At 56.1% G+C, this 56,958-nt stretch carries 51 protein-coding genes, 2 tRNA genes and 1 riboswitch (2 of these 54 only partly in view); of the genes, 33 read left to right on the top strand and 20 right to left on the bottom strand.

Translation table 11 applies throughout. From position 1 onward, the window contains the following. Together PGW97_RS16095 and PGW97_RS16090 are read left to right on the top strand one after the other, a co-directional pair. Nucleotides 1-29: transfer RNA gene (locus PGW97_RS16095), tRNA-Trp, on the top strand; it begins 48 nt to the left of the window's first position. Between the two features lie 314 nt (nucleotides 30-343). Then, nucleotides 344-420, top strand: a tRNA-Trp gene (locus PGW97_RS16090). Nucleotides 421-654: 234 nt separating this feature from the next. Here the strand turns inward: PGW97_RS16090 and crcB are convergent. Beyond that, a complete protein-coding gene (gene crcB, locus PGW97_RS16085) occupies nucleotides 655-1,038 on the bottom strand; it encodes a fluoride efflux transporter CrcB (protein ID WP_047887326.1) in 384 nt (127 codons plus the stop codon). A gap of 165 nt (nucleotides 1,039-1,203) precedes the next feature. Here crcB and PGW97_RS16080 point away from each other — a divergent pair, with 165 nt between their 5' ends. From PGW97_RS16080 to thiH, 7 genes are all read left to right on the top strand, one after another. Beyond that, nucleotides 1,204-1,635 (top strand): universal stress protein, encoded by a 432-nt coding sequence (locus PGW97_RS16080; RefSeq protein ID WP_047887325.1) that lies wholly within the window; start codon nucleotides 1,204-1,206, stop codon nucleotides 1,633-1,635. A gap of 69 nt (nucleotides 1,636-1,704) precedes the next feature. Beyond that, nucleotides 1,705-1,802: riboswitch (TPP riboswitch) on the top strand. Nucleotides 1,803-1,920: 118 nt separating this feature from the next. Beyond that, nucleotides 1,921-3,843: a phosphomethylpyrimidine synthase ThiC gene (gene thiC, locus PGW97_RS16075; RefSeq protein WP_047887324.1), complete on the top strand. Its 1,923-nt coding sequence runs from the start codon at nucleotides 1,921-1,923 to the stop codon at nucleotides 3,841-3,843. Then, nucleotides 3,843-5,078, top strand: a complete 1,236-nt coding sequence (thiE, locus tag PGW97_RS16070) for a thiamine phosphate synthase (protein WP_217391254.1) — start codon at nucleotides 3,843-3,845, stop codon at nucleotides 5,076-5,078. Before thiC ends, thiE begins: the two co-directional genes overlap by 1 nt. A gap of 2 nt (nucleotides 5,079-5,080) precedes the next feature. Beyond that, complete coding sequence (locus PGW97_RS16065; protein ID WP_273857996.1) at nucleotides 5,081-5,851, top strand: HesA/MoeB/ThiF family protein; 771 nt, start codon at nucleotides 5,081-5,083, stop codon at nucleotides 5,849-5,851. After that, nucleotides 5,848-6,069, top strand: coding sequence for a sulfur carrier protein ThiS (thiS, locus tag PGW97_RS16060; protein ID WP_273857995.1), 222 nt, complete (start codon nucleotides 5,848-5,850; stop codon nucleotides 6,067-6,069). Before PGW97_RS16065 ends, thiS begins: the two co-directional genes overlap by 4 nt. Then, nucleotides 6,070-6,867, top strand: a complete 798-nt coding sequence (locus tag PGW97_RS16055) for a thiazole synthase (RefSeq protein ID WP_273857994.1) — start codon at nucleotides 6,070-6,072, stop codon at nucleotides 6,865-6,867. Nucleotides 6,868-6,876: 9 nt separating this feature from the next. Next, nucleotides 6,877-7,989: a 2-iminoacetate synthase ThiH gene (thiH, locus tag PGW97_RS16050; protein WP_047887319.1), complete on the top strand. Its 1,113-nt coding sequence runs from the start codon at nucleotides 6,877-6,879 to the stop codon at nucleotides 7,987-7,989. A gap of 101 nt (nucleotides 7,990-8,090) precedes the next feature. Here the strand turns inward: thiH and PGW97_RS16045 are convergent, their stop codons facing one another. Continuing rightward, nucleotides 8,091-9,878, bottom strand: coding sequence for an aminopeptidase P family protein (locus tag PGW97_RS16045; RefSeq protein WP_273857990.1), 1,788 nt, complete (start codon nucleotides 9,876-9,878; stop codon nucleotides 8,091-8,093). Between the two features lie 144 nt (nucleotides 9,879-10,022). After that, a complete protein-coding gene (locus tag PGW97_RS16040; protein WP_273857988.1) occupies nucleotides 10,023-10,970 on the bottom strand; it encodes a LysR substrate-binding domain-containing protein in 948 nt (315 codons plus the stop codon). A gap of 118 nt (nucleotides 10,971-11,088) precedes the next feature. On the opposite strand from PGW97_RS16040, the gene PGW97_RS16035 reads away from it, so the two are divergent. Next, complete coding sequence (locus tag PGW97_RS16035) at nucleotides 11,089-12,285, top strand: multidrug effflux MFS transporter (RefSeq protein WP_273857986.1); 1,197 nt, start codon at nucleotides 11,089-11,091, stop codon at nucleotides 12,283-12,285. Between the two features lie 250 nt (nucleotides 12,286-12,535). On the opposite strand, the gene PGW97_RS16030 is transcribed toward PGW97_RS16035, so the two are convergent. After that, a complete protein-coding gene (locus PGW97_RS16030) occupies nucleotides 12,536-13,438 on the bottom strand; it encodes a DMT family transporter (RefSeq protein ID WP_047887315.1) in 903 nt (300 codons plus the stop codon). A gap of 235 nt (nucleotides 13,439-13,673) precedes the next feature. Between PGW97_RS16030 and rmuC the strand changes: the two genes are divergently transcribed. From rmuC to tatC, 7 genes are all read left to right on the top strand, one after another. Beyond that, nucleotides 13,674-15,224: a DNA recombination protein RmuC gene (gene rmuC / locus PGW97_RS16025; protein WP_273857983.1), complete on the top strand. Its 1,551-nt coding sequence runs from the start codon at nucleotides 13,674-13,676 to the stop codon at nucleotides 15,222-15,224. Between the two features lie 131 nt (nucleotides 15,225-15,355). Beyond that, nucleotides 15,356-16,111: a bifunctional demethylmenaquinone methyltransferase/2-methoxy-6-polyprenyl-1,4-benzoquinol methylase UbiE gene (gene ubiE, locus PGW97_RS16020; RefSeq protein ID WP_047887314.1), complete on the top strand. Its 756-nt coding sequence runs from the start codon at nucleotides 15,356-15,358 to the stop codon at nucleotides 16,109-16,111. A 7-nt stretch (nucleotides 16,112-16,118) separates the two neighbouring features. Next, the gene (locus PGW97_RS16015) at nucleotides 16,119-16,730 is read left to right on the top strand and encodes a ubiquinone biosynthesis accessory factor UbiJ (RefSeq protein ID WP_217391247.1); all 612 of its coding nucleotides are present in this window, start codon (nucleotides 16,119-16,121) and stop codon (nucleotides 16,728-16,730) included. Continuing rightward, entirely contained in the window at nucleotides 16,730-18,364 is a 1,635-nt protein-coding gene (ubiB, locus tag PGW97_RS16010; protein ID WP_273859678.1) for a ubiquinone biosynthesis regulatory protein kinase UbiB, read from the top strand. The genes PGW97_RS16015 and ubiB overlap by 1 nt, the downstream gene beginning before the upstream one ends. 69 nt (nucleotides 18,365-18,433) lie before the next feature. After that, the gene (gene tatA, locus PGW97_RS16005) at nucleotides 18,434-18,679 is read left to right on the top strand and encodes a Sec-independent protein translocase subunit TatA (RefSeq protein WP_047887312.1); all 246 of its coding nucleotides are present in this window, start codon (nucleotides 18,434-18,436) and stop codon (nucleotides 18,677-18,679) included. Nucleotides 18,680-18,682: 3 nt separating this feature from the next. Then, on the top strand, nucleotides 18,683-19,024 hold the full coding sequence (gene tatB / locus PGW97_RS16000) for a Sec-independent protein translocase protein TatB (protein ID WP_047887311.1): 342 nt from the start codon (nucleotides 18,683-18,685) through the stop codon (nucleotides 19,022-19,024). Between the two features lie 11 nt (nucleotides 19,025-19,035). Then, nucleotides 19,036-19,782 carry a Sec-independent protein translocase subunit TatC gene (gene tatC / locus PGW97_RS15995; protein ID WP_047887310.1) on the top strand — a complete coding sequence of 249 codons (747 nt, stop codon included), beginning with the start codon at nucleotides 19,036-19,038 and terminating at the stop codon, nucleotides 19,780-19,782. Nucleotides 19,783-19,937: 155 nt separating this feature from the next. On the opposite strand, the gene PGW97_RS15990 is transcribed toward tatC, so the two are convergent. The 5 genes from PGW97_RS15990 to PGW97_RS15970 all read right to left on the bottom strand — a co-directional run bounded on the left by PGW97_RS15990 (nucleotide 19,938) and on the right by PGW97_RS15970 (nucleotide 27,861). Then, nucleotides 19,938-21,671 carry a hypothetical protein gene (locus PGW97_RS15990; RefSeq protein WP_273857982.1) on the bottom strand — a complete coding sequence of 578 codons (1,734 nt, stop codon included), beginning with the start codon at nucleotides 21,669-21,671 and terminating at the stop codon, nucleotides 19,938-19,940. A 258-nt stretch (nucleotides 21,672-21,929) separates the two neighbouring features. Then, the gene (locus PGW97_RS15985; protein ID WP_047887308.1) at nucleotides 21,930-23,294 is read right to left on the bottom strand and encodes a YjiH family protein; all 1,365 of its coding nucleotides are present in this window, start codon (nucleotides 23,292-23,294) and stop codon (nucleotides 21,930-21,932) included. Nucleotides 23,295-23,575: 281 nt separating this feature from the next. Next, nucleotides 23,576-25,252 carry an alkaline phosphatase D family protein gene (locus PGW97_RS15980; protein ID WP_273857981.1) on the bottom strand — a complete coding sequence of 559 codons (1,677 nt, stop codon included), beginning with the start codon at nucleotides 25,250-25,252 and terminating at the stop codon, nucleotides 23,576-23,578. Between the two features lie 266 nt (nucleotides 25,253-25,518). Next, entirely contained in the window at nucleotides 25,519-26,874 is a 1,356-nt protein-coding gene (gene gorA, locus PGW97_RS15975) for a glutathione-disulfide reductase (RefSeq protein ID WP_273857980.1), read from the bottom strand. Nucleotides 26,875-27,021: 147 nt separating this feature from the next. Continuing rightward, the gene (locus tag PGW97_RS15970; RefSeq protein WP_217391243.1) at nucleotides 27,022-27,861 is read right to left on the bottom strand and encodes a 23S rRNA (adenine(2030)-N(6))-methyltransferase RlmJ; all 840 of its coding nucleotides are present in this window, start codon (nucleotides 27,859-27,861) and stop codon (nucleotides 27,022-27,024) included. Nucleotides 27,862-28,074: 213 nt separating this feature from the next. Here PGW97_RS15970 and prlC point away from each other — a divergent pair, with 213 nt between their 5' ends. After that, entirely contained in the window at nucleotides 28,075-30,117 is a 2,043-nt protein-coding gene (gene prlC / locus PGW97_RS15965) for an oligopeptidase A (protein WP_273857977.1), read from the top strand. A 154-nt stretch (nucleotides 30,118-30,271) separates the two neighbouring features. Here prlC and gppA read toward each other — a convergent pair whose 3' ends face one another. Next, nucleotides 30,272-31,765, bottom strand: a complete 1,494-nt coding sequence (gene gppA / locus PGW97_RS15960; RefSeq protein ID WP_273857975.1) for a guanosine-5'-triphosphate,3'-diphosphate diphosphatase — start codon at nucleotides 31,763-31,765, stop codon at nucleotides 30,272-30,274. A gap of 15 nt (nucleotides 31,766-31,780) precedes the next feature. After that, nucleotides 31,781-33,082 carry an ATP-dependent RNA helicase RhlB gene (gene rhlB / locus PGW97_RS15955; RefSeq protein ID WP_047887302.1) on the bottom strand — a complete coding sequence of 434 codons (1,302 nt, stop codon included), beginning with the start codon at nucleotides 33,080-33,082 and terminating at the stop codon, nucleotides 31,781-31,783. Nucleotides 33,083-33,195: 113 nt separating this feature from the next. On the opposite strand from rhlB, the gene trxA reads away from it, so the two are divergent. From trxA to fre, 6 genes are all read left to right on the top strand, one after another. Next, nucleotides 33,196-33,522 (top strand): thioredoxin TrxA, encoded by a 327-nt coding sequence (gene trxA, locus PGW97_RS15950; protein ID WP_047887301.1) that lies wholly within the window; start codon nucleotides 33,196-33,198, stop codon nucleotides 33,520-33,522. Between the two features lie 200 nt (nucleotides 33,523-33,722). Continuing rightward, nucleotides 33,723-34,982, top strand: coding sequence for a transcription termination factor Rho (gene rho, locus PGW97_RS15945; RefSeq protein ID WP_047887300.1), 1,260 nt, complete (start codon nucleotides 33,723-33,725; stop codon nucleotides 34,980-34,982). A 218-nt stretch (nucleotides 34,983-35,200) separates the two neighbouring features. Next, a complete protein-coding gene (locus tag PGW97_RS15940; protein WP_273857973.1) occupies nucleotides 35,201-36,199 on the top strand; it encodes a hypothetical protein in 999 nt (332 codons plus the stop codon). Between the two features lie 136 nt (nucleotides 36,200-36,335). Next, entirely contained in the window at nucleotides 36,336-38,207 is a 1,872-nt protein-coding gene (ubiD, locus tag PGW97_RS15935; protein ID WP_273857971.1) for a 4-hydroxy-3-polyprenylbenzoate decarboxylase, read from the top strand. A gap of 42 nt (nucleotides 38,208-38,249) precedes the next feature. Beyond that, entirely contained in the window at nucleotides 38,250-38,516 is a 267-nt protein-coding gene (locus PGW97_RS15930; protein WP_207103666.1) for a 2Fe-2S iron-sulfur cluster-binding protein, read from the top strand. 9 nt (nucleotides 38,517-38,525) lie between these two features. Continuing rightward, nucleotides 38,526-39,236 (top strand): NAD(P)H-flavin reductase, encoded by a 711-nt coding sequence (gene fre, locus PGW97_RS15925; protein ID WP_047887296.1) that lies wholly within the window; start codon nucleotides 38,526-38,528, stop codon nucleotides 39,234-39,236. 62 nt (nucleotides 39,237-39,298) lie between these two features. Here the strand turns inward: fre and PGW97_RS15920 are convergent, their stop codons facing one another. Continuing rightward, complete coding sequence (locus tag PGW97_RS15920) at nucleotides 39,299-40,171, bottom strand: carboxylate/amino acid/amine transporter (protein WP_217391273.1); 873 nt, start codon at nucleotides 40,169-40,171, stop codon at nucleotides 39,299-39,301. Nucleotides 40,172-40,330: 159 nt separating this feature from the next. Continuing rightward, on the bottom strand, nucleotides 40,331-40,753 hold the full coding sequence (locus tag PGW97_RS15915; RefSeq protein WP_047887295.1) for a universal stress protein: 423 nt from the start codon (nucleotides 40,751-40,753) through the stop codon (nucleotides 40,331-40,333). A gap of 295 nt (nucleotides 40,754-41,048) precedes the next feature. Between PGW97_RS15915 and ftnA the strand changes: the two genes are divergently transcribed. From ftnA to PGW97_RS15890, 5 genes are all read left to right on the top strand, one after another. Further along, complete coding sequence (ftnA, locus tag PGW97_RS15910; RefSeq protein ID WP_047887294.1) at nucleotides 41,049-41,576, top strand: non-heme ferritin; 528 nt, start codon at nucleotides 41,049-41,051, stop codon at nucleotides 41,574-41,576. 74 nt (nucleotides 41,577-41,650) lie between these two features. Beyond that, nucleotides 41,651-41,989 (top strand): universal stress protein UspB, encoded by a 339-nt coding sequence (uspB, locus tag PGW97_RS15905; protein ID WP_047887293.1) that lies wholly within the window; start codon nucleotides 41,651-41,653, stop codon nucleotides 41,987-41,989. 111 nt (nucleotides 41,990-42,100) lie between these two features. Then, complete coding sequence (locus PGW97_RS15900; RefSeq protein WP_273857967.1) at nucleotides 42,101-43,210, top strand: mechanosensitive ion channel family protein; 1,110 nt, start codon at nucleotides 42,101-42,103, stop codon at nucleotides 43,208-43,210. A 178-nt stretch (nucleotides 43,211-43,388) separates the two neighbouring features. Continuing rightward, nucleotides 43,389-44,576: an NAD(P)/FAD-dependent oxidoreductase gene (locus PGW97_RS15895; protein WP_273857965.1), complete on the top strand. Its 1,188-nt coding sequence runs from the start codon at nucleotides 43,389-43,391 to the stop codon at nucleotides 44,574-44,576. Nucleotides 44,577-45,030: 454 nt separating this feature from the next. Beyond that, entirely contained in the window at nucleotides 45,031-45,570 is a 540-nt protein-coding gene (locus tag PGW97_RS15890; protein ID WP_273857963.1) for a DUF3332 domain-containing protein, read from the top strand. A 163-nt stretch (nucleotides 45,571-45,733) separates the two neighbouring features. On the opposite strand, the gene PGW97_RS15885 is transcribed toward PGW97_RS15890, so the two are convergent. From PGW97_RS15885 to PGW97_RS15870, 4 genes are all read right to left on the bottom strand, one after another. Further along, entirely contained in the window at nucleotides 45,734-46,330 is a 597-nt protein-coding gene (locus PGW97_RS15885) for a TetR/AcrR family transcriptional regulator (RefSeq protein ID WP_273857962.1), read from the bottom strand. 13 nt (nucleotides 46,331-46,343) lie between these two features. Next, nucleotides 46,344-47,780 (bottom strand): coniferyl aldehyde dehydrogenase, encoded by a 1,437-nt coding sequence (locus tag PGW97_RS15880; RefSeq protein ID WP_273857961.1) that lies wholly within the window; start codon nucleotides 47,778-47,780, stop codon nucleotides 46,344-46,346. Nucleotides 47,781-47,847: 67 nt separating this feature from the next. Next, complete coding sequence (locus tag PGW97_RS15875; protein WP_047887287.1) at nucleotides 47,848-48,459, bottom strand: tRNA-uridine aminocarboxypropyltransferase; 612 nt, start codon at nucleotides 48,457-48,459, stop codon at nucleotides 47,848-47,850. An 80-nt stretch (nucleotides 48,460-48,539) separates the two neighbouring features. Beyond that, nucleotides 48,540-49,583, bottom strand: a complete 1,044-nt coding sequence (locus PGW97_RS15870; RefSeq protein WP_047887286.1) for a membrane protein — start codon at nucleotides 49,581-49,583, stop codon at nucleotides 48,540-48,542. Between the two features lie 59 nt (nucleotides 49,584-49,642). Between PGW97_RS15870 and PGW97_RS15865 the strand changes: the two genes are divergently transcribed. Beyond that, the gene (locus PGW97_RS15865; RefSeq protein ID WP_047887285.1) at nucleotides 49,643-50,101 is read left to right on the top strand and encodes an EVE domain-containing protein; all 459 of its coding nucleotides are present in this window, start codon (nucleotides 49,643-49,645) and stop codon (nucleotides 50,099-50,101) included. A gap of 210 nt (nucleotides 50,102-50,311) precedes the next feature. Here the strand turns inward: PGW97_RS15865 and PGW97_RS15860 are convergent, their stop codons facing one another. Continuing rightward, nucleotides 50,312-51,112 (bottom strand): Cof-type HAD-IIB family hydrolase, encoded by an 801-nt coding sequence (locus tag PGW97_RS15860; RefSeq protein WP_047887284.1) that lies wholly within the window; start codon nucleotides 51,110-51,112, stop codon nucleotides 50,312-50,314. A gap of 96 nt (nucleotides 51,113-51,208) precedes the next feature. Beyond that, nucleotides 51,209-52,210: an alpha/beta fold hydrolase gene (locus tag PGW97_RS15855; protein WP_047887283.1), complete on the bottom strand. Its 1,002-nt coding sequence runs from the start codon at nucleotides 52,208-52,210 to the stop codon at nucleotides 51,209-51,211. 172 nt (nucleotides 52,211-52,382) lie between these two features. Between PGW97_RS15855 and rhtB the strand changes: the two genes are divergently transcribed. After that, nucleotides 52,383-53,000 carry a homoserine/homoserine lactone efflux protein gene (gene rhtB, locus PGW97_RS15850; protein WP_047887282.1) on the top strand — a complete coding sequence of 206 codons (618 nt, stop codon included), beginning with the start codon at nucleotides 52,383-52,385 and terminating at the stop codon, nucleotides 52,998-53,000. 98 nt (nucleotides 53,001-53,098) lie between these two features. Further along, nucleotides 53,099-54,319: an EAL and HDOD domain-containing protein gene (locus PGW97_RS15845; protein ID WP_217391266.1), complete on the top strand. Its 1,221-nt coding sequence runs from the start codon at nucleotides 53,099-53,101 to the stop codon at nucleotides 54,317-54,319. 122 nt (nucleotides 54,320-54,441) lie between these two features. On the opposite strand, the gene PGW97_RS15840 is transcribed toward PGW97_RS15845, so the two are convergent. Beyond that, nucleotides 54,442-56,037, bottom strand: coding sequence for an AbgT family transporter (locus PGW97_RS15840; RefSeq protein WP_047887280.1), 1,596 nt, complete (start codon nucleotides 56,035-56,037; stop codon nucleotides 54,442-54,444). A gap of 551 nt (nucleotides 56,038-56,588) precedes the next feature. Here PGW97_RS15840 and PGW97_RS15835 point away from each other — a divergent pair. Continuing rightward, nucleotides 56,589-56,958: the 5' portion of an acyltransferase gene (locus tag PGW97_RS15835; protein WP_047887279.1), read on the top strand. Its footprint extends 635 nt past the window's final position; the window shows 370 of its 1,005 coding nt (coding positions 1-370); its start codon is at nucleotides 56,589-56,591; its stop codon lies beyond the right edge, outside the window.

Raw genomic sequence — 56,958 nt, 5'->3', positions numbered from 1 at the left:
TGGGAGTTCGAATCTCTCCACCCCTGCCACTTTTGAAGCCTCAGCAGAAATGCTGGGGCTTTTTTGCATTTGAAATTTGAAAAACTATTCAGCAGATATTCTCCTATGCTTCTTCTCTTCAGTCTGTCTTTGTTTTTGTCTTTGTACTCAGAGAGTGTCTCAAGGAATGATGCCGGCTTGGCGTAGCGCGATGAGAGACAGTGCAAAGTGCGTAGGATGAAGGAATAATTGAGTAGATAGACGAGCGGAGAGTTGTGCTCATCATCAAATCTGTGAGCAATACCGAAACAATCAGCATTGACCTCTGGCGTTGAGTCGATAGAATAATTTCGTAAACAATATTAGGGGTGTAGCTCCAATTGGCAGAGCAGCGGATTCCAAATCCGCGTGTTGGGAGTTCGAATCTCTCCACCCCTGCCATCTTTATAAGGCCTCAGTCTATGCGTCACGGACGCGAGACAGGGGCTTTTTTACGTCTAGAGTTTCCAAGGCTCAACGGCATCACCGAGGTATATGGTATGACAGAAGCCGCGGGTAGATGACTGGATGGGTAACTGTGGTCAGGGGTAAAGCTTGTCTTGTCTGGCGCGTAAACAAACCTCAGTCAGGGACTGAGGTTGTTGGGATGGATGCTGGAAAAGGTAACGGATTCACTCAGCTTTTCAGTATGAGTTGATAGCCGATAAAGCAGGCGGCTAGGCTGACAGCCACATTGAGCAGGATGTTAATTCCTACTTTGAGAAACTCACCTTGTTGCAACAAGACAACGTTATCCATGGAAAACGTGGAAAATGTCGTCAGGGCGCCCAGAAAGCCTAAACCAATCAATGGGCGGGCCGGGATCGCTTCTAGCCAGCCTTGATTGATGGCTGACATCAACACTCCCATGATCAGAGAGCCAATTACGTTGACGGCTAGTGTGCCATAGGGAAATCCTCGCCCTAATAAGGCCACACACAGCTCAGAGATAAGGTAGCGGGAGCAAGCGCCAAATGCGCCGCCTAAGGCGATCAGTCCCAAAAAAAGTAATTGACTCATAGATATCACAACGGCAGATGAAGAGTGGCCATACTAATACCACGAACACAGGGCAAGGATCACCTTTGTGTCGGGGAAAATCTGCAATCATTGATTGAAGTGATTTGGATTGCATTCAGAGTCTTAAAGGGCTGACATCGAAATGGGTTAACGGAGGAGGGAGCGATGGCACTGTATCAGACAATATTACTGGCGGTAGATCCGGATAACCGTGATGCGCATACCTTGATGGTCAAAGCCGGGGTCATTGCGCAGCAGAACCATGCTGAATTGCACGTGGCGTTTGTCGAGCCGGGGTTGGGGAATGTGAGCTTTCTGGATGCTGAGCTGGGTCTTGAGGAAGCGCACAGGGACTTACAGGCAACCCGTATTCAGCAGTTGTCTGCACTTTCTCAGGCATCGCCGTATAAGGTGCGTGCGCTGCATATTGCCGATGGTGATGTCGCCAAACACCTGGTAGAGCTGGTCACGCAAATTGGTGCCAATCTGGTACTGATTGGTGCACATAAACCCGGTATTCAGTGGTATGGCAATATCAGCCAGATACTGTCGCAGCAGTCGCGCTGTGATGTTCTGATTTGTCAGGCAACGGTCTGACCTGTCACAGACTGAGTGAAATAGACGGAAGGCTGCTTGCTGCCTGTACAATTAGCTCTTATACTCGATGATAACTTGTCGGAGTGCCAATAGGCTGAGACCGCATTGCGGGATCCGTAGAACCTGATCAGGCTAATACCTGCGAAGGGAACAAGAGAAAATCTTCTGTATTGCTGCATCCGCAGCTGCTGTTCCAGATGATGCTGCACACCCTACGTGTAGTCTCTTGTTTACGCACCCATCCGATAAGCAACTTCCCCATTTACGGACATCAAGGAAATTGCTATGTCGAATCGCAAACAAGCGAGACTGGAAGCGAAACAATTTATCGATTCACTGACCACCCAAGCTTATCCCAATTCCCAAAAGGTTTATGTCACTGGTAGTCGCGAGGACATTCGTGTTCCGATGCGGGAAATTACCCTGGCTGACAGCCTGGTTGGCGGTAGCAAAGACGCCCCGATTTTTGAGCCCAATGAGCCTGTCCGAGTCTATGACACTTCCGGTTTCTATACCGATCCTAACTACGCGATTGATATCTATGCCGGTCTGCCAAAGCTGCGTGAGCAGTGGATTGCAGAGCGCGGTGATACTGAACTGCTGGATGAACTGAGCTCGGCGTACTCGAAGGAGCGATTGGCGGATGACACGCTGGATGAGCTGCGCTTTGGTGAGCGTGCCCGCATCCGCCGTGCCAAAGCCGGCGCGAATGTTACCCAGCTGCACTACGCCCGTCAGGGAATGATTACCCCGGAGATGGAATTTATCGCCATCCGGGAAAACATGGGGCGAGCGGAATATCGCGATGCGGTACTGACCCAGCAACACCCGGGACAAAACTTCGGGGCCAACCTGCCGGAAGATATCACCCCTGAGTTTGTTCGTCAGGAAGTGGCAGAAGGGCGTGCGATCATCCCTTCGAACATCAACCACCCGGAATCCGAGCCTATGATCATCGGCCGTAATTTCCTGGTGAAAGTGAATGCCAATATCGGTAACTCCTCGGTCAGTTCCTCGATTGAAGAGGAAGTGGAAAAGCTGGTCTGGTCGACCCGCTGGGGCGGCGATACCGTGATGGATCTGTCTACCGGCCGTAATATCCACGAAACCCGTGAGTGGATCATCCGTAACAGCCCGGTGCCAATCGGTACCGTGCCGATGTATCAGGCGCTGGAAAAAGTGAACGGTATTGCCGAGAACCTGAACTGGGAAGTGTTCCGCGATACGCTGCTGGAACAGGCCGAGCAGGGGGTCGATTACTTTACGATTCACGCCGGGGTCTTGCTGCGTTATGTCCCGATGACCGCCAAACGTGTGACCGGCATCGTTTCCCGTGGTGGCTCCATCATGGCCAAGTGGTGTCTGGCACACCACAAAGAAAGCTTCCTGTATGAACACTTCCGCGAAATTTGTGAAATCTGTGCTCAGTACGATATCGCTCTGTCACTGGGAGATGGCCTGCGTCCGGGCTCGGTAGCGGATGCCAACGATGAGGCCCAGTTCAGCGAACTGCGTACGCTGGGCGAGCTGACCAAGATTGCCTGGGAATACGATGTACAGGTGATGATTGAAGGGCCGGGGCATGTGCCGATGCACATGATCAAAGAAAACATGGAAGAGCAGCTCAAGCACTGCCACGAAGCGCCTTTCTATACCCTTGGCCCGCTGACCACCGATATTGCGCCGGGCTACGACCACATTACTTCCGGGATCGGCGCGGCGATGATTGGCTGGTACGGCTGTGCCATGCTGTGTTATGTGACGCCGAAAGAGCATCTGGGGCTGCCGAACAAGGAAGACGTAAAGGTGGGTCTGATCACGTACAAGCTGTGCGCCCATGCGGCAGACTTAGCCAAAGGTCACCCTGGCGCTCAGGTGCGGGACAACGCATTGTCGAAAGCCCGTTTTGAGTTCCGCTGGGAAGATCAGTTTAATCTGGCTTTAGACCCGGAAACGGCGCGCGCCTACCACGATGAAACCCTCCCTCAGGAGTCCGGCAAAATTGCTCACTTCTGCTCAATGTGCGGGCCGAAATTCTGCTCCATGAAGATCTCTCAGGAAGTCCGTGAGTATGCCAGCGGTCTCGAGCAGGAGGCCGCGTTGACGATCAAACTGCTGGATGATCCGCTGGAAGGGATGCAGCAGAAAGCGCAGGAGTTCCGTGCCCGGGGAAGCGAGCTCTACCATCCCCTTGAAGAGGAAAGCTAATGAACGCGTTGTGTTTACCCGATCACCTGACCCCCTTGTTGATGCATCTTGAGCCGCTGCTGGCGGCGGCCGACAAGTATCAGTTAGGGGAGCCCGTCAGTGTGGGCTGGAGTGAGTCGGCAGTGGTAGACATGGAGGTCGGCGGGTGTACGTTCGCGGTGGCGTTTAACCCCGCCGAACCTGTCGCAATGGGATATGACGTGCGCGATCAATGGATCGCGCCATATCCTGCCGTGGCTGACATGCAGCGGAAAGTGGCTGCCACTCCTAACCTGGTGGTGTGTGGTTTGCCGACGGACAGCGGTTGTGTCGATATGTGGCATCACAACGGCGAGGCCCGTGCGGTTTACTGCCACCATGCCGGGGCCAGTGAGCCGCAACGAGCAATGCTGCTGGCTGCGCTGGCACTGGATTATCCGCTGGAAGATGCCGTGACACTAGCGCGGGCACATGCCCGGGGGTATCTCGAAACCCATGCCAACGGCTATGGTGAGGTCAGCTGGCCGGTGGCCAGAGCGTTGTTTCCGCGTCCGCTGACGGCGAACCACCCGGAAGTACAAGCGCTGGGCTGGACAAGTACAGAAGTCGCGGTGGCACCGTTTGCACCCATGAACCGCGAACAGATGGCGTTGTATCCGGTAGTGGATACGGCCCAGTGGGTAGAAACACTGCTGGCACTGGACGTCAAGCTAACCCAGCTACGGATCAAAGACCCGACAGCTCCAGATCTGGCTGAGCAGGTTGACCGCGTGATTCAGGCCGGTGAGCAGCATCAGGCTCAGGTGTTTATTAACGACTACTGGCAACTGGCGATTGCGCATCGGGCGTACGGGGTACACCTCGGCCAGGAAGATTTGGAAACCGCGGATTTGGCTGCTATCCAGCAGGCCGGATTACGGCTGGGCCTGTCGACCCACGGTTATTATGAAATTTTGCGGGCGGCAGAGTTTGCGCCCAGCTATATCGCCCTGGGTCATATCTTCCCGACCACCACCAAAGAGATGCCATCAAAGCCCCAAGGGCTGAGTCGTCTGGCGCTGTATCAGAAACTGATTGGTGAAGCGTTCCCGACGGTGGCTATTGGCGGCATTGATCTGGAACGGGCGGAACGCGTCTGGCGTACCGGGATCACCAGTGTCGCGGTCGTGCGCGCCGTGACGCAGGCGGCGGATCCGGCGCAGGCGGTGGCGGCGTTCAACCAGATCCTCACGCCGCGGCCCTCACAACAGGACTGACTATGCTAAGCGATCAGGAATTCTTGCGTTACAACCGTCAGATCATGCTGCCGGAAATCGGTGAGACAGGACAGGCGAAGCTCAGTCAGGCGCAGGTACTGCTGGTTGGGGCCGGTGGACTGGGCTCGGCGGCGGCTTTGTATCTGGCCGGTGCGGGCATTGGTCATCTGGTGATTGCCGATGATGACGAGGTGGAAAGCTCGAACCTTCAGCGTCAGGTGATTTACCGTGACAGCGATGCCGGGCTGGCGAAAGCCGAACAGGCAGCCGATCAATTGCGGGCGCTGAATCCTCACATTCGGGTACGTCCGGTTAAGGCCAGACTGGCCGGTCAGCGGCTCGCGATGGAAGTCGCCTTGGCCGATGTGGTGCTGGATTGCTCTGACAACCTGGAGACCCGCCACGCGGTTAATCAGGCATGCCTGGAGGCTCGAAAGCCCCTGATTGCCGGAGCGGCCATCCGCTGGCAGGGGCAACTGATGGCGTTTGATTTTCGCGCCGGTCAGGGGCCGTGCTATCACTGCCTGTTTCCCCGCCGTCCCGGTGCTACGGATCAGCCGCAGAACTGCAGCAATAGCGGTATTGCCGGGCCGGTGGTTGGCACGATCGGCACCTTACAGGCGCTGGAGACAATCAAGTTGCTGGCCGGTGCCGGTGACGTGGGGTTTGCGACCCTCAAGCAGTTCGATGGCCTGAACATGACGTGGCAATCCTTTCGCTTAGCGCATGATCACAGGTGCCCGGTTTGCGGCACAGGAGAGAGCAACGAATGACAACGACAACCGCGATTCAAATCCGGGTCAATGATAAGCCGGTCGAGATCCCGGCAGATGACACCACCTTATCAGCGCTGCTTACCCAGCTGGCAATGCCGCTGGATGCCACCGCGGTGGCACTGAACGATGAGATAGTGGCCCGCAGTACCTGGGATGCCACGGTACTTAGTGCAGGGGATCGTATTGCCCTGTTTCAAGCGATAGCAGGAGGCTGAATGCTTAAGATTGCCGATAAAACCTTTTCATCCCGGTTGTTTACCGGTACCGGTAAGTACGCTAACCGGACCGTGATGGCCGAATCCCTGATTGCTTCGGGTTCCGAGCTGGTGACCATGGCGCTGAAACGGGTCGATATAGATAACCGCGATGATGATATCCTGGCGCCGATTCAGGCGGCCGGGCTTAGCCTGCTACCGAATACCTCCGGAGCCAAGAATGCCAAAGAAGCGGTCTTTGCGGCTAAGCTGGCGCGTGAGGCGTTAGGCACTAACTGGCTGAAATTGGAAATCCACCCGGATCCGAAATACTTGATGCCGGACCCGATTGAAACCCTGGCGGCAGCGGAAATACTGGTGCGCGAAGGCTTTATCGTGTTGCCGTACTGCCATGCAGATCCGGTGCTGTGTAAGCGGCTGGAAGAAGTCGGTTGTGCCGCCGTGATGCCGCTGGGCGCGCCGATTGGTTCCAACAAGGGATTGGCGTCACGGGATTTTCTGGAAATTATCATCGATCAGGCCCGGGTGCCGGTGGTGGTGGATGCCGGGATTGGGGCACCCTCGCATGCTGCTGAAGCGATGGAAATGGGGGCTGATGCCGTGCTGGTGAATACCGCGATTGCGGCGGCGGCCGATCCCATTGCGATGGGGCGTGCGTTCCGGCTGGCGGTGGAGAGTGGCCGGATGGCGTACGAAGCCGGTCTGGCCGGGACGGTAAACCATGCCATCGCCTCCAGTCCGCTGACCGCGTTTCTCGACCAGCCGGTACTGGCGACGGCCTTCGATCCGACAGCCTAAGGGGGCGCCATGAGCTATGTGGATGTATGGCAGCAGCTGGACTGGGATGATGTCCGGCTGTCGATTTACAGCAAAACTGCAACGGATGTGGAGCGGGCACTGCGTAAGCCAAAGCGGGATCTGGAAGATTTCAAAGCCCTGATTTCCCCGGCGGCAGAGCCGTATCTGGAGCAGATGGCGCAGCAATCGGCAGCGCTGACCCGCAAGCGGTTCGGGCGTACCATCTCGTTTTATGTCCCGTTGTATTTGTCGAATCTGTGTGCCAATTCCTGCACTTATTGCGGGTTTTCGATGGATAACCGGATCAAGCGACGTACCCTGAATCTGGCTGAGATAGAGCGCGAGTGTGAGGCAATCAAAGCCCTGAACTTCGACAATATCCTGCTGGTGACCGGCGAGCATGAACGTAAGGTTGGGATGGACTATTTCCGTGAGGCGCTGCCGCGCATCAAGTCCCACTTCAGTTATCTGTCGATGGAAGTGCAGCCGCTGGATCAGGCGGACTATGCTGAGCTGAAAACGCTCGGTCTGGATGCGGTCATGGTGTATCAGGAAACCTACAGCGCACCGACCTATGCCCAGCACCATCTGCGCGGTAACAAGATGGATTTTCGCTACCGGCTGGAAACACCGGACCGGCTGGCCCGTGCCGGTATCGACAAGATTGGCATCGGCGCTTTGATCGGGCTGGAAGAGTGGCGGACGGACTGCTTTTTTGTGGCCAGTCATCTGGATTACCTGGAGCAGACCTACTGGCAGACCCGCTATTCAATTTCGTTCCCGCGGCTGCGGCCGTGTACCGGCGGGCTGCAACCGAAATCGGTGATGTCGGATCGCCAGCTGGTTCAGCTGATTTGTGCTTACCGCCTGTTTAACCCTGAGGTGGAACTGTCGCTGTCAACGCGCGAGTCGCCGCTGTTTCGGGATAACGTGCTGCCGCTGGGGATCACCAGCATGTCTGCCGGGTCAAAAACCCAGCCGGGCGGTTATGCTGATGATGAACCGGAGCTGGAGCAGTTTGCGATCAGCGATGAGCGGGCGGTGGCAGAGGTCGCCAGTGCGGTGAAACACCATGGTTTTGAGGTGGTGTGGAAAGACTGGCACCCGGCCTATTCAGGCTGACGTGTCGGTGAGCGTCAAAGACAAAAACGCCTGCATCATGCAGGCGTTTTGATTTCCGGGCGACGGCGCTATTGCTTTGACGCCGCGCTTGCTTCGTGAGCTTAACGGCTCAGCGGTGCCGTGGCCTGCTGCAGCCAGGCCAGATCGTCACCTTGCAGAGACGGGCTGATCACGGCAAACACCGTTTGATGGTAGCGGTTCAGCCATGCCAGCTCGGTGTCTGTCAGCAGGGACAAGTCAACCAGACGGCGGTCAATCGGGGCACGGGTCAGCGACTCGAAACCCAGCATGGTCATGTCACCGGCGGTTTCCACTTCAACCACCAGTTCCAGGTTTTCAATTCGGATCCCGAAGGCGTCAGCGCGGTAGTAGCCCGGCTCATTTGACAGCACCATACCCGGCAGCAGAGCGGTTGGGTTATAGGCCTTGGCAATCCGCTGTGGCCCTTCGTGGACACTCAGGAAGTGGCCGACGCCGTGGCCGGTTCCGTGGTCGAAGTCAAAGCCGTGCGCCCACAGGTGCTGGCGAGCCAGTGCGTCCAGCTGCGAGCCGGTGGTGCCTTTCGGGAAGCGGGCAGAGGCAAGGGCAATGTGACCTTTAAGGACCAGCGTGAAGGTGTGCTTCACTTCGGCATCCGGCTCACCAACCGCAATCGTTCGGGTGATGTCGGTGGTGCCGTCCGGGTACTGGCCGCCTGAATCCACCAGGTAAACATTGTCCATCTCCAGCACGCTTGGCGCTGGCTGATTGGTGTGGTTGTAGTGGCACATCGCGGCATTGCCGCCAGCTGCCGAAATGGTATCGAAGCTGACATCGGTACAGCTGCTGTCTTCACAGCGGAACGTCCACAGCTGGTCGGCCAGCGTGCCTTCGTCCAGCAGGTTACCCTGAGCAACCTGACGGTCAACCCAGGCCAGGAATTTCGAGACCGCAACACCATCACGGATATGGCAGGCTTTCATACCGGCGATTTCGGTCGGGTTTTTCGCCGCTTTTGGCAGCAGGCACGGGTCGGCCGCCGCGATCAGCGTGGCTCCGGCACTCTGCAGGGTTTGGCTGGCCCAGGCATTGCTGGTGGCCGGATCCACGAGGACGGTTTTACCGCCAAGCTGGGTCAGGCTGGCTTCCAGATGCGCCGGATCCTGTACGCGGACACCGGTGCCGACATGGGCACTGAAGTCTTCCGGCAGGCGGGCCGGGTCAATGAAGAAGTCGACACTCTGATCGGCATGCAGGATCGCGGTGGACAACAGTACCGGCAGGCTTGGGATATCGCTGCCGCGGATGTTCAGCAGCCACGCAATACTGTCAAGCTGGGTCAGTAGCACAGCATCGGCTTTTTGCTTGGTCAGCGCGGCGGCGATTTGAGCGCGTTTGTCGGTGCTGCTGACCCCGACAAAATCCAGACTCATCAGTTTGGCATTGGACAGGGTCGGTGCCGGACGGTCATGCCACAATACATCGATCGGGTTTTCTGCAATCACGGTCAGTTCCAGCTCGCCCTGCACCTGCTCGCGGGTGCGGCTCAGCCAGGCACTGCTGTGCAGGCGCGGGTCGATCGCTATTTTGCTGCCGGTCGCCAGATTATCCAGCGCCCACTGAACCGGTGGCTCGTCAATCAGGTGGCGGTACTCGTAAACCTCGCCCGGCACCTGCTTGCGCACCTGCACGACGTAGCGGCCATCCACAAACATGGCGGCCTTGTCGCGGCTGATCACGGCCATACCGGCAGAGCCAGTGAAGCCGGTTGCCCACAGCAGGCGTTCATTGTGTGCCGGAATGTATTCGCCCAGGTATTCGTCTTCGTGGGGAATAAGAATCGCGTCGAGCTGGTTGTCGATCAGCCATTGGCGGATCTGCGCGACACGTTGCGAAATAGCTGCTTGCATGTGTGTATTTCCTTTCTAAGGGTCACCGTCCCTGTGACGGCATGAGGCCAGCCTGAATAGCTAACGCGGCTGAAAATGCCACGGCAGCGTTAACTGTGCAGGCTGTGATCACAATACGTTAACGCGTTTGCGATATGGCTGCAATTAGCCGACAGGCAAATCACGACAACGGCTGATAATAATCTGGCGTAACCAGCTGTGGCCGTGGTCTTTCTCCTGATGTTGATGCCAGAACAGGGTGTAGGCCATAGGAGGAAGCTCTGTCGGCAGCGGGATCACCACCAGGTCGAGCTGGGAGGCAATGTAGTTGGCGAAATGGCTGGGCGCGGTAAAGACAAAGTCGGTCTGGCTGCACAGGCACGCTGCGCTGTTGAAGTCCGGTACATACATGGCGATGTCGCGGGCAATACCGCGCTCGGCCAGCTTGTAATCCAGCAGCCAGCGGTCGTTACCGATGCAGCGTACCTGAATATGGCGCTGGGTCAGGTAGGTGGCTTCGTCCCAGGTTTGGGTCAGTGCCGGATGGCCTTTGCGGACGATGCAGCATTGGCGGTCGCGGCACAGCTCCTGAAACACTATCCCTTTGGGCGGCATCAAAGTGAGCATGGCGTCGGAGGGATTGAGATCTTTCCCGGTGATGCCGAAATCAATTTCACCGGCCTGGAGCTTGTCGAACGTGTTGGGCTCCCAGGCCTGGGTATCGATCGTCAGGTTCGGGCCTTCCGAGAAAATGTCACCGAGGAACTGGGGCAAAAACAGCGGGTAGGCACTTTCCACCAGTGCCATGGTGAAGTGGCGGTCACTGGTCTGCGGGGTAAAGGTCGGCGGCGCGGTCAGCTGATCGATTTCGTGCAGCAGGTGTTCCAGCATCGGCTGCAGGGCACGGGCGCGCGGGGTTGGCACCAGGCCGTGGGCTGAACGGGTAAACAGTGGGTCATCAAACTGTTCACGCAGCCGGTTCAGGCTTTTGCTGACCGCTGACTGGCTCAGGCACAAGCGTTTGGCGGCATAGGTGACACTGCCTTCTTCGAGCAGGACATGCAAGCACACCAGCAGATTCAGATCCATCCGGGCGAGTTTTTCAAAAGACACATTCACCTCCGCGTGAACAAGTGATATTCCATAAGGGAAATTAGGTGTTGAATATATACCATTTCAATTCATATCTCGAACCACGTAGACTTCCGCCATCACCCAATAGGATAGCTACATGAATACGAATACTTCTGCCGATACCCGCTTGGTCGCCCTGATGGTGATCCTGGTATTGTTTAGCCCGTTAGCCATTGATATTTACTTACCGGCTCTGCCTGTGATGGCCGATAACTTTGCCGTTGATTCGGCACGGGTGCAGGATACTGTGACCTGGTTTATGTTCAGCCTTGGCCTGGGCCAGTTGTTGGCCGGCCCGCTGGCAGACCGCATCGGGCGCCGTCCGATCGCGCTGGGCGGGATCGCCATTTACGGCATGAGTGCCGGGCTGGCGTATGTGGCGCAGACACTGGATCTGCTGCTGGTGGCACGTCTGCTGCAAGGCTTTGGTGCCTGTGCAACGTCGGTGGCGGCGTTTGCTGCTGTGCGTGACAGTTTCGGGCCGGAGAAAAGTGGCCGGATGATCAGCTACCTCAACGGCGCGATCTGTTTTATTCCGGCACTGGCACCGCTGCTGGGTACCTGGCTGACGCACCAGTTCGGCTGGCGCGCCAACTTCAGTTTCATGGCTGGTTTTGCCGTGGTGGCCGGGGCGCTGGTACTGACGTTGTTCCGCGAAACCCGTCCGGCCAATACCGATGTCTCAGGGGCGATGCTGAGCTGGTCGCGCTACCAGTCGGTGCTGCGTGAGCCGACCTTCCTGTACCACAGCACCATGTGCATGCTGGCGATGGCTGTGATTCTGGCCTACGTCACCTCGGCACCGGTCTGGCTGATGACTGAGCTGGGTGAAGATATGGGGCAGTTTACCCTGTGGTTCGGGGTGAATGCGGCGCTGAATATTCTCGCTTGTATGGTGGCACCGAAATATATCGACCGCTTCGGTTCGCGCCGGACCCTGAGCACCGGGCTGGCAATGCTGGTGATTGCCGGGATGGCGATGCTGATGCTAAGCCATATCCGTGAAGCCTGGGCGTTTATGGTGCCGATTTTCATGTCTTCGTTCGGCTTTGCCTTTGTGCTGGGCTCGGCGGCCGGTAAAGCACTGGCTCCGTTCGGCGACCGCGCCGGGACGGCGGCGGCATTGCTGGGACTGTTTCAGATGAGCGGCGCCGGGGCCATGGTCAGCCTGACCCAGCGTCTGGATTTGTCACCACCGGATTTGATGGTGCTGCAGATGTTCCTGCTGGTACCGGGGCTGCTGATTTTGTGGTCACGACTGGGTAAACGCTGGCATGCTCCTGCTGCCGCGTAAGCTGGTCTTACGCCGCATCCTGCGCTGAATGATGATACCAAGCGTGAACACGTACTCTCGCACAATAATTAGACGCCATCCCTTTTAAGGCGCTCGGGTCTCGACAACCCTTACCTCTGTTGCCTGCCACTGTGTGGCAGGCTTTTTTTTTGCCGCTGTTACCGTGCTACCGCCCGCGCCGTTGTGGCTCGGCCAGTGAGGGGGGGATGTGATGCCGGCGCTGGGATACCGAGAAAAAAGAGCCGGGCGGTTAACTGGCGGGTTGCTCGGCTTTCTGTGTTTTGCCTTTCCATTGCTGACAGAGCAGGCCGATGATAATCATGACCAGGCCCAGCAAGGTCGAGGAATGGATCTCTTCGCCGATGATCGTAGCCAGCAGCATCAGGGAAATAAATGGCGCGATAAAAATCAGGTTACTGATCCGCGCGGTGTTGCGGGTCATCTTCAGGGCATTGATCCACAGGACAAAGGTGATCCCCATTTCAAACAGCCCGACATAACTGACGGCGGCCCAGCCTTGCCAGGGGGCGGAAGGCCAACCCTGCAGGTACAGGCTGGCACCGACGGAAAACGGCAGGGAGATCAGAAAGCCCAGCAGCACGCTGATCACCGGATCGGCCTGATTTTTCGTGTTGAGGATCCAGTACATGGCCCACAGCAGGGTCGAGACCAGCGCCAGCGCAACGCCGGTCGGATTGTCAAACTCCAGCGCCAGCACATCCCCTTTGGTGGCAATCACGACGACCCCGGCATAGCCGAGCAGACAGGCTACCCAATCCTGCTTGCGGATCTTGTGGCCGAGGAATACGGCCGCCATCAACGTCAGGGTAATGGCCCAGCTGTAGTTCAGGGGCTGGGCCAGCGAGGCTGGCAACAGGTCGTAGGCCTGAAACAGAATCAGGTAATAGGCGAGGGGGTTGATGAGCCCCAGCGCAAGGTAATACAGCGGGCGGGAGCGTAAGGTGCGCCCCACCAGATGCAACTTGTTCTGATACGCCGCAATTGCCGTCAGAGCCAGGACCGAGACCGTGCTCGCGGCGGCCAGCATTTGCAGCGGAGTGAAAGATTGCAGGGTGATTTTGAAGGCCGTCGCGACGGTCGACCAGAGCAGCACGGCCGTCAGACCGTACCCAAGTGCGTAACGTTCGTTCATTGTGTATCCGTATTCCAAATAGCCAGCCATGGCTGCGCCCGTTGCAGGGGCAGCGGAAGTCCTCAGTCTATTTCATTGCCGCGGGCGGGTCGATGACCGGAAGGGAGGAAGGTCTGGTTTTTCTGCCTGAATACCGGCTTAGCGGGGTTTTGCTGGACATTTATCCAGTGTCATCTTAGCCTTGTGGCAGTGATTTCAGGGGCCAGAGCCCCTTCAACCATCAGGAACAAGCAACATGATAAACGAGTGGTTGTCCGGCTATGGACTGGCCATGGTGGCAGGTGTGTCCGGCTCGGTGCTGGCCGGGGCGATCTCTGCCTGGGTCGTCCGAAATCGCTGGCAGCAGGAGCTGCAGCTCCTGCGTCAGCAGGCCGAATCAGAACTGCGGCTGGCCCAGCACCGGGAGCAGCAGCTCAGCGGGCAGGTAGCAGAACAAACCCGGGATCTGGACGAGATGGATCTCGAACGGGATCGCCTGACGAACGAGCTGCGCCAGATGCACGGCCGGCTGGCGGCGGCGCTGGAAAAAATGCGCTACTTTGAAGCCCTCAAGAACGAAAAACAGTATCTGGCGGAGCAGCTGGACAATGCCCGGATGGCCAACGCCGGGCTGGAAGCCGATCTGCGCGAGCAGGAAGCGCGCCATATGGAAGAGCATAAGGCCGCGGCGGAAAAAATTGCCCTGCTGGAAAATGCCGAAGAGCGATTGCGGATTCAGTTCGAAAGTCTGGCCAACCGGGTGTTTGAGCAGAAAACCCAGCGCGTGGACGAGCAGAACCGGCTCAGCATGGAAAGCCTGCTGAGCCCGTTGCGCGAGCAGCTGGAAGGGTTTCGCAAGCAGGTCAACGACAACTTCAGTCAGGAAGCGCGGGAGCGCCATACCCTGGTGCATGAAATCAACAACCTCAAGCAGCTGAACGAGCAGATGGCGCGGGAAGCGGTGAACCTGACCCAGGCCCTGAAAGGCGATAACAAGGCTCAGGGCAACTGGGGTGAGGTGGTGCTGGCACGGGTACTGACCGAATCCGGTCTGCGTGAGGGTCACGAGTACCAGACACAGGTGAGCCTGGAAAGTGAATCCGGCAAGCGCTTTCAGCCGGATGTGGTGGTGCACCTGCCGCAGGATAAAGACGTGGTCATTGATGCCAAGATGTCGCTGGTGGCTTATGAACGCTACTATCACGCTGACACGGTGGCCGAGCAGGAACTGGCGCTCAGCGAGCATGTGGCTTCGGTACGCAGCCATATCCGCGGCCTGAGCCGCAAGGATTACCATCAGCTGCACGGAGTGAAAACCCTGGATTACGTGCTGATGTTTGTCCCGGTGGAGCCGGCGTTCCAGGCCGCGGTGGCCGCGGATCCGAGCCTGATTCGGGACGCCATGGAGCAGAACATTATGCTGGTCAGCCCGACCACCTTGCTGGTGGCACTGCGGACAATCAACAACCTGTGGCGCAACGAGCGTCAGAACCAGAATGCCAAGCAGATCGCCGAGCGTGCCAGCAAGCTGTATGACAAGCTGCGCCTGTTTGTGAATGACATGGAAGCGGTCGGCGCCTCGTTGGAAAAAGCCAGCCAGAGTTATCAGGGGGCGATGAGCAAGCTGGTGACCGGGCGGGGTAACGTGATTCGCCAGGCGGAAGGATTCCGCCAGCTTGGGGTGGAAGTTAAACGGGATATCTCACCGCTACTGGTTGAGCGTTCCCAGCTCGGTGCGGCTGATGACGAACCGGCATTGGGCGGGGGCGCCGTGCCGCCGCGCTCCCGTCTGACCGCAAATGAATGAGTCTAGTGCTTTGAGCAAACCTCCACCATCAAGTACACTAGGGCCTGTTTTTCTGAAAACGCCTGCTGCCGAAGCGGCCGTGAGATCAACAGGCTTTTGCGTTTCATACAAGTAACCATGACGGATTTAGCATGACGGACACCACACAAGAAACGACCCATTTTGGCTACCGGACTGTAGCCAAGGAAGATAAAGCAGAGCTGGTGGCTGAGGTATTCCACTCAGTCGCGGCGAAGTACGACATTATGAATGACCTGATGTCGATGGGCATCCACCGCGTCTGGAAGCGATTCACGATCGATTGCAGTGGTGTACGCCGTGGTCACAAAGTGCTGGATCTGGGCGGTGGTACCGGGGACCTGACGGCGAAGTTCTCCCGCATTGTGGGCGAAGACGGCCAGGTGATCCTGGCAGACATCAACAACTCGATGCTGAAAGTCGGTCGCAGCAAGCTGCGCGATATGGGCGTGGTGGGCAACGTCGGTTATGTGCAGGCTAACGCCGAGGAACTGCCGTTTCCGGATGATTTCTTCGACTGTATCACTATCAGCTTCTGTCTGCGTAACGTCACGGACAAGGACAAGGCGCTGCGTTCGATGTTCCGCGTGCTGAAGCCGGGCGGTCGCCTGCTGGTGCTGGAATTTTCCAAGCCGGTGTTTGAGCCGCTGTCGAAAATCTATGATGCGTACTCGTTCCACCTGCTGCCGAAAATGGGTGAGATGATTGCCAACGATGCCGAGAGCTACCGTTACCTGGCGGAATCTATCCGTATGCACCCGGATCAGGACACCCTGAAAGGGATGATGGAAGCCGCCGGCTTTGAACAAGCGACTTACCACAACCTGACAGGGGGCATTGTTGCCCTGCACCGTGGTTACAAATTCTGAGGTTCCCATGCCGTTAGATGCGTTGGTCACCGGAGCGATTGAAACCTCGCTCAATGCCCTGCTCAAAGATAATGACGAAAATCAGCGTCGCCTGACCCGCTTGCGCGGCAAAGTGATCGGTGTGACCGTCAACGAATTCGGCAAGCAGCTGTATTTTATCTTCAGCCAGCAAATTGATGTGCTGGCGGTGTTCGAAGGCGATGTTGATTGTCAGCTGGCCTTCAATCTGTCGGTGCTGCCGGAGCTGCGTCAGCAGGCAAACCTGACACAGCTGATCAAAGCCGACAAGCTGGCACTGGATGGCGACATTCAGCTGGCTCAGCAATTCTCTACATTACTCAGCGGGTTAAAACCGGATATTGAAGAAATATTATCGCAATATACCGGTGATATAGTGGCCCACACTTTGGTGAGCGGTATGAAACGTGGCGCTAATCTGGTCCGGCATGGACTGGCGCGTCGCCAGCGCGATCTCGCCGAAGTGATCACGGAAGAATGGCGACTGGCTCCCCAGGCTCTGGAAATTGCCCATTTTGCTGATCAGGTTGATGATCTGAAAACCGATGTGGCCCGCTGCGAGGCGCGCCTGAATCGTCTGTTGGAGCGTCACCCGGCATGATGGGATTTTCTGAACTGAAACGGCTTTATCAGATCACCTCCGTACAGTTGCGCTACGGCCTCGATGAACTGCTGCCGGACGATCCCCGTCTCAAGCTGCCCAAAGCTGCGCGCCAATCCTTGTTCTGGATTAAAAACCAGCACCCAGAGAAACCGCTGGGTGAGCGACTGCGCCTTGCGCTGCAGTCACTTGGGCCTGTCTGGATTAAGTTTGGTCAGATGATGTCGACCCGACGTGATCTGTTCCCGCCGCATATCGCCGACCAACTGGCGTTGCTGCAGGATCAGGTGGCGCCGTTTGACGGCAGGCTGGCCAAGCAGCAGATGGAAGCCGCTCTCGGCGGGCCGCTCGAAAACTGGTTCTTTGATTTCGATGAAACCCCGCTGGCCTCGGCTTCTATCGCCCAGGTCCATACGGCGCGGTTGAAGGAAAATGGCCGAGAAGTGGTACTGAAGGTGATCCGACCGGACATCCTGCCGGTGATTCAGGCGGATATTAAGCTGATGTACCGGATGGCCCGGATTCTGTCTCGCATCCTGCCGGAGGCGCGCCGCCTGCGGCCGGTCGAAGTGGTCCGCGAGTACGAGAAAACCTTGCTCGATGAGCTGAACCTGATGCGCGAAGCCGCGAACGGGATCCAGCTGCGACGCAACTTTGAAGACAGCGATATGCTGTACGTGCCGGAAGTCTTTACCGATCTGAGCCGCGAAAATCTGCTGGTCATGGAGCGGATTTACGGGATTCAGGTGTCGGATGTCAGTGCCCTGCTTGCCAACGGCACCGACATGAAAGTGCTGTCGGAAAACGCGGTGACGATTTTCTTCACTCAGGTGTTCCGAGACAGCTTCTTCCATGCCGATATGCACCCGGGTAATATTTTTGTCTCGCGGGAAAATCCGGAAAATCCGCAGTGGATTGCCCTCGATTGTGGCATTGTCGGCACCCTGAACCGGGATGACAAACGCTACCTGGCAGAAAACCTGCTGGCGTTTTTCAACCGGGATTACCGCAAGGTGGCGGAGCTGCATGTGGATTCCGGCTGGGTACCGCAAGATACCAATGTCGATGAGTTCGAATTTGCAATTCGCACGGTGTGTGAGCCGATTTTTGAAAAACCGCTGGCGGAAATTTCGTTCGGTCACGTACTGTTGAACCTGTTCAACACCGCGCGCCGCTTCAATATGGAAGTGCAGCCGCAGTTGGTGTTGCTGCAGAAAACCCTGCTGTACGTGGAAGGGTTGGGGCGTCAGCTGTATCCGCAGCTTGATTTGTGGGATACCGCCAAGCCGTTCCTGGAAGACTGGATGTCGCGTCAGGTCGGGCCGCAGGCCGTGATCGAAGGGGTCAAAAACCGGGCGCCGTTCTGGGCGGAAAAGTTACCCGAATTGCCGGAATTACTTTACGACAGTTTGCGCCAGGGCAATGCTTTGAACCAGCGAATCGATAAACTCTATGATCACTTCATGGAAAGTCGACGCTATCAGAGCCAGGCAAGGTTCCATTTTGGCATTGGTGCAACTCTGGTTGTATGTTCTGCCATACTTTTTAGTAATCATGTTGAAACCTATCCGGCGGTCAGTGCTGTAATGGGCGTCACGTTTTGGTTACTGGGGTGGCGTGCTTGCCGTAAATAGACGGTAAAGTATGCGGCCATTAAAGAAAACGTTTGGTTATCAACCACAATAAGCTGAGGTAAAACAAGCATGGGTGGTATTAGTATCTGGCAACTGCTGATTATTGCACTGATCATTGTGCTTCTGTTCGGAACCAAAAAACTGCGTTCACTGGGTGGTGACCTGGGCTCAGCGGTAAAAGGGTTCAAGAAAGCGATTAGCGACGATGAATCTGTTGCCAAGAAAGACGCGGACGCTGACTTTGAACAGAAAAAACTGGCAGAGCAGCAAGGTGATCAGGCTCAGAAGAGCCAGAAAGACAAAGAGCAGGTTTAACGCGTGTTTGATATCGGGTTCTGGGAACTGATACTGATCTCCGTCGTGGGATTGGTTGTACTGGGGCCGGAACGCCTACCCGTCGCGATCCGTACGGTATCGCGCTGGGTTGGCGCTGCTCGTAATATGGCGAACTCGGTGAAGGATGAACTGTCGCAGGAGCTCAAGCTCCAGGAACTGCAGGAAAACCTGAAAAAAGCTGAGCAGATGGGGATGAAAGATCTCTCGCCAGAGCTGAGGGACTCCGTCGAAGAGCTGAAGAAAGCCGCTTCTGACGTGCAGCGTCCCTACGCACCGAAAAACGAGGAGCAGCATTCGGCGACGACCTCTCAAAAGCAGGATTAATATACTTCACTATGTCTAGCGTTGACGAAACGCAGCCGTTATTCAGCCACCTTCTGGAGCTGCGTAACCGCCTGCTGCGTTCTATCCTGAGCGTTATTGTGGTGTTTCTTGGCCTGGTGTGGTTTGCCAACGATATCTATGCTTTCCTGTCGGCCCCGCTGGTAGAACGTCTGCCAGAGGGAGCCTCAATGATTGCAACGGATGTGGCATCCCCCTTCTTTACGCCAATTAAACTTACCCTGGTAACGTCAGTCTTTATTGCGGTACCGTTGATTCTGTACCAGGTCTGGGCGTTTGTGGCGCCGGGTCTGTACAAGCATGAGCGCCGCCTGATTATGCCGTTGCTGTTTTCCAGCTCGGTATTGTTTTACGCCGGTGTCGCGTTTGCGTATTTCGTTGTCTTCCCGTTGGTGTTTGGGTTTTTTACCAGTATCGCACCGGAAGGAGTACAGGTCGCGACCGATATCTCCAGCTACCTCGACTTTGTGCTGGCCCTGTTTATGGCGTTTGGCATCGCGTTTGAAATTCCGGTTGCCATCATATTGTTGTGCTGGACCGGGGCGACGGATCCGCAAAGCCTGCGCAGCAAGCGCCCGTACATCATTGTGGCGGCGTTTGTGGTGGGCATGTTGCTGACGCCGCCAGACATCATTTCGCAGACGCTGCTGGCCATCCCGATGTGCTTGCTGTTTGAAGTGGGTCTGTTCTTCTCGCGGTTTTACGTGAGAAGTGAAGATGAAGTGTCGTCTGAGGACTAACCGCGCAATTGGGGCTGAGCCTTTTCTGTGAGCATAAAAAAACCGGCCTTAATGGCCGGTTTTTTTATTGATGGTCAGTGCGAAACGTCAGTGAAAAATAGCATACAGAGCACAGGCTAAAAACACCGCGCCGAACTGACCAAGCTGCATCAGACTTATTGCTTCTGCATGGCAACCATCGAGATGATGTTGCCTTTGCTATTTAAGGTACTGCGGTACAGGACGCCCTGATCCCAGTTCTTACCAGCCGGTGCATATTCCCAGCGGTTGATCTTCGTGTTCTGGCAGGTGTCGTTTTGTAACTCGTCATCGTCACACCAGCGGATCGTCGTGTTCAGCTGAGACAGGGTCGCCTTGCTGTCATTGTTGGCCCCGTTGGTCTTAAACCACCAGTAGTCCATTGCAGCCAGCTCGTCATAGGTGGCGAATTCGTCAAGCGTTTCTGTTTCGCATTTCCCAACGAACTCTTCACCTTTCACGGTGACACCTTTATCGTCGAAGGTAAACGTTGAGATCACTTTATCGACACAACCCGGGCGGCTGGCAACGGCTTTCCAGGTGCCGCGGAAGTCGACGTAACGCTCGGCATCCGCATTGTCTACCAGGTAGGCAAAGCTGACGGCGGTTTCTTTACGGCCTTTGTGCTCGCCGCTCAGTACTTCTTCGTTGCTGACAACGGTGTAGACACCTGTCACCGCATTGTAGCTGGTGTACATGGTCTCTTTCTGAATATCCGAGCCGTCCTGCTCATCGCTGTCATCGAACTGGGTGATTTCGAAACCTGTCATGGCTGACTCAGTACAGTTCTTGTCGGCCAGGCAAGTGAACAGTCGACCGTGTTTTTTCAGCTCATCCCAGCTGAAGGTTTCATCGGCCAGAGTGGTTTCAGACGGATCCTGCAGCGAATAGCTGAATGCTGAGCCTAGCTGGAACTGGCTGTTCATTTCAACTGGCTTACCGTTACAGGTTGCGTAACCTGCTTCGCTGTCATCTTCGCTGACAAAAACACTGTTGATGCCTTCGGCATCCAGGCAGCTCAGGTAAGCCTGGGCATAGCTATCGCTCAGCGTTGAATCATTGGCGCCTTTCAATACCGTCAGGTGTTGTTCGTCAAGACGCAGCGTCATGGCGCTCAGCCCTTGAGTGGCTTTGAACAGCTCGTCGCCCAGCAGTTGGTCAGCGTGGACGTACAGACGCTCTTGAACGTTGGCATTTTTTGCTGCCAGGGTAACGTCAATCGTGCGTAGGTACTTACCAGAGCCTTTCTGCCAGTCAGCCAGAGTAGTGGTGCTGCCCAGTTCAATATCTTTCAGAGAAGCCTGCAGGTGAGCCAGTGCAGCTGATTCATCGACCCACTGGGTGATTTCCAGTGATTCCTTCAGCGGTTGTGCGGAATCCATGTCGCCCAGGTCAACTTGCTTCAGAGCGGTGAGGGTGGCCTCTGAAGGCGCTTTAATGCTCTCTGGCAGGGTGATGGCACCGTCCTCGGCGTTATCCATGCTTTGCAGCATACGCGCCAGGTTCAGGGCTTTCTGGTAGTTACCGCCAGTTACTTCAAACGGAGAAACGACAGCACGGGCTGAAACGCTGCCCAGACGCAGGCCGTTTTCGCCGCCAAGGTAGAATGTGACGGTATCGCCTTCAGTCAGGGAGAAGGTACCGTCAGCATCGGTCAAACCCCGTTTGCCGCTTGGTTGCGCGACGTAGTACAGGCCTTCAACCGGCGCATCAATGAATTTCCCTTGCGTTAAAGGTTGTTCAGTCTGGCCGGAATTACCATTATTGCCGCCATTGTCAGTGCTTGAGTTACTCGATGAACCACCGCCACAGCCTGAAAGTGTGAGGGCTGCAACCAGAGAGGCGGTCAGCATGGAGTACTTGAATTGCATACTTTGTTCCTTGTAATGCTATGAGTTAAAAGACTTATTAGTTATTTTTTATGTGCCGGCGTGCCACCGACGGGGGGAAGTTATAAGGTTTGTTGAGAGTATTATCAATCTTTAAATGCATAAAGTGGCTTATCACTATGATGCGTGTAACACTTTGCACCTAAAAGCAGAATGGTGTTGGTGGATGAGGGGCGGATATCAAACACAAAAAAAGCCAGCACCGGGGTGCTGGCTTGAGAATGCTGCGGGGAACCGCGGTTAGAAAATCAGGTGTGCTACCAGTGCGATCACTGGCAGAGTCACCAGGGTGCGCAGGATGAAGATCATGAACAGTTCCCACGGCTTCACCGGGATTTTACTGCCGATCAGCAGGGCACCGATTTCTGACATGTAAATCAGCTGAGTAACCGACATGGCGGCAATCACAAAGCGGGTCAGGTCGCTCTCAATGCCTGACGCCAGGATGGACGGCAGGAACATATCAGCAAAACCCACCACGATGGTTTCAGAGGCTGCTGCCGCTTCCGGGATTTGCAGCAGTTCTAGGAACGGAATGAACGGCTTGCCCAGAATGCTGAATACCGGCGTGTTTTCTGCAATGATCAGCGCGGTTGTCCCGATCGCCATGACTACCGGCAGAACCCCAAAAATCATGTCTACGGCGTTTTTCGCCCCTTCGGCCAACACGCTGCGCATGCTGGTGACCTGGCTGGCTTTCTCCAGTGCCTGCTCCAGACCATAACCAATGATGGTTTTCCCTTCCGGCACGGCTTCAATGTCTTCTTTCAGTGTTTCACCGTCGATGTAACGGTCTTTCTTCCAGGACAGCGGCGGCAGGCGTGGGACGATCACTGCAGCAACAAAACCTGCCAGACAAACGGTCAGGTAGAAAGGTACGAACATGTGCTCAAGGTTAACCTGAGCAATGACCACCAGACTGAAAGTGATGGAAACCGCGGTAAAGGTGGTGCCGATCACGGCTGCTTCACGCTCGGTATAAATTTTGCTTTCGTACTGCTTGCTGGTCATCAGGACACCGACACTGCCGTCGCCCAGCCAGGAAGCAAAACAGTTCACCGCAGAACGGCCCGGCAGGTTAAACAGTGGACGCATGATGCGGGTCAGCAGCGTGCCGGCAAATTCCAGCAGACCAAAGTTCAGCAGCAGCGGCAGCAGCAGCCCGGCAAACAGAAATACTGAGAACAGGACCGGCAGCAGATCGTTCAGTACCAGACCGCCGGTATTGGCGTGATGGATCATTTCCGGACCCACACCGAAGTAGGTCATCAGGACGAAGATCGCCCCCAGTTGCTGCACGGCGAACCATGGCAGGCTCGGATTGAACAGGGCGCTGAGGAAGCTGTTTTCCACTACGGCTTTAGGTTTCAGCAGCTTGGTGGCTACTGTCGCCACAGCAGTAAGAGTGATAACAAAAGTGACGATAGTGGTCAGCATTCCCTCGAACAGGGCCTGTACCGATTTGGCCAGTACGGCGATCGGGATCGTCAGGGTGTCCTGGTAGTTAATCGGTGCCATGAAGAGAAAGACACCCAGTAGAGACGGCAGAAGGAACATCGTCCAGGTAGCCTTCTTGACCGGTTGTGTTATGACTTGATCCTGCATCTTTGACCTTTAAGTAATTGTTTTCTGTAAAAAGCAATTAAGTGCTTCAGTGTCATTGGAATAAGTATTCATTGATTATCCATAATCAGAAGTTCGAAGATTACAGTTTTTTGCTAAAAAATGAAATACTTTACGGTATTTTTTGTGTTTTTATTCATATTATATCGAGGGGTGGGGAATATTTAGTGAAGTGTGTTGTTGCGAGGTGATCAGCTAAGTGCCCGAAAACACTGGCTCTAACGACCATAGAGCCAGTGGTGTTAAAGAATAAATACTCAATGTTAAGAGATAGTTAACGCATTTTTGGTCGTTGCGTGGTGGGTCGTCACGCTGTAGGTTTTTGCCTTAATATCCGAAAGGAAATGCCAGGTGGTGTCAATTGCGTCGTGACGGATGTCCAGGCGCATGAAGCCGCGCTGCTTCAGGTTGGTCCATTGCAGAGCCGTCACCAGGTTCGGCAACATGAGCTCCATCTGGTTAATGACGGCATCGTCCAGCCCGAGGTAGGTTTCCATCCCCGGCGAGCTGACCGAGTGCGTGGCAAACTCTACCCCGACCGTGTCACCGCTGTGGTTTTTCAGCTCGCTGCACCAGGCGTTATGGGTGTCACCCGCCAGGCAGACAAGCTGCTTGCCCAGCTGCTGCGCCACGCTGTAGAGCCATTCCCGTTCCATATAGAAGCCGTCCCATGCATCGAGGTTGTAAGGCAGCAACAGGGGATCGGACGACGGATCCGTCAGGTAAGCCTGAATGGCCTGATTGAGCGCCAGCATCGCCGCCGGTTTGCTATCTGCCGGAGCCTGATACATGGCCAGCAGGGCCGTCATCACGGTGCTCGGCAGCTCCATTTTCGCCATCAGGATCTGCTGACCAAGCAGGCTCCATTTGCCACTGTGACTGGCCATCTGGTTTAGCAGCCACTGTTTCTGGTCAGTGCCCAGCAACTGACGATCGGCCGCTCTGGCCTGCATCAGCAACCCGGTGATGGCGTCCGGGGTGAATGATTCAAGGGCAAAGTAGTCCAGCGGCTGATCGCGGGCAACCACGCGGGTATCGAGCATGTAGAGATCCAGCAGGTCACCGAAGCGGAAGTCACGGTAGATAATCACGCTGGAGGCCGGGTTTTCGCGCACCGGCATCCATTCGAGCCAGGCAGCGGCAGCGGCAGCGCGGCGTTCAGCAAACACGCCTTCGTTCAGCTGGTGGTTTTCGGCACCGTCGCGCCAGGTATCGTTGGCAATCTCATGATCGTCCCAGACCGCAATCATCGGCAGCGCAGCATGCATGGCCTGCAGATCCGGATCGCTGCGGTACTGGGCGTAGCGGGTGCGGTAGTCATTCATTGTCAGGCATTCCGTGCCGCCGCTCGGCAGCCGTTCCAGGGCTTCGGCATCTTCGGTTGCATAGCCGCCGGTACCGTATTCGTAGATGTAATCGCCGAGGTGGAGCACGGCATCCAGAGGGGCCTGCTGGTGCTGGTTCAGGATTTCGCGGTAGGCGTGGAAGTACCCGGCCGGGTAGTTGGCGCAGGAGACGACCGCCAGTGCCGCTTGCTCCAGGTGTCCGGTGGCCAGGGTTTTGGTCTCACCAACCGGGCTGACGGTATCCTGGCTGCGGAACCGGTAGAAGTAGTGGGTCGCCGGGGCGAGCTGGTCCGCATCGATCTTGACCGTGAAGTCGCGTGACATGTCGGTGAGGGTTTCTCCGGCGCGGACAATCTGGCTGAACCCACGGTCGGTGGCCACTTCCCACTGTACGTTCAGTTGGCGGGCATCGGTGGTTAAGCGGGTCCAGAGAATCACCGCTTCTGCGGTCGGGTCGCCACTGGCAACGCCGTGGTTGAAGGCGATGGAGGCGGTGCGGCCATCGGGAGTGTCATCGCTGCCACAACCGATCAGGGTTGTGGCCACCGCTCCGGACGACAGAGTTTTGATAAAGCCTCGGCGCGACAAAGACATAGCATTTCCTTTTACTGAATGTTCGGGCTGATAAAAATGGAGTAATTGTTCTGGTCAAACCAGTGCGGGGAGACTCACACGCCGAGATGACACTTTCGTGTCAGGCGGGTGATCATTCGTTGACGCGGGAGAAGATGGTAGGGAAACGGGAAAGTGGCACAATGCCGTCGGCCACCCCCTGACCCAACACAGAAAGGCCAGGTAAAAAAAGGCCAGCCTGAGTGGCTGGCCTGAAAGCTTAGCGGTGATTGTGTGCAATCACGCGGTTAGCGCATAGTAACAAACTCTTCGGAGCCGGTCGGGTGGATAGCCACGACGCTGTCGAAGTCGGCTTTGGTTGCGCCCATTTTCATTGCCACGCCGAAGCCCTGAATCATCTCGTCTACGGTGTAGCCGATACCGTGCAGGCCAACGACTTTCTCGTCAGCGCCCGCGCACACCAGTTTCATTTTGCATGGCTGGCGGCTGGTGGTCACTGCGGTGTACATCGCTGTGAAGGTCGAGGTGTACACCTTCACGTTGTCTTCGCCGTATTGCGCGATAGCTTCTGGCTCGGTCAGGCCGATAGTGCCGATTGGCGGGTGGCTGAAGACGACGGTCGGCACCAGCTTGTAATCCATCTTCGCGTCAGGCTTGTTGTTGAACAGGCGCTCAGACAGCTGGCGGCCCGCTTTCACGGCGACCGGCGTCAGTTCGATGCCGCCTTCCATGATGTCGCCGACACAGTAGATGCCGTCAACGTTGGTGCGCTGGTACTCATCAACCTTGATGTAGCCGCGTTCGTTGGTGGCGACACCGGTCGCTGCCAGGTTAATCGCATCGGTCGCCGGGTGACGGCCAATCGCCCAGATCAGCAGATCGGTGTTATGGGACTCGCCGTTTTCAAAATGCAGGGTCAGGCTGCCGTCGGCTTCCTTTACCACTTCTTTCGGTACGGAATGGGTGTGCAGCGTCGGGCCTTCTTTGTCCATCACTTCCACCAGGGTGTCGATGATCATCGGGTCAAAGCTGCGCAGCGGCGATTCTTTACGGACGAACAGGTGGGTGTCGGTGCCCAGTGCGTGCAGTACGCCGGCAATTTCAACCGCGATGTAACCGGCGCCGATCACGGCGGTACGTTTTGGCTGGGCGTCCAGCTCGAAGAAACCGTTGGAGTCGATACCGTGCTCGGCACCTGGAATGTTCGGAATGGTCGGACGGCCGCCCACGGCGATCAGGATGTGATCTGCGGTGTAGTGTTCGCCGTTCACTTCGATGGTTTTGCTGTCGACGAACGTGGCGAATCCGTTGATCACTTCAATCTGGTTTTTGCCCAGCACGTTGTCGTAGGCGGTGTGGATACGGCCGATGTAAGCTTCGCGGCTTTCTACCAGTTTGCTCCAGTCGAAGTTTTTCACATCGACGTCAAAGCCGTAGTCTTTTGCGTACAGGTGCATGGCTTCGGCAATTTGGGCACCGTGCCACATTACTTTTTTCGGCACACAGCCGACGTTAACACAGGTACCACCGAGGGCTTTGGCTTCAACCAGTGCGACTTTGGCACCATACATTGCTGCACGGTTTGCTGAGGCAATACCGCCGCTGCCGCCGCCGATACAAATGTAATCAAAATGCTTTGCCATGACTTTCTCCGCTAGGACTTTACGATTTATTAGCTCGACAGTGTAATAAAGAAAGCAGGGAGATACGAGAGGCGGGAAGGGAGAATGTCGGGACGGAACTGGCAAGACACATGGCCGCCCGGTGACAGGCAGCCATGGAGGAAGGTATTACTCTGGGACAATCCAGTCCACTTTGTAGAAGCCGTGCGTCGGGGCAATGGCTTCCTGCAGCCACGGCAGGATCGCTTGCATCTGTGATTCCAGCTTCCACGGCGGGTTAATCACGATCATTCCGGAGGCAGTCATGCCGCGCTCGTCGGTATCCGGCTCTACTCCCAGCTCGATTTGCAGGATTTTGCGGATGCCGAGATTTTCCAGCCCTTGGATCATCTTGTCGATGTTCTCGCGGTACACCACCGGATACCAGATCGCGTACGTACCGGTTGCCCAGCGCTTGTAGCTCTCCTGAATCGCTTTCACCACGTCCATGTACTCGTGCTTGAGCTCATAGGGTGGATCGATCAGCACCACGCCACGACGCTCTTTCGGCGGCAGGCTAGCCTTCAGGCGGGCAAACGCATCTTCTTTGTAGATACGGACCTGGCGATCGCCGCGGAATTCCTGCAGCAGCAGCGGGAAGTCGCTCGGGTGCAGCTCGGTCAGCACCATGCGGTCCTGCTCACGCAGCTGAGCGCGGGCCACTTTCGGCGAGCCCGGGTAGTAGCGCAAGGTGTCGCCGTCGTTCAGGGCTTTGATCGCGTCGATGTAGCTGGCGATGTCGGCCGGGATGTCGTCACGCTGCCAGATGCGGGCAATGCCTTGCTTGTATTCGCCGGTTTTCTCGCTGCGCTCGTCCTGCAGATCGTAACGGCCCACGCCAGAGTGGGTATCGTGGTAAACGAACGGCTTATCCTTTTGCTTCAGGGCATCCAGGATCAGGCTTTGAACAATGTGTTTCACCACATCAGCGTGGTTGCCGGCGTGGAAACTGTGGCGGTAGCTCAGCATGGCTGGGATCTCGACAGAAAAAAGTGATGAATAAGGCCCGTATTATGGCGATTTGCCAGCGAATAGCCAGTATCCGCCGCAGACTTTCACGGCTGTGATGTTAAATTCAGGTTAAAATGATAGGATTGGTCGGATGACTGACGTGACCAAGGGATTGAATTTACACGTCGGAAGACGCATCTATTACAGGACAATCGATTGAAGGAAATGCGTATGTCTAACCCATTACTTACGATGACGGATTTGCCTCCGTTTTCACTCATTAAACCTGAACATGTTAAACCGGCCGTTGAGCAGGCGATTGCCGACTGCCGGGCGGCAGTGGAAACCGTGCTGGCAAACGACGCCGCCCCGAGCTGGGACACCATTTGTGCGCCGCTGGCGGAGTCTGATGACCGTCTGAGCCGTATCTGGTCGCCAATCGGCCACCTCAATGGGGTACAGAACAGTAATGAGCTGCGTGAGGCATATGAAAGCTGCCTGCCGCTGCTGTCTGACTACAGCACTTGGCTGGGCCAACACAAAGGGTTGTATGAAGCCTATAAGGCCATCAAAGCAGACGAGAGCTTTGACAGCCTGAGCCCGGCGCAGCAGAAATCAATCACCGACGCGCTGCGTGAGTTTGAACTGTCCGGTATCGGCCTGCCAGCCAAAGAGCAGCACCGTTTCGGCGAGATCAGCAAACGTCTGTCTGAGCTGGCTTCGACCTTCAGCAACAATGTGCTGGATGCCACCATGGGCTGGAGCAAGCTGATCACCGATGAGGCCGAGCTGGCCGGATTGCCGGAATCGGCACTGCAGGCTGCCCAGGCGGCTGCCCAAGCCAAAGAGCAAGACGGCTACCTGTTCACCCTCGACATTCCGTCTTACCTGCCGGTGATGACCTACTGCGAAAACCGTGCCCTGCGTCAGGAAATGTACGAGGCGTTTGTGACCCGTGCGTCTGATCGCGGCCCGAATGCCGGTAAGTGGGACAACAGCGAAATCATTGCGGAGAAGCTGAAGCTGAGCCATGAAATCGCGCGTCTGCTGGGCTTTAACACGTACAGCGAAAAATCGCTGGCGACCAAAATGGCGGAAACCACTGAGCAGGTGCTGGGCTTCCTGAACGATCTGGCGAGCCGTGCCAAGCCGCAGGGCGAGCGCGAAGTGGCAGAGCTGCGCGAGTTTGCCAAGACCGAGTTCGGGGCTGACGAGCTTGAGCCGTGGGACTTTGGTTTCTACGCAGAAAAACTGAAGCAGCACCGCTACAGCATTTCTGATGAGCAACTGCGCCCGTACTTCCCGGAGCACAAAGTGGTGTCAGGTCTGTTTGAAGTCCTTAAGCGTGTGTTCGGGATGGACGTCAAAGAGCGTGAAGGTGTGGATACCTGGCACGAGTCGGTCAAGTTTTACGACATCTTTGACAGTAAGGGTGATCTGCGCGGCAGCTTCTACCTGGATCTGTATGCCCGTGAAAACAAACGCGGCGGCGCCTGGATGGATGAATGTATTGTCCGTCGTACCCGCGCTGACGGCAGCCTGCAGCATCCGGTCGCTTACCTGACCTGTAACTTCAACAAACCGGTCGGCGGCAAGCCGGCGCTGTTTACTCACGATGAAGTGGTGACTCTGTTCCACGAAACCGGTCACGGCATCCACCACATGCTGACACAGGTTGATGTCCCGGCAGTCTCCGGCATCAACGGGGTGCCATGGGATGCGGTAGAGCTGCCAAGCCAGTTCCTGGAAAACTGGTGCTGGGAAGAAGAGGCACTGGCCTTCATTTCCGGTCACTACGAAACCGGCGAGCCGCTGCCAAAAGAAATGCTGGAAAAAATGCTGGCAGCCAAGAACTTCCAGTCGGCGATGGGCCTGCTACGTCAGTTGGAATTCGGCCTGTTCGATTTCACGCTGTACACGGAGTACGACCCGGAAATCGGCGCCAAAGTGCAGGACACCCTACACAGCATCAAATCGCGTGTGTCGGTGGTGCCGAGTCCGGAATGGGGCCGTTTCCCGCACAGCTTCAGCCATATCTTCGCCGGAGGCTACAGTGCCGGTTACTACAGCTACCTGTGGGCCGAAGTGCTGTCTGCCGATGCGTACTCGCGCTTTGAGGAGGAAGGTATTTTCAACGCCGACACCGGTGCCAGCTTCCTTGATTGCATTCTGGAGCGTGGCGGCAGTGAAGAGCCGATGGCGCTGTTCAAGCGTTTCCGTGGCCGCGAGCCGCAGATTGATGCGCTGCTGCGTCATTCCGGCATCACCGGGTAAGTACGGGTTGGCCTGGCCATGATCACTTGGCCGGGTTTACCGGGTTCTGCGGTGAAATCGCCGGGCCATAACCGCCACACCGGCAACAGCTAATAAAAAAGCACCCACAGAGGGTGCTTTTTTTTGTGTCTCTTTTTTACCCGGAAGCGGGGGATTAGTCGCTGGCAATAATGGTCAGCGGCCAGCCCATGTCGCTCTGACGGTTGGCTTCCTGCTGCAGCTCCGTATCGGTCAGCGGGTTGGCTGCCAGCCAGTGGGCCGGCAGGGTCAGCGTCAGCTTGTTATCCTCGGCGCTGAGCGCAAAAGGCGGCTGGTGGTCAGTATCCCGGCGATGGCACAGAATCACCGCCAGACGCAGCAGACGCAACAGACGGGTTGCCGTCGGGGCAGACACGGCATGTTGCTCCGGCAGGCTGGTCAGTTGCTCGCGGAAGCGGCGCAGCAGCTCGGCGATCAGGTGCTTCTGGGCACGGGTAAAGCCCGGTAAATCACTGTGGTGGATCAGGTACGCCGCGTGTTCGCCACTCTGCTTGAATTCAATCATGGTACCGATTTCATGCAGCGCGGCACCGGCGTTGAGCAGGTAGTAAGCCTGCGGCTCAACCTGCCAGATCGGGTCACAGGCCGTCAGCAGCGACAGCGCGGTTTGCGCCACGTTGTCGGCATGCTCGGTATCCAGCTGGAACCGAACCTGCAGGCTGCACAGGGTCCGTTCCCGCACATCATGGTGATGACGCATCTGGCTCATCATGTCGTACACCATACCTTCACGCAGGGCGCCGCCGGCTAGGGTCATCGACTCGATACCCAGGGACTCGAAAATGGCGATCAGGATCGACAGCCCGCTCGGGAACACCAGAGCGCGCTCCAGGGTCAGGCCCTCAATATCCAGATCTTCCAGTCGCTCGTACTGCATCGCCTGGCGCTGCAAGCGCTTGAGCTTTTGCAGGGTGATGATTTCGTCCATCCCCTGCGCCAGCATGATTTCCTGCAGAGCCTGCACGGTGCCGCTGGCCCCGACACAGGTTTCCCAGCCCAGCTCCTGGTACGGCTCGATGATCGGCGCAATGGCACCTTTCGCTGCCGCAATGGCCGCGTCGAAGTTGGCGGCCGTCAGGGCACGGTCTTTGAAGTAGCGCTCCAGCCAGGTCACACAGCCGATTTTCAGGCTGGTCAGGGCGTTGTTGTCAAAGCCCTCGCCGATGATGACTTCTGTGCTGGCGCCGCCGATATCGACAACCAGGCGTTTGCCGCTGCCACCGGAGGTGTGGGCGACTCCCTGATAGATGATACGGGCTTCTTCTTCACCGGGAATGATGTTCACCGGGTAACCTAGAATGTGTTCTGCCCTGGAAAGAAACGTGTTGGAGTTTACGGCAGTACGCAAGGCGGCAGTGCCGACAATGCGGATATTGCCAGCAGGAATATCCTGCAGGCGTTCAGCAAACAGGCTGAGGCAGTCCCACCCCCGTTGCATGGCGTCTTCACTGAGCTCGTTATTGCTGTTCAGACCCGCGGCCAGGCGGACTTTGCGCTTAATTTTTGCCAGAGTCTGCACGGTGCCGGCCACTTCCCGGACAATCCACATATGGAAGCTGTTGGATCCGAGGTCGATAGCGGCATATAGGGGAGATACTGTTCTTTCCATGGGCATATCAATCAATTACTGCTGTTTGGCAGCCGGTGCACGGCGTCGGTTACGTTGGCGCGGTTGTCCCTGACGGGATGAACTGCCGCGACGGCCGCTGTTCTGGCGTGGCTGACGCTGAATAGCCAGTGGGGCCGGCAGGTCGTCCAGCAGGGCATCTGCATTGTACTTCGACAGCGGGATCGCATGTTCGATGTACGTTTCAATCGCCGGCAGGTTAATCGCGTACTCTTCACAGGCGAAGCTGATCGAATGACCGCTGGCACCGGCACGACCGGTACGGCCGATACGGTGTACGTAATCTTCGGCATCGTCAGGCAAGTCGTAGTTAAAGACGTGCGTTACCTGTGGGATGTGCAGGCCACGTGCCGCCACATCGGTAGCAACCAGGATATCCACTTCACCTTGGGTGAATTGCTCCAGAATACGGACGCGTTTTTTCTGCGGTACATCACCGGTCAGCAGGCCGACGCGATGGTTATCCGCCGCCAGGTGTGCCCAGATATCTTCACAGCGGTGCTTAGTGTTCGCAAACACGATAGCGCGATCCGGCCATTCTTCCTCGATCAGCGTCTGCAGCAGGCGCATCTTGTCTTTATTTGACGGGTAGAACAGTTCTTCCTGGATGCGGTGACCGGTTTTCTGCTCCGGCTCAACAATCACACTTTCCGGGTTGTTCATGTGCTCGAACGCCAGCTCTTTCACTCGGTATGAAAGGGTCGCGGAGAACAGCATGTTCAGACGCTCCTGCGGCACCGGCATGCGGCGGAACAGGAAACGAATATCTTTGATAAAGCCCAGATCGAACATACGGTCCGCTTCATCCAGCACCACAGCCTGGATAGAACGCAGATCGATCACGCGCTGCTTGTAAAAGTCGATGATACGGCCACAAGTACCGATCAGGATATCGACACCTTCTTCCAGGATTTTCTGCTGCTTCTCGTAAGCTTCACCCCCGTAGGCCAGACCAGCGGTCAGCCCGGTGCTTTCGATTAACGGCTTGGCATCATTGTAAATTTGGATGGCCAGCTCGCGTGTAGGTGCCATAATGATGGCACGGGGGTGGTTCTGTTTGCGGTCCTCTTTTGCTGGTGTCAGCAATAGGTGGTTAAAAGTCGCAGTCAGGAAAGCCAGGGTTTTCCCTGTGCCTGTTTGAGCCTGACCAGCAATGTCACGGCCGGAGAGCACTACCGGCAATGCCAGCGCCTGGATAGGCGTACAATGATGAAAGCCTTTGGCCTCCAATCCTTGTAATACCCGAGGTTCTAACCCCAGGTCGGCAAATTTTTGCTCTGTGATGTGAGTCGTCTTCATTCGTATAGAATATCAGCTTAGGGTTGCAATACGAAACGGATTCCATTCAAATAGAGCACCGATTTGCTGGTTAAAATCAAATCAGCTAAGAAAATCAACCATTGGAGTGGAAGATGAGCGACAAGATTGTGCAGCTGACAGACGCGAGTTTCGAAAGCGATGTGATTAAGGCTGCTGGCCCGGTACTAGTCGATTTTTGGGCTGAATGGTGTGGTCCTTGTAAAATGATTGCCCCAATCCTTGATGAAATCGCCGACGAGTACGAAGGTAAGCTGACGATTGGTAAACTAAACATCGACCAGAATGCAGCCACCCCGCCAAAGTTTGGTATCCGTGGTATCCCGACACTGCTGCTGTTCAAAGACGGTAGCGTTGCGGCCACTAAAGTGGGTGCACTTTCTAAGAGCCAGCTGAAAGAGTTCCTGGACGCGAACCTGTAAGCCGCTCTTATCTCGAACCATGCACAACAATTTCTCAGTTGTGCATGGTTTGGCAACCGTCTATGCTAGACGGATGAGGTCTTTAGTGCTAACTTATTGCACGTTAATTTTAATATCGTTCATTCCTTGACCAGCCTCATTGGTCGACTTTATCTCATTAACATAGAACCCCAATTTTGACTGACAAGAAACCCACCACTATGAATCTTACTGAATTGAAGAACCAACCTATTTCCCAGTTGGTTGCGCTTGGCGAAAGCTTAGGACTGGAAAATCTGGCGCGTTTGAGAAAACAGGACATCATCTTCGCGATTCTCAAACAGCACGCAAAAAGTGGTGAGGACATTTTTGGCGATGGTGTTCTAGAAATTCTTCAAGATGGCTTCGGCTTCCTCCGCTCTGCAGACAGTTCTTACCTCGCCGGCCCAGACGACATTTACGTTTCTCCAAGTCAAATCCGCCGTTTCAACCTTCGCACTGGTGACACCATTTCAGGCAAAATCCGTCCGCCGAAAGACGGTGAGCGTTACTTTGCCCTGCTGAAGGTAAACGAAGTTAACTACGACAAGCCGGACAACGCCCGTAACAAGATCCTGTTTGAAAACCTGACGCCGCTGCACGCGAACGAGCGCATGCGTATGGAGCGTGGTAACGGTTCTACTGAAGATATCACGGCCCGTGTACTGGATCTGGCTTCGCCAATCGGTAAAGGTCAGCGTGGCCTGATCGTGGCACCGCCGAAAGCCGGTAAAACCATGCTGCTGCAGAACATTGCTCAGAGCATTGCGTACAACCACCCAGAGTGTGAGTTGATGGTGCTGCTGATCGACGAACGTCCGGAAGAAGTGACCGAGATGCAGCGTCTGGTGAAAGGCGAAGTAGTTGCCTCGACGTTTGATGAGCCAGCGTCTCGTCACGTTCAGGTTGCTGAGATGGTGATCGAGAAGGCCAAGCGTCTGGTCGAGCACAAAAAAGACGTGGTGATCCTGCTGGATTCCATTACTCGTCTGGCGCGTGCTTACAACACCGTGATCCCATCATCCGGTAAAGTACTGACTGGTGGTGTGGATGCTAACGCCCTGCACCGTCCGAAGCGTTTCTTCGGTGCGGCCCGTAACGTGGAAGAGGGCGGCAGCCTGACTATCATCGCGACGGCACTGGTTGATACCGGTTCGAAGATGGATGAAGTGATTTACGAAGAATTCAAAGGTACAGGTAACATGGAACTGCACCTGTCTCGTAAGATTGCAGAGAAGCGTGTCTTCCCGGCGATTGACTTCAACCGTTCAGGTACCCGTCGTGAAGAGCTGCTGGCGAAGCCGGACGAGCTACAGAAGATGTGGATCCTGCGTAAGATTGTTCACCCGATGAGTGAAACCGACAGCATGGAATTCCTGATTGATAAGCTGTCGATGACCAAGACGAACGACGAGTTCTTTGACGCTATGCGTCGCCAGTAATTCGCGGCTCGAGTCACAGTTTGAGAAACGCCACCCTGTGTGGCGTTTTTTATTACCTTGAGTTTACGGCATAATGTTTTTGAGCATTGTTCAATTGTAGGCTTCAGGCTGGTTTCCAGCTTGGAAACTCCATATACTGTGCGTGTTATCAATATCTAGCTCGTTCGCCAGGAAGGCGGAGGGTTTTTACAATGTTTCCTGAACACCAAGGAGGTGGCATGCGACTAGGACGGTGCATGTTGATAGGATTACTGGCCGCAGTGATGGCAACCACTGCTGCCGCGCAGGAAGTGACGGAGCAGGAAGTTCGTCAGGTTCTTGATTCCCCGCAGGTTCAGCATCAGGTCTCGGTGCTGGCCAAGCTTTATGACGCCAGTGATTTTACAACGCTGGAGTCTCAACTACAGGCATTCTCCGGGCTGGAGCAGGAAGCGGTGCGTACCGGGCTGGTGACGTATGCCGTCGAATCCGGTGCTCTCGATCAGGCCAAGGCCGACTGGCTTCAGCGCCAGGCGGAGCGGACGCCTGCCTACCAGGTGGTGGAGCAGGGTGACGGCTATCTGGTGACCCAGAGTGCGTTCCATTATGGCGCCAAGGCGAAAAGTCTGGTGCGCAAGTGGCAGCACATTCAGCTGGCCGCGGCCATGGTGAAGCAGGCTGAAGCCGGTGAACTGGTCCTGTCTGAATGGATGGCCGGCGAGTTGGCGTCGCAGACCGTACGCCGCGATATTTTCCTGGAACAACTTCCCAATCTGTCAGCGCAGGCTGTCGCCAAACTGGCCGCGCAGTTTACCAGTGACAGTAAGCTGTTGTGGCTGCCGGATAATGCGGTGATCGCCGCGCTGGCGGCGGCTTCCCGTGATAACAGTGTCTACCACCTGCTGTGGCGCCGGCGCAGCGATCAGTTTAGCCTGGCGGAGCTGAATCGCCTGGCGGAGCTGGCTCCGGCCACACACGCAATAGAGCAGCTTAAGGCTGCCACCATCAACCCGTCACTCAAGCGTCAGGCTTACCGAGCGCTGATCACACAGCACCCTATTCCGGTGTCCGCCCGCGACTTTCTGGCTGCCAAGCTGGATGAAGTGGAAGACGGCGAGCTGGTGGCGATCGAACTCGCCCGCATGGGGTATCTGGACTGGCTGCGCCAGCTGGCCGAAGTCAGCCGCAGCAAAGTGATGCAGAATAACTTCCGGGCGGCGGTGGCGCAGCAGCCCTGATTGCGTCAATGACTTGAATTATCGCTGATTTGGCGTTAACAACTCGTTATAATGAGTGAAAATGATTTGCGGTACCCGGCGGCTGGCGACAGTGCCGGGTACCTTTCTATTTTCAATCTTGGGTAACAGTTAACTGATGAAATTCAAGGATCTGCGCGAGTTTATTGCTTACCTGGAGCAAGTAGGCCAGTTAAAGCGTATCAAGCAGCCCGTCGACCCGGATCAGGAAATCACAGAAATCTGTGATCGCACCCTGCGTGCCGGAGGCCCGGCTCTCTTGTTTGAAAACCCGATCGGCTATGACATTCCGGTGCTGGCTAACCTGTTTGGTACACCGGAGCGGGTCGCAATGGGTATGGGGCGTCAGGATGTGCACGAGCTGCGTGAAGTCGGCAAGCTGCTGGCATACCTGAAAGAGCCTGAGCCGCCGCGTGGTTTCCGCGATGCGATCGACAAGCTGCCGGTGTTCAGACAGGTACTGAACATGCCAGCCAAGCGGCTGCGTAAAGCACCGTGTCAGGATATCGTGTGGCAGGGAGAGCAGGTTGACCTGGATAAAATTCCGGTCATGAGCTGCTGGCCGGGCGATGTCGCGCCGCTGCTCACTTGGGGCCTGACCATTACCCGCGGCCCGAACAAAAAACGCCAGAATCTCGGCATCTACCGTCAGCAAAAGCTGGGCAAGAACAAGGTCATTATGCGCTGGCTGGCGCACCGAGGTGGTGCGTTGGATCTGCGTGACTGGATGGAAACCCATCCGGGGCAGCCATTCCCGGTGTCGGTTGCGTTCGGGGCAGACCCGGCAACCATTCTGGGCGCGGTCACGCCAGTTCCCGACACGCTGTCTGAGTATGCGTTTGCCGGCTTGTTGCGTGGCAGCAAGACCGAAGTCGTGAAAAGTATCAGTAACGATCTGGAAGTGCCAGCCAGTGCGGAAATCGTGCTGGAAGGCTACATTGATCCGAACGAGTTCGCGGACGAAGGCCCGTACGGTGACCACACCGGTTACTACAATGAGGTTGAGCGCCACCATGTGTTCACCGTCACGCACGTGACCATGCGGCAGGACCCTATCTATCACAGCACCTACACCGGCCGCCCGCCGGATGAACCGGCTGTGCTGGGGGTCGCGCTCAATGAAGTCTTTGTTCCTATCCTTAAGAAGCAGTTCCCGGAAATTGAAGATTTCTACCTGCCGCCGGAAGGGTGTTCTTACCGGATGGCCGTGGTAACCATGAAGAAACAGTATCCTGGTCATGCCAAACGCGTCATGATGGGGGTCTGGTCGTTCCTGCGCCAGTTTATGTACACCAAGTTCGTGATTGTCTGTGACGATGACGTCAATGCCCGCGACTGGAACAGCGTGATCCGGGCCATGACGACTCGAATGGAACCGCTGCGCGATACGGTGATGATTGACAACACGCCGATTGACTCGCTGGACTTTGCTTCGCCAGTGGTCGGGCTGGGGTCGAAAATGGGGCTGGATGCCACGGTGAAGTGGGATGCAGAAGTGGCCACGCAACCGACTGCGGCCTGCACCCTGACACCACAGTTTGATGGTGATACGCTGGTCCGGACGGTGCGGGAGCAGTTCCCGGAAATCGTAGACTGCTATCTGCCGCCGGAAGCCGACGCAGGCGGAATGGCGATTGTGACCATGCAGAAAACCGAGCCCGGCCAGGCGCGCCGCGTGATGGCGGGGATCTGGTCACTGCTGGACGCGCAGGCCAATACCAAGTTCATTATTGTCTGCGATGACGATGTGAATGCGCGCGACTGGAATGATGTGATTTGGGCGGTGACCACCCGAATGGATCCGAGCCGGGATACCTGGCTGGTTGAGAAGTCGCCAGCAGCAGAGGGAGCAGGCTCTCGCATGGGATTGGACGCCACCAACAAGCTGGAGGGGGAAACCGACCGCGAGTGGGGCACCCCGATTACCAAGAATACGGCGGTAGTTGCCCGGGTTGATGCCATCTGGGATGCGCTCGGTATTCTGAACTAACGTTATACGACGACCCGGCCAGAGAGGCCGGGAATGAGAGAAATCATGTACCAAGTACGCCTGTTGCCTCATGAGATGACCTTTACGGCCGAACACGGCCAGACCGTTCTCGAGGCAGCGCTCAACGCAGGTATTGCTTTCCCCAATCGCTGCCAGGTCGGCGCATGTGCCATGTGTATGTGCCGTAAACTGGCCGGTGAGATTCGTTACCAGCTCGAACCGATGCTCACAGAGAAAGAGCAGGCAGAGGGCTGGATTTTTGCCTGTCAGGCGATGGCGGAAAGCGACTTGGTGCTCGATCTGGATTAGAGGAAGAAAATGTCCATCAAATGTGAAGTAAAGTCAGTGGAATCACTGGCCTGTTATACCTACCGTATCTTGTTGCGCCCGGCGCAGCCTGTGGCTTTCAAGGCGGGTCAGTACCTGCTTGCAGTGATGGGCGAGAAGGACAAGCGTCCGTTTTCTATCGCTAACAGTCCATGCCGTGAAAACGAATTGGAACTGCACATCGGTGCGGCCGAGCACAACCCTTACGCGTTGGAAGTCGTGGAGCACATGAAAGCGGCATTGGCCTCTGGTGACAGCATTGAGATCGAAGCGCCACACGGTGAAGCTTGGTTGCGTGAAGACAGCGAGAAGCCACTGCTGCTGATCGCCGGGGGAACCGGTTTCTCATACGTGCGCAGTATTCTGGAGCGCCTGCTGAGCCGTGGTACCAAACAACCGATCTTTCTGTACTGGGGCGGCCGTGATGAGTGCCAGCTGTATGCCGATGCCGAGTTGCAGGCACTGGCGGGGCAGCACGCGAACCTGACCTATGTACCGGTTGTGGAAACGGCACCGGCAGGCTGGAGCGGCAAAGTGGGCAACGTGCTGGAAGCTGTGAGCACCGATTTTGTCAGCCTGGCAGCCTATGACATCTACATTTGTGGACGTTTTGAAATGGCCGGTGCAGCCCGTGAGCTGTTCACGGCCGAAAGAGGCGCGGAGCGCGAGCGGATGTTCGCTGATGCGTACTCTTTTATCTAAGTGCGCCACTTCTGAGCGGAACAAAAAACGGGGCTGAGTGCCCCGTTTTTTGTGGTTGTCGGTCAGTCTCGGGCCCGCTCAACTTGGCGTTTGACCCAAGTCTCATTGAACCACAGTGACGCCATAATAATGATGCCGCCAATGATCAGGCGCGGGTAATCGACGTCGCGGTTCCAGATCACGATGTTGACGATCAGACCCGCCGGTACCAGAGCATTGTTCATGATCGCCAGCGCCCCGGCGTTGACCAGTGTCGCGCCTTTGTTCCAGATGAAATAGCCTAGACCGGAAGCGATGGTGCCCAGATACAGCAGGATGCCCCACTGGGTGCTCGTGGTCGGCAGTTTCTCGGTATTGCCAAACAACAGGAACATTGGCAGCGCGACACAGACCGCCCCCAGGTAGAACAAACCAAAGACGGTATGCTGCGGCAGATCGGCACGTTCTTGCTCCATGATCCGCTTGTAACCAATCTGGCCAATGGCAAAACAGAGGTTGGCCCCCTGGACAATCAGGAAGCCGAGCACAAAGTCTTCGTTAATCCCTTCAAACTTGATCACTGCGGCACCCAGCACCGCAATGGCCGCTGTCAGCAGGTACCAGGCCGAAAAACGGCGGTGCAGCAGATCGTAGATCAGGGTGACGTAGATTGGGGTAAAAATGGTAAACAGCAGTACCTCAGGAACGCTGAGATACAGGAAGGACTGGTAGTAGAAGCAGTACATCAGGCCCAGCTGAAAGGCACCGACGACCATCAGCTTGATGGCCAGCGCACGGTGCAGGTGGCGGGTACGCAAAAACGGCAGAAACACCAGAGCAGCCAGTACCACCCGGGTCAGTACCGAGAACCAGGCATCCACCTGGCCCGCCAGGTATACCCCGATCAGGCTGAACGAAAACGCCCAGAGCAGGGTGACAGCAGAAAGATATCCCATAATAAAAGTGTTGAGGTCCAGAATTAAGATAGCGCCAGTGTAGCGAAAAATCGCCAGGGGAAATACAGGCAGCGGGTAGGGATAAAGCAGGTCAGAGCTTTCACAAACAAAACGGCCCGGTGATCGCACCGGGCCGGAAACACGTACTTCTGACTGAGCTTATTTGAGCGGAATCATCAGCATATCCACCGGAGAACGGTTGATCAGCTGCTTAGCTGAGCTGAGGATTTTGCTCCAGAAGTCCTGATGGTGACCGCAGACGACCAGTTCGATGTGCAGGTCATCGATGGCGTGGCAGATTTCATCACTTAGATCGCCGCTGCCGACCAGAGTATGAGCGACCGGGTAGTTGGCTTTTGCGGCCAGCGCCTGAAGCTGTTTCTGGGCATCGTCAGCCATGCGGTGCTGGGCTTCTGACAGGTTGATATCAATCAGGCCGGTGTACAGCTCGGCGTAGTTAACGTCAATGTGAATGAGTGACAGTTTTGCCTCCAGAGCTTCGGCCAGTTTGGCGGCCTTAGTGACAAGAACGGCACTGTCTTCAGATAAGTCAATGGCTACCAGAATATGTTTGTAAGCCATAGCATGCACTCCTTAACCTTGGGGTTTTATCTCATGCTAGCACTGCCCGCGGGGAAAAAATATTACCCGGATCGCAACTTGGTAAAGTGTTAAAATTGTTTCATATTGAGTGGCGAGTTTGTTGAATTTCATGTACTTTTTGAAACGCAACGTCGGATTTTACATCGTAATGTCCAGAATCGTCGCTAATCGCCTGTTGAGTTGCATTCTCAGTGTTGCATTGTGACAATGGGAGACAAGCGATTTCATACCAGTTGACGAGATTGGTATACACTAGAATAGAAGGAGTAACGCGATGTTAGCTCAAGCGATGGTTGAAAAACTCAACGAGCAGATTAATCTGGAGTTCTTTTCTTCCAACCTGTACCTGCAAATGAGTGCATGGTGCGAAGATAAAGGCTTTGAGGGTGCCGCAGAGTTTCTGCGTGCTCATGCTCGAGAAGAAATGGAGCACATGCAGCGTCTGTTTACGTATGTCAGCGAAACAGGCTCAATGCCTATCCTGGGGGCAATTGATGCGCCAAATCACGAGTACTCATCGTTAGGAGATGTGTTCCGTCAGACTTACGAGCACGAGCGCTATATCACAGAACAAATCAACAAGCTTGCTCATGTTGCGTTTACTACCCAGGACTATTCAACTTTTAACTTCTTGCAGTGGTATGTTGCAGAACAGCACGAAGAAGAAAAACTGTTCAAAGGTGTCCTGGATAAGATTGAACTGGTCGGCGAAGACGGCAAGGCACTGTTCTTTATTGATAAAGATCTGTCCGCAATGGCCAAAGCTGAATCGGCTTCGATCATGGATACACAGGCTGGCTAACAGGCCGGGGGCGCGCCTTTATTGTGTGCCCCAACCACAGGTCAGCCGCTGAGTCACATTGTTCGGGGGTTGTTATGATCAGTGGTGATGCACTTATTCTCGCTCTTTTTCTGGTCGCGGTCGTCAATGTTTCCCGGTACATCAGTACCTTGCGCACCCTGTTGGCGGTGATGCGCGAGTGCGACCCACTTCTCTATCAGCAGGTTGACGGGCGGGGCTTTTTCTCCTCGCAGGGCAACGTGTCCAAGCAAATCAGGCTGTTTCACTATATTCGCAGTCACCAATACCAGAACCACCACGACCCCATTTTTATGGAAAAGTGCGTTAAGGTCCGGAAACTGTTCATTCTGGCCAGTACCTACCTGATGCTGTTTTTCATCTCCATTTTTGTCGTGGCGTTTATGGGACTCTAGTTTTCTGGTGATAATCCTCTCACTTATGCCGTTAGAAGCTGTTTTCTGTTGCTAACTCAAAGGGTTGGCGGTAGTTTGTCGCCCTTTAATCAGTAATGCGAAACAGGATTCATGAACCGAGTATATGCGTGGTGGCATGCCCTCGAGCGGGGAAGTAGCCAAGACTGGATGACCAATGTTGGCCTCTTACTGTTACTGAGTGCTTGCCTCTGGGCGGCATGGCTGCTGGTGACCCGCCATTTATTACGGGCTGCCGGAAAAACCCGGCTGGTGTGGGATGATGCGCTGATCCATGCCGTGCGCCGACCGGTGAGCTGGCTGATTTGGCTCTGGCCAGCAGCATTTTCCCTCGGGGTCATGATTGATAACCTGACCGACTACCCGACCGCTTTTCTCTCGGTGGTGCGGCATCTGATGCTGGTCTGGACCTTCATCTGGGTGCTGCTGCGCCTGATCACCAATGCGGAAGATGCCATCAGTGCCAACGCCAAAGATGCCACGACCATCAATGCGATCTCGAAAATTCTACGTCTGACGGTGCTGGTGGTGGGTGGCCTGGTCATGATGCAGAACCTGGGCCTGAGCCTGTCTGGGGTGCTGACTTTTGGCGGAGTGGGCGGTCTGATTGTCGGGATGGCAGCCAAGGATCTGCTGGCCAACTTTTTCGGCGCCATCATGATTTACTTCGACCAGCCGTTTAAACTGGGCGACTGGATCCGTAGCCCGGATCGCCAGATTGAAGGCACGGTCGAAAAAATCGGCTTTCGTATGACGGTGATCCGGACTTTCGACCAGCGCCCGCTGTACGTGCCGAATGCCGTTTTCAGCTCCATTGTGGTGGAAAACCCTTCCCGTATGCTCAACCGCCGGATTAAACAGAAGATCAGCCTGCGCTACCGGGATGTCGATCGCATTCAGTCGGTGGTGGACAGTATCAAAGCCATGTTGATGGCCCACCCGGATATCGAAACCACTCATCGCACCCTGATTGTGAATCTGGATCACTACGGCGCCTCCTCGCTGGATATTCTGATTTACACTTTTACCAAAACGACAAACTGGGTGGCGTATCAGGAAATTCAGCAGGATGTCATGCTCAAGGTGGCGGCGATTGTGCAGCAACATGGTGCTGAATTTGCCTTCCCGACCTCGACGCTTCACCTGGCCCAATCACCGGAGCGCTGGCTGGAAAGTGTCAGGATGGAGCAGGCAGCGGGATAATCCATTGCTATTCCCCCTGCCAGACAGGTAAAATTTGCGCTCCTGGTGGGGGGAGCCTGCCAGTTGCCATTACAGGGATGCCGGCCATCAGGCTGCGGCGTCCCTTTTTTATGGTGTAAGGCAGGCTGCGGGCAAGCAGCCACAGGTAGCGTAACGAATAAGCGACAGCGGTGAAGTCATGGCAGAAAAGTTTGATGTGGTAATTATTGGGGCAGGGGCTGCCGGGCTGATGTGTGCCGCCGAAGCCGGTAAGCGCGGGCGCTCGGTACTGGTGGTGGATCACGGTAAAAAGCCGGGGCGAAAAATCCTGATCTCCGGAGGCGGACGCTGCAACTTTACCAATTACGACGTGGCGGCGAACAACTATGTCTGTCGCAATCCCCACTTTGTGAAATCGGCATTGTCGCAATACACCCAGTGGGATTTCATCGCCATGGTGGCCAAACATGATATCGCCTATGAAGAACGCGATCATGGCCAGTTGTTCTGCGAAGACTCGGCCAAAGACATTGTGAAGATGCTGCTGGCGGAATGCGACCTGCCGACAGTACAGCAGCGTTACCAGATAGATGTGCACCATATCGAGAAAACGGAGACCGGCTTTCGCCTGATGCTGAATACCGAAGCGGTAGAGTGCCAGTCACTGGTGATCGCCACTGGCGGTCTGTCGATGCCTAAGCTGGGTGCTACACCGTTTGGCTTCCAGGTGGCAGAGCAGTTCGGCCTGAACATGGTGCCGACCACTGCCGGCCTGGTGCCGTTTACCCTGCATAAAGAAGACAAAGAAGCCTTTGCCGAACTGTCCGGCATCGCTGTTCCGGTGGTCGTGGAGGCCGAAAACGGCACCACGTTCCGTGAAAACCTGCTGTTTACCCACCGTGGTTTATCCGGGCCGGTGATCCTGCAGATATCGTCTTACTGGCTGCCGGGCCAGAAGGTCACGATTGACCTGCTGCCGGATTTGGACGTGGCTGAGACCCTGACCGCCATGCGTGACAAGCACCCGAACCAGAGCCTGAAAAACTCGCTGTCCCGTCTGTTGCCCAAACGCCTGATTGAAGCTTTGATTGAGCGAGGAGATCTGACGGATAAGCCGCTGAAACAGCTGAACTCGAAGGAGCTGGCGGCGCTGGTGAGCTATTTCCATCAGTGGGCGATCGCACCGAACGGCACCGAAGGGTATCGCACCGCCGAGGTGACGCTGGGCGGGGTCGACACTGACGGGCTGTCTTCCAAAACCATGGAAGCCAAGCAGGTGCCGGGGCTGTATTTTGTCGGTGAGGTGATGGATGTGTCCGGCTGGCTGGGCGGTTATAACTTCCAGTGGGCCTGGAGTTCCGGTTTTGTTGCCGGGCAGCACGTTTAACCATTCAGCACATTTCACTAATGACTTCCGATGGGTGGAGTAACACCGCTAGATTAAGTGTGGTTTGCCCCTCATGATCTGTGCCATTAAGAACCTGAGTGCCTCAGACTGGACGTCCCCGAAAGTGCAAAAACTCTTATGGAGTGAACGTCGCCTAGAGCTTTAGTTGCCGAGAGCACAAGTTGCCTGGAGTTTTAGTTGCTTAGAGTGCGTTGCCTGGGATTCAAGCCGCTGATGCCGCCACATGGCACAGCGGCTTTTTTACATCATGTGTCTAGTTGACATTATGTGCCTAGGCGCATTCGGCGAAGGCTGCTCACCGGGCTGCCGGGCTGAAATTCAGCAAAAATCAGAGAGATTTAGATTTCTTTCCTCAGGATTTAGATATAAATCCCTATAATTCATCCGGCTTTTTCGGGCAACCTGGCCCTTATGAACTGGAGTATGTCTACTGATGAAAAAACGCGTTTACCAGGCTGTCGCCTTATCCATTCTGGCGACCACACTGACTGGCTGTATTGGCCAGATGGGTACCTCGCAGCTGGTGACCAAAGCTAACCTGAGTGCGGTGGATAACCGTTATGGCCGTGCGGGTCTGTTTGTTCTGCTGAGCCCGGTATACGGGATTGCCGCAACCGCGGACCTGTTTATCTTCAACACTGTGGAATTCTGGACCGGCAAAAACCCGATTACCGGTAAATCCCCGGCGGTGGCGGATACCCCGGTGAATGCGATTTTCAAGGTCAATAGTCAGCTGGATTCTTCTCTGACCACGGTGCCACTGGCCAGCGTGCAGAGCAGCGATATTGAAGCGGCGCAGTTCCGTCAGCTTGACGATCATACGCTGGAAATGCACGTCGCTTACCGCAATGGTGAGCAAGCGACGTTGCGTGGTGAGCGTAATGGCGAGAAGGTCGACTTCTACCTGGATGATGCCTTTATCACCGCCGTCGGCATTGACGAGCTGGCGCAGTACGCGCGCAATCAGGCCTGAGTCCACCATGACAGGCAGGCTGACGCCTGCCGGGACAATCAGTCCTAACTGACCTGACAAAACCGGGAGCCGTTGTGCTCCCGGTTTTTTTGTATCGGCGGACAGGAACGACGGACAGAGCCAGATAGGCGCAGCTGACACGCGTTGTGGTGATCCGTGCCGTTCAGGTCTCTGTGGGACGTAATCCCTGCCACAGCAACTGGAATGCCCAGTGCTGATAGTCGGGATCGGTGGCCAGCTCAGGTTGATCGACAAACAGCCGGGCAGTCGACAGAAAGTGGTGATGACAGAAGTTGAGCAGCAATGGCAACGGCACCGGTGCCAGCATACCCTGCTGTTGGGCGTCGGTGAGCAGTTCGGCCAGAAACGGCATGGTTTCGAGCATCAGGGCATGGTGGCGGGCCATCGAATAGGCCGGGTCATGGCTGAGCTGCTGCATCAGGCAGAGCTGGCGCGGGTGCAACTTGGCCCAGTTCAGAGAGCGCTGCCAGCACTGCTGCAGTTGGTCGGCTGCCGTGCCTGTCAGCGGGGTGGATGTGAGAGCCTGCGCCAGGCTGGTTTTGGCATCGAGGTACAGCTGATCCACCAGGGCTTGCTTGGTGGCAAAGTGATGGAATAGGGTGCCGTTGGCGACCCCGGCGGCTTTGGCAATGCTGGCAGTGCTGGTGGCCTGAATGCCCTGAGCGACAAACAGGCTCAGGGCGGTATCCAGCAGGTTCGCCAGACGCCGGGGGCGGGCTGGTGACGATACGTGGTTCATCCCTTCCTCCTCGCTAGCGCAGGAAAAAGGCGAGCAGCAGTTTTTGCCACCAGCGGCCATAGGGTGGTTTGATCAGCCCGGTGGTGTGGAACTTGCCTTGGGTCAGCACCGTTTTGGCTTTCGACAGGGTCAGGAACCCTTCCTGACCGTGGTAATGCCCCATACCGGATGGCCCGATCCCGCCAAATGGCGCATCGTCTGCAGCCACATGCAAAATGGTTTCGTTAATGGCCATGCCACCGGAGTGGGTGTGCCGGCTGACGGTTTGCTGGGTGGTCGGATCCAGACTCATCAGGTACAGCGCCAGTGGTCGGGGGCGCTGGCGGATATAGTCGAGGGCCTGGTCGATATCCTCGTAGGGGATGATCGGCAGCAGCGGGCCGAAGATCTCTTCCTGCATCAGCGTGGCGCTCTCAGGCACTTTGGTCAGCAGGTGAGGGATCAGGCGATGGCGGCTGTCATCTCTGGCCTGTGCGTGGCAGGCGTGCACTTCGGCACCCAGCGCGGCGGCTTCGTCCAGCCAGTGGCACAGGCGCTGATACTGGCGCTCATTCACAACGGAGGCGAAATGCGGGTTGGTGGTCCCTCCCGGGTAACGACGGTTGAATTCGGCGGTAAAGGCGTCGATAAACGCGTCTTCCTGACCGCGCGGTAGCAACACATAGTCCGGGGCGACACAAATTTGCCCGGCGTTCATGCATTTGCCGAACAGCAGGCGTTCGACTGCCAACGCCATGGGCATATCCGGCGCGATCAGTACCGGCGATTTGCCACCCAGTTCGAGGGTGACCGGGGTCAGATTGGCCGCAGCGGCCTGCATTACGTGGTGCCCGACCGTGGTGGAGCCGGTAAATAGCAGGTGGTCGAACGGCAGGCGGGTGAAGTGCGCCGCGGCATCGGCTTCTCCTTCAAACACCGCAACCTGATCCGGGGCAAAAACACCTGCCAGCAAGGTGCGCAGGACCCGGTTGGTGGCCGGGGTAAACTCGCTCAGCTTGATCATGGCCCGGTTACCGGCGGCGATGGCGGTGATGAGCGGGCCCAGGCTCAGCATCACGGGGAAGTTCCACGGCACGACAATGCCGACCACCCCGAGTGGCTGGTACTGCACCTCGACATTGGCCGGAGCCAGCAACAGCCCGGCATGACGTCGCGAGGGTTTCATCCAGCGCTTGAGGTGCTTGACGGTGTAATTAATTTGGTTGATGCACGGCAGGATGTCGGCTACCAGAGTGTCCTGCGGATGGCGCTGGCCGTAGTCGGTATTCAGGGCATCGCACAATGCGTGGCGGTGCTGCTTGATGGCATTTTTCAGGGCCCGCAATTGTGCCCAGCGTTGCGCCAGCTCAGGCATCGGGTTGGCGTGGTATGCCGCTTGTTGTGTTGCCAGGGTGGTGTCCATTTCCCGGCAAAGGGCCGGTTGCAGGTGCAGGGTTTCTGCCGCGGTCATGTCGTCGCCTCCGTCTGAATACTTAAAAACCGACTAATCAGTCGGTTTTTAAGTATAGAAGAAGCGGTCAGGATTTGTTGTGAGCGGGCGGCTTTTTCTGATGGCCGCTCTGTTCGGCGTGGAAAATGTCGATAAAGGTCGCGAAATATTCCTGCAACCGGTCGGCATCCGGGGCAAATCCCAGTTCTTGCAGCACGGCAATACCAGCTTCGCAGGTACACAAGTTACCGGGCTGCTGATTACGACGCAGCGCATAGGCTGAGTCAGCCTGAGGGACCAGTGCCAGGCGAGGCAGGGCCGCCAGCCACGGGCTACGGCGCACCATCTTGCGGGCTTCCTGCCAGGTTGCATCGAGAATAATGATCAGCGGGGTTTTGCCGGGCTGGGCCTGAAAAGGGGAAGCCGGGGTGGTGTCATCACCGGGAAATAGCAGCCATGGCTGGTAGCGTGGATCGGCTATCTGCTCGAGCAGAGCTTGCGGCGGATTTACCCGGTCCCAGATCAAACGCTGGCAATCGGGCAGTGTACGTGTCATCAGTTGGCCGGTATTGGTGGTTTTGCCCAGTTCATTAGGGTGGGTCAGCAGCACAAACGGTACGGTGCAGCCCAGGGTTGGTTCAGCATGGCAAATGCAGTTAAAACGCAGTCCGCAGCGGGGACAGGCAGTCGGGTGGGTCATCAGCGAGGTCTTCCGGGCTTTCAGGTGTGCCGAGTGTGGCACACCTGAGAGCGGAAGCAAAGGTGGTGTCAGGTGCAGGGTTATTGCGGTGCGGGCTGCTTACGCAGAGTCAGGCCGCTGTCACCGAGGAAGTAGGTTTCCCCATTGATGGTCTCCTCGTTTGCGGAAAGTTGTTCGCCGTCGCGTACAAATACCCGCTCGCTGATCAGGCGGCGGCCCTGGTACTGGGCCATGGTGACCTTCACTTTGCCTTCACCGGCCTGCTGCCAGAAGCCGCGCTCCTGCAGGCCCGGTTCACCGCTCGGGTAAGTGTAACGGGTGACGGCCGAATGGTCCGGCTTCAGCTCCAGTGTGGTGGTCAGGGTCGGTTTCTCTCCCAGATACGTGGTGCCCTGATAAGTGCCACTCCAGGTGAGGGTCACATCGCGGGCACCGAGGGTCGCACACCCCTGATACTTGCGGCCTTTCCAGCTCAGGGTGGACTGCCAGCCATACAGGCTGTCGCTCATGGTGTCATTGCACTGGGCCTGATTCATGGTCAGTTTGCTGTCGGTGCCCTGATAAACCTGATGTCCAGAACGGATATCCCGGCTGGTGATCGCTTGCTGCTCGGTGGCCTGTCCCGGTTGGGTCAGGCTGATGCGATCGGCCTGAACCTCGGCCATCCAGAACGGCTCGTTGCCAAAGGCGCGGGTGGTCTGCGGCCGTTGCTGGCAGCCGTCTGCCACTTCGGCGGACAGCAGGTTGAGTTGTTTCACCACAAATCGGGCATCAAAATCGGCTTCCCGGCCTTCATCGGCTGCTGGCTCCAGATAACCAATAAACTCACCATACAGCGGCGGCTGGCCATAACGGGAGGCCAGGGCGTCAGCGGCCGGCAGGTTTTTGTCCGGCAGGGTCAGCCAGTACTGCTGCTGGCTGTTACATGGCTGGATATAGCGATTGTCCGCACTCAGCACCACTTGCCCCCGTAGCATGAAGGCCTGCACCTGCGCCGGAGTCTGTACCTCGGTGTCCGGTGTGGTGTCGGCTGGCTCTTCAGGCTTGTCCGGGCTACCGGCACAACCGGCCAGCAGGGCGGTCAGCAGAAGCGATGGGGCAAAGGCATTGGCTGGACGTATCATCGGGTTCCCTCGTTGTGATAGGCTGGGCGTGAGTCAGTTTACAAAAAAAGAGTATCAGGATGGCGTATTGGTTATTTAAGACAGAGCCGGACACTTTTTCCATAGACACCCTGAAACAACAGAAAGTTTCCTGCTGGGAAGGGGTACGTAATTACCAGGCCCGAAATATGATGCGCGATGAGATAAAAGTCGGCGATCAGGTCTTTATCTATCACTCGTCGTGCAAGGATGTCGGGGTGGTCGGTATTGCGACGGTGATCCGGGAAGCGTATCCGGACCATTTCCAGTTTGACCCTGAAAGTCCGTACTTTGATCCTAAGTCAGCGCCCGAAAACCCGCGTTGGGTGATGGTCGATATTGAATACCAGCGTCACCTGCGGCTGGTGTCACTCAAGCGGATGAAAGCCAATCCGGCCCTGGCGGAACTGCCTTTGGTACAGCGCGGCAGCCGCCTGAGCATTATGCCGGTGACGGATGTCCAGTGGCACGAAATCTTGCAGATGACCGGGCAGTTTTAAGACGCGCGCCCGGTTTTTGGGGATGCGTCAGCGTCTGCCTTGGTTTCAATCTCAGGTTTACTTGCATCCTCGGGCTGAGGTGCGAATATCAGGGACAAAAAAGCTGCCTCTCAGTGGGCAGCTTTGTTCATGGTCGTTATGCATTAGCAGGTCAGCAAGGCTGGTTGAGTAACACCAGCGCATGACTGACCTGAGTTCGCCAGCGAAGACCTATTTGATCAGCAGTTCAGCCAGATAGTGGGCTACGGCCTCGTCATCACAGGCTCCGATGATGTCATGCTCCGGCAGGGCACGCTTCACTTTCTCATGCGCGGTGCCCATGATCAGCCCTTTACCGGCCATACTCAGCATTTCAATGTCGTTCATGCCGTCACCAAACGCGATGCAGTCTGCCAGCGTGTGGCCCTTTTCTTTGGCGACCGCTTCCAGCGCGTGACCTTTTGACACTTTAGCATCCATGATTTCCAGACACCAAGGGGTCGAAAACGCCACGTTTACGCGCTCGCCAAACAGGTCATTGAAGGTGTTTTCCCACTCGACCAGTTTGTCGTGATCGCGATCGTCACGGGTGAAGAAGATCTTTGCCAGCCCCTGGAGCGGTGGGTTATCGACATCAAACAGCTTGTAGCTGAAGGTGTCGTGGAATTTCTTCAATTCCTCGTCTTCGACGTTCAGCAGCCAGTCATCGTTGCGGTACAGGTGGATTTTCAGCGCCGGATCCTGTTTCGCCAGAGCGATGATGTCGCTGGCCACGTCTTCGGCCACGTCTTGTTTGAAGATAACCTCACCCTGGCAGTTGTGCACCCGGGCGCCGTTGGAGGTGATCATGTATGCCGGAATGCCCAGCTGCTCACGCATCCCGGCAACATCGATGTGGTGGCGGCCGGTGGCAAAGATGAAATCCTTCCCGAGCTGGTGCAGCTGGTTCAGGGTGGCTTTGGTAAATGGCGCAATCTTGTGATCCGGGGTCAGCAGGGTGCCGTCGAGATCAGAAGCAATAATCTTGTACATGAAACCTCTCGTGGTCAAAACCGCGGGCCAAAACCTCAGGTTTTGGGGAAACTGGTTGGATTTTAAACCAGTTCGCCCCAGAGAAAAGAGGTTAATTTATGCCGGGGAGATTTCCGCTTTCCGAAAATGGCTGATCGCAGCGGCCAGCACCGGCTGGCGGTACTTGTCAGATTCAAACAACAGCTCATGGCGGGCACCGTGGATCACTTTCAGTTCGCAGTCCCGGCTGGCACGGTGCATGGCCTCGCAAAAGCGGCCGTGGGCACGGTTATCAATGATGGTGTCATCGCTGGCCTGCAGCAGCAGAACCGGGGCGGTGATATTGCCGGCCTCGAACATGCAGCGTTTGGCTGCTGCCATCCCCTGCCAGACCCAGCGCGCACTCGGCCCGCCCAGGCGCAGTTCCTGCCTGTGTTCATAAAGGTCCCGGAACCATTGGTAACGTACTTCACTCTGGCACAGCGCGTTATCAGCAAAAGGTTTCGGATAGTAAGGCAGCTGTCCCGGCGCGTAGTCCGGCTGGCGTTTGATGTGCTCGACCATACGCGCCAGCGGTGAGGCGATCGGGCGCATCCAGTTTTTGAGGTGAATGCCGTGCATCGGCGCGCTCAGCACCGCGCTATCGACCACGTCGGGGTGCCGGGCAAGATACAGGCTGGCAATGGTGCCGCCCATGGAATGGGCCAGCATGAAATGTTGCTGATAGCCACGCGGCAGGATGACCTGCTGGATGAAGGTGTCGAGATCGGCGACATAGTCGTCAAAGTGTTCGACGTGACCCAGTTGGGTGTCTTCCGTCAGGCGATCGGACACGCCCTGGCCTCGGTGATCGAGGGCAAACACATCGTAGCCCTGACGGACCAGATCGTAGAACACTTCCTGATATTTCCAGTAGCTTTCTACCCGGCCGTTGACCACGATGATCGCTTTGTCGGCGTTGTGCCCGGTCAGGGCGGCCCAGCCGATATTCAGCTCGGCAGCACCCTGAAACATGCCTTCCTGGCGTTGCTGCCACAACTCGGCAACAGGTCCGGCCATCGTGGCCGCAAAATGGGATTCCTGGGAAAAATCGAAATACAACGGTGGCTTGCTTGTCATGTGCCTTCTCGTTTGTCCGCAATTGACTCCAGTATAACGGATTGTCCGACCAGCCTGTACTTGGTATCAGTTGCTTCCTGCCCGCATCACCTGTTAATTTGTAGTACTTTTCATCCATTCCTGCGCGGCGGCCGCTAAGGCCGGAGTGCCCATATTTGTCAGGAGTCTTAACGTGAGTGTCGATATCTGGTTGGCCTACCTCGCAACGGCCATAGTGTTCAGTCTGGCCCCGGGTTCCGGGACGGTCAATTCGATCAGCAACGGGATGGTGTACGGCTGGCGTAAGTCACTGGCCTCGATCCTGGGCCTGCAAATCGGACTCAGCGTGCATATTGCTCTGGTTGGAGTGGGTCTCGGGGCGTTGCTGGCACAGTCGGCGACCGCGTTCACGGCGATTAAATGGGTCGGTGCGGCGTACCTGGTCTGGCTCGGTATTCAGAAGTGGCGGGATCGTAGTTCCATGGCGGTCACTACCGGCCATGAGCATGTGACCAGTGGGCAACTGTGCCGACAGGCGATTTTGGTGAACCTGACCAACCCGAAAACCGTGGTGTTTCTGGTGGCGTTGTTCCCGCAGTTTCTGGTGCCGACTGAGCCACAGGGACCGCAGTTGCTGGTGCTGGGCATAACCACGGTGCTGGTGGATATGGTGGTGATGCTGACATATGTCACCCTGGCCTCGCGCCTGGCTGGTTACATTCGTTCTGACCGGGTGATGGCAACCCTGAACCGGGTGTTCGGCTCGATGTTTATCGGCTGCGGTGCTCTGCTGGCCACCGCCAAAGCTTGAGCAAGGCACGGGTAATAGGGGACTGACTTGAGAGCCGGGGATGGTGGTATACTCCACGGCTTTGTCGATCCAGAGCGTCGGAGGCACGCCCCGCTACCATGTACTCTTATGTTGCCCGTCAGCCTATCTTTAACCGCCAGCAGAAAACGGCTGGCTATGAGCTGTTGTTTCGCGACGGGGAAAGCAATGCATTTCCCGATATTGAAGAGAACAACGCGACCTGCCGCCTGCTGGTGGAAAACTTTCTGTCCGGTCATTCCAGCCTGGCCGCACTGGGCCAGCGTTGTTTTATCAATTTTCCGCAAAAGAGCCTGCTGCGCCTGCAGCCGTTGATGCTGCCGAAAAAGCAGGTGGTGATTGAGGTACTGGAAAGCTGCGAGCCGAATGATCAACTGCTGGAGGCTATTCGCCAGCTCAGCCAACAGGGCTACCTGATCGCCCTGGATGATTTTGACCTGGATCCCCGCTGGCAGCGCTTTTTTCCGTATGTGCATATTCTCAAACTCGATCTGATGAAAATCGGGGTCGAGGCGGCCTGCGCGTACCTTGCCGACCATCGTCACCACAAGCTGATGTTCCTGGCGGAAAAAGTCGAAACCCATGAAGAGTTCATGCAGACCTATGAAGCCGGTTTCCATTTCTTTCAGGGCTACTATTTCAGTCGGCCGGAGCTGGTGAAACAGCGCCTGATCAAACCTGAGCGAATGGTGACCCTGCGGCTGTTGCAGGAAGTGTGTCGCCCGCAGATTGATGTCGATCGGGTGGAGCAGATTGTCGCCTCGGATGTGTCCCTGTCTTATTTGCTGCTGCGCTTTGTCAACACTGCCGAGCGACGTACCACCGTGCCGATCAATGGGTTTCGGCAGGCGTTGATCTATCTGGGCGAAGAGCGACTTAAGGTGTTTGTGAGCGTGGTGGCGACCGCGCGGGCTGCCCGGCACAAACCCAGTGAGTTGTATGCGTTATCGCTGCAACGGGCGAAGATGTGTGAGCTGCTGGCCGCCGAGGGTGAGGGTCCGATTGATAGCCGGATCGCCTTTATGACCGGGCTGCTTTCCCTGCTGGACGGGCTGCTGGATCAGCCGCTGGCTACACTGCTGCAACAGTTACCGCTGGAAGCTGCGGTGACAACCGCGTTGCTGGCACGACAGGGGGAGTTGGGGATATTGCTAGAACTGGTCACGGCGTATGAGCGTGCCGACTGGGACAGCGTCCGGCATGCCAGCCAGACTCTGGCTCTGAGTGCCGAGCGGATCGGGGACAGTTATCAACAGGCGGTGAGCTGGGCGGAAAGTTATCTCGCGGCTCTGCCGGGCTAAGTGTTTGCCGCCAACTGCCGCCGAGCGAGGGCGGATAAAGTCATGGCGCTAAACAGCAATAAGCCGGGCAATGCCCGGCTTATTTCATCATGGTGTATCAGTCGCTACCCAGTAGCGGCCTGTTAGCCACCGATGTTGTAGTAGGTGGCAGCACCCGGGCCTACCGGGATACCCAGAATGAATACCCACACGTAGAACATCAGGCTCCAACCCACGATGAATACCATCGAGTATGGCAGCATGGTCGCGATCAGCGTACCCAGACCCAGATTCTTCTGGTAACGGGTCGCGACGGCCAGAATCATCCCGAAGTAGCTCATCATCGGTGTGATGATATTCGTCACTGAGTCACCGATACGGTATGCCGCCTGAATGGTTTCCGGGGCGTAGCCAACCAGCATCAGCATCGGGACAAAAATCGGCGCTGTTACCGCCCACTGTGCAGACGCTGAACCAATCATCAGGTTGATAAAGCCACACATCAGGATGAAGGCGAAGAACAGCATCGGGCCTGTCAGACCGATTGATTGCAGCATATCTGCACCGGCAACCGCAAACACCTGGCCGAAGTTCGTCCACTTAAAGAAGGCAACGAACTGCGCGGCAAAGAACACCAGCACAATGTACATGCCCATGGTGGACATCGACTTGGACATTGCATTGATCACATCGCGGTCACTGTTCATGGTGCCCACGACTTTACCGTACACGAAACCCGGAATGGCGAAGAACACGAAGATAAACGCCACAATACCTTTCAGGAACGGTGAACCTGAAATCAGACCGGTTTCCGGGTTACGCAGGATACCGTCTGCCGGCACGATGGTCAGAGCCAGCAGCGCAGATACTACCAGGGCAGCCAGACCCGCGGCTTTCAGCGCTTTCTTCTCCAGCGCGGTCAGTTTACCCATTTTGTCCTGGTCCAGATCATCACTGGCGTCTTCCGGGTTGTATTTGCCCAGCTTCGGCTCAACGATTTTCTCTGTCACGAACGCACCCATGATAGTGATGGCGAACGTTGACGCGAACATGAAGTACCAGTTCACCTCTGGACCGACCGTGTAGGTCGGGTCGATCATTTGTGCTGCGGTTTCAGTAATGCCTGACAGCAGTGGGTCAACGGTACCCAGCAGCAGGTTGGCACTGTAACCACCTGACACACCGGCAAAAGCCGCCGCCAGACCAGCCAGCGGATGACGGCCCAGAGAATGGAACAGCATGGCTGCCAGTGGAATCAGTACCACATAGCCCAGCTCAGACGCGGTATTGGAAATAATACCGGCGAAGACCACCACCAGTGTCACCATGCGGCGTGATGCACCCATCACCAGGCCACGCATTGCGGCAGACAGCAGACCGGAATATTCAGCAATCGCGACACCCAGCATCGCAACCAGCACGGTGCCCAGCGGGGCAAAGCCGGTAAAGTTAGCGACCAGGTTGGCGACGATTTTCTGCAGGCCTTCAGCGTTAAGAAGGCTCACGACATGAATGACGCCATCCGCGGCACGTCCTGGCGCCCCTTCCGGGCGAGGATCGGCAACCGACATTTCAAAATAACCGGCGATACCGGAAGCAACCAGAATTGCGACACAAAATAGAGCGAAAAGGGTAATAGGGTGTGGCAACAGGTTACCCAGCCACTCGACGGTGTCGAGGAAACGAGTAAACCACGTTTTTTTAGGTTTTTGCATTTGATGTGAAGCAGACGTGTGCATCACTACCTCCATTTATCATTGAACCCATCAATGGGTATACCTCTCTCACGGGTCGGGGAGGTTACGCTATTGTTAATGCAACAAACAAGAAATAATTGTGTCTAAATGTGTCAGTTGCTGTTTTTTTGTCTAGATAAAGTTAAGTTTTTGATATTTTATCCTTGTTTTATAAATTCAGTTTGCCTTCGCAATGTCCAGCTCCTATGAATTCGGTTGTTTATTGGCCGGATGTTAACCTTTTTCAAGCTCCTAACATTTCAGTGCCTTAGAGACAGTGGTACTTTATGGGTGTGTCATAGTTCACATCTTTCAACATTTTTTCATACTGAACAGTTTTCATTTAACGCCCTGCTAACATATTTCCGGCTGTTTTCCCGGCAAGATAGAGAGCAAAGGCACATCGGTAGGAAAAAACCACGTGGTCGGCGGCAGGAATTTGCGCTCAGGTGCTGGGATATCGACAGCGGTGATTGACTGGGGTGTGACTGCTATAGTCAAAACACATGGCCGCAATAACTGGTCGTGACCATTGCGGTGACGAGGAGGAGTGGGTGAGGGAAAAAATTCGGTTTTTTGATGTATTGCGCTGCGTTGCCGCACTCGCCGTGGTGGCGATTCATGTTCTGGGGCCTTATCGCGAGCAACTGGGAGAGATTGCCGACAGCGCGTGGATGACCGCCATCACCGTCAACAGTTTCAGTCGCTGGGCTGTGCCCGTCTTTATTATGATTACTGGCGCGCTGATGCTCAGTGATACCCGACCGTTTGAGCTCTCTTATTATGTGCGGCGACGGCTGGGCAAGGTCCTGCTGCCGTTTCTGGTCTGGTCGGTCTTTTACGCGCTATTGTCCGGGCTGACGTTTGATGGGTATGACAGTGTTGTTGCTTGGGATACCCTCAAAGCGCTGCCGGTTCATGAAA

The organism is Photobacterium sp. GSS17 (assembly GCF_028621875.1).
GTDB lineage: Bacteria > Pseudomonadota > Gammaproteobacteria > Enterobacterales > Vibrionaceae > Photobacterium > Photobacterium ganghwense.
The sequence above is the reverse complement of the archived record's forward strand: the minus strand, read 5'-3'. Positions and strand labels throughout refer to the sequence as shown.

Excerpts from the sequence above, each read along its gene's own strand:
- ubiE (WP_047887314.1), top strand. The coding sequence starts at position 15,356 with ATGACGGACACCACACAAGAAACGACCCATTTTGGCTACCGGACTGTA.
- rhlB (WP_047887302.1), bottom strand. The coding sequence starts at position 33,082 with ATGAAGACGACTCACATCACAGAGCAAAAATTTGCCGACCTGGGGTTA.
- PGW97_RS15870 (WP_047887286.1), bottom strand. The coding sequence starts at position 49,583 with ATGATACGTCCAGCCAATGCCTTTGCCCCATCGCTTCTGCTGACCGCC.
- uspB (WP_047887293.1), top strand. The coding sequence starts at position 41,651 with ATGATCAGTGGTGATGCACTTATTCTCGCTCTTTTTCTGGTCGCGGTC.
- PGW97_RS16065 (WP_273857996.1), top strand. The coding sequence starts at position 5,081 with ATGCTAAGCGATCAGGAATTCTTGCGTTACAACCGTCAGATCATGCTG.
- PGW97_RS15885 (WP_273857962.1), bottom strand. The coding sequence starts at position 46,330 with ATGAACCACGTATCGTCACCAGCCCGCCCCCGGCGTCTGGCGAACCTG.
- rho (WP_047887300.1), top strand. The coding sequence starts at position 33,723 with ATGAATCTTACTGAATTGAAGAACCAACCTATTTCCCAGTTGGTTGCG.
- crcB (WP_047887326.1), bottom strand. The coding sequence starts at position 1,038 with ATGAGTCAATTACTTTTTTTGGGACTGATCGCCTTAGGCGGCGCATTT.
- thiC (WP_047887324.1), top strand. The coding sequence starts at position 1,921 with ATGTCGAATCGCAAACAAGCGAGACTGGAAGCGAAACAATTTATCGAT.
- PGW97_RS15940 (WP_273857973.1), top strand. The coding sequence starts at position 35,201 with ATGCGACTAGGACGGTGCATGTTGATAGGATTACTGGCCGCAGTGATG.
- thiE (WP_217391254.1), top strand. The coding sequence starts at position 3,843 with ATGAACGCGTTGTGTTTACCCGATCACCTGACCCCCTTGTTGATGCAT.
- PGW97_RS15895 (WP_273857965.1), top strand. The coding sequence starts at position 43,389 with ATGGCAGAAAAGTTTGATGTGGTAATTATTGGGGCAGGGGCTGCCGGG.
- ubiD (WP_273857971.1), top strand. The coding sequence starts at position 36,336 with ATGAAATTCAAGGATCTGCGCGAGTTTATTGCTTACCTGGAGCAAGTA.
- gppA (WP_273857975.1), bottom strand. The coding sequence starts at position 31,765 with ATGGAAAGAACAGTATCTCCCCTATATGCCGCTATCGACCTCGGATCC.
- PGW97_RS16015 (WP_217391247.1), top strand. The coding sequence starts at position 16,119 with ATGCCGTTAGATGCGTTGGTCACCGGAGCGATTGAAACCTCGCTCAAT.
- PGW97_RS15860 (WP_047887284.1), bottom strand. The coding sequence starts at position 51,112 with ATGTACAAGATTATTGCTTCTGATCTCGACGGCACCCTGCTGACCCCG.
- PGW97_RS15915 (WP_047887295.1), bottom strand. The coding sequence starts at position 40,753 with ATGGCTTACAAACATATTCTGGTAGCCATTGACTTATCTGAAGACAGT.
- PGW97_RS15875 (WP_047887287.1), bottom strand. The coding sequence starts at position 48,459 with ATGACCCACCCGACTGCCTGTCCCCGCTGCGGACTGCGTTTTAACTGC.
- PGW97_RS15880 (WP_273857961.1), bottom strand. The coding sequence starts at position 47,780 with ATGACCGCGGCAGAAACCCTGCACCTGCAACCGGCCCTTTGCCGGGAA.
- trxA (WP_047887301.1), top strand. The coding sequence starts at position 33,196 with ATGAGCGACAAGATTGTGCAGCTGACAGACGCGAGTTTCGAAAGCGAT.
- fre (WP_047887296.1), top strand. The coding sequence starts at position 38,526 with ATGTCCATCAAATGTGAAGTAAAGTCAGTGGAATCACTGGCCTGTTAT.
- PGW97_RS16080 (WP_047887325.1), top strand. The coding sequence starts at position 1,204 with ATGGCACTGTATCAGACAATATTACTGGCGGTAGATCCGGATAACCGT.
- PGW97_RS15900 (WP_273857967.1), top strand. The coding sequence starts at position 42,101 with ATGAACCGAGTATATGCGTGGTGGCATGCCCTCGAGCGGGGAAGTAGC.
- PGW97_RS15990 (WP_273857982.1), bottom strand. The coding sequence starts at position 21,671 with ATGCAATTCAAGTACTCCATGCTGACCGCCTCTCTGGTTGCAGCCCTC.
- PGW97_RS15980 (WP_273857981.1), bottom strand. The coding sequence starts at position 25,252 with ATGTCTTTGTCGCGCCGAGGCTTTATCAAAACTCTGTCGTCCGGAGCG.
- PGW97_RS15840 (WP_047887280.1), bottom strand. The coding sequence starts at position 56,037 with ATGCACACGTCTGCTTCACATCAAATGCAAAAACCTAAAAAAACGTGG.
- ubiB (WP_273859678.1), top strand. The coding sequence starts at position 16,730 with ATGGGATTTTCTGAACTGAAACGGCTTTATCAGATCACCTCCGTACAG.
- PGW97_RS16030 (WP_047887315.1), bottom strand. The coding sequence starts at position 13,438 with ATGAACGAACGTTACGCACTTGGGTACGGTCTGACGGCCGTGCTGCTC.
- tatC (WP_047887310.1), top strand. The coding sequence starts at position 19,036 with ATGTCTAGCGTTGACGAAACGCAGCCGTTATTCAGCCACCTTCTGGAG.
- PGW97_RS16055 (WP_273857994.1), top strand. The coding sequence starts at position 6,070 with ATGCTTAAGATTGCCGATAAAACCTTTTCATCCCGGTTGTTTACCGGT.
- PGW97_RS15985 (WP_047887308.1), bottom strand. The coding sequence starts at position 23,294 with ATGCAGGATCAAGTCATAACACAACCGGTCAAGAAGGCTACCTGGACG.
- PGW97_RS15920 (WP_217391273.1), bottom strand. The coding sequence starts at position 40,171 with ATGGGATATCTTTCTGCTGTCACCCTGCTCTGGGCGTTTTCGTTCAGC.
- PGW97_RS15855 (WP_047887283.1), bottom strand. The coding sequence starts at position 52,210 with ATGACAAGCAAGCCACCGTTGTATTTCGATTTTTCCCAGGAATCCCAT.
- ftnA (WP_047887294.1), top strand. The coding sequence starts at position 41,049 with ATGTTAGCTCAAGCGATGGTTGAAAAACTCAACGAGCAGATTAATCTG.
- tatA (WP_047887312.1), top strand. The coding sequence starts at position 18,434 with ATGGGTGGTATTAGTATCTGGCAACTGCTGATTATTGCACTGATCATT.
- prlC (WP_273857977.1), top strand. The coding sequence starts at position 28,075 with ATGTCTAACCCATTACTTACGATGACGGATTTGCCTCCGTTTTCACTC.
- PGW97_RS15845 (WP_217391266.1), top strand. The coding sequence starts at position 53,099 with ATGTACTCTTATGTTGCCCGTCAGCCTATCTTTAACCGCCAGCAGAAA.
- PGW97_RS16045 (WP_273857990.1), bottom strand. The coding sequence starts at position 9,878 with ATGCAAGCAGCTATTTCGCAACGTGTCGCGCAGATCCGCCAATGGCTG.
- PGW97_RS16035 (WP_273857986.1), top strand. The coding sequence starts at position 11,089 with ATGAATACGAATACTTCTGCCGATACCCGCTTGGTCGCCCTGATGGTG.
- thiS (WP_273857995.1), top strand. The coding sequence starts at position 5,848 with ATGACAACGACAACCGCGATTCAAATCCGGGTCAATGATAAGCCGGTC.
- gorA (WP_273857980.1), bottom strand. The coding sequence starts at position 26,874 with ATGGCAAAGCATTTTGATTACATTTGTATCGGCGGCGGCAGCGGCGGT.
- rmuC (WP_273857983.1), top strand. The coding sequence starts at position 13,674 with ATGATAAACGAGTGGTTGTCCGGCTATGGACTGGCCATGGTGGCAGGT.
- PGW97_RS15865 (WP_047887285.1), top strand. The coding sequence starts at position 49,643 with ATGGCGTATTGGTTATTTAAGACAGAGCCGGACACTTTTTCCATAGAC.
- PGW97_RS15890 (WP_273857963.1), top strand. The coding sequence starts at position 45,031 with ATGAAAAAACGCGTTTACCAGGCTGTCGCCTTATCCATTCTGGCGACC.
- thiH (WP_047887319.1), top strand. The coding sequence starts at position 6,877 with ATGAGCTATGTGGATGTATGGCAGCAGCTGGACTGGGATGATGTCCGG.
- PGW97_RS15970 (WP_217391243.1), bottom strand. The coding sequence starts at position 27,861 with ATGCTGAGCTACCGCCACAGTTTCCACGCCGGCAACCACGCTGATGTG.